This is a genomic window from Alphaproteobacteria bacterium (genome assembly GCA_019635875.1).
In the GTDB taxonomy this organism is placed as follows: Bacteria; Pseudomonadota; Alphaproteobacteria; order Reyranellales; family Reyranellaceae; genus JAFAZJ01.
Window position 1 is genome coordinate 1 of sequence record JAHBYP010000013.1, and the last position, 57,671, is coordinate 57,671.

Sequence of the window (57,671 nt, forward strand, 5' to 3'; positions counted from 1 at the left end):
TACGGTGTTCGGCGGGACGGTCACGGCCAATGGCGGTCCGATGGGCGGCAATGGCGGCTTCGTCGAAACGTCCGGCAGAGTCACGTTATCGCTTCTCGACGGCGCATCGGTGACGGCGGCTGCGCCGGCGGGCGTGGCGGGTTTGTGGTTGATGGACCCGACGAACATGACGTTGGGCAACGTCGAGGTTACGGCGATCGAAACCTCGTTGGCCGCCGGAACCAGCGTGCTGACACAGACGGTCGCTATCGGTGCCGACGACGGCAACATCACGCTGGCGGCCAATGTCAATGCCACGGTTCTTGTCGACCAGGACGTGACCTGGACGCTTCAGGCGCATGGCAAGATAGACCTTGGCAGCAAGACGATTTCGATCACGCCGTTTGTCGGCAAGACCTCGAGCCTTGTCCTCGACACGGCGACGCTGGCGGGCGCCGCGGCGGATCACAGCATTACTGGCACCGGCGCCATCACGGTGACCAATCTGATGACCAACGCCGCGATTGCCGGCGGCAGCGTCAGTCTGACCGGGAAGGTGGCCGTCACCAACCTGAACTTCAATTCCAATGGCGCCGTCACGATCAACGACAGCGCGAACGATATCTTCAACATCGCGACCGTCGCCTCGACAGCTGGCGGCGCGGTGACGATCGTCAGCACAGAGATAACCACCATCGGCGCGGGTGGAATCGACGCCGGTGCCGGCAGCGTCAGCATCACCGCAACCGGTGTCTTGTCGGATGTCGTGGTCAGCGGCGCCATATCCGGCACCGGGGTGACGCTCACAGCCGGCAGGAGCGTCGGCGGCACCGGTGCGGTGAGCGGCGGCACCGGCGCGGTGTCCGTCAAGGCCTCGGGCAATCTCGGCATCAACCTCAACGGCGTGGTCACCGGCACTAGCCTGACGGTGGAAGCCAACAGCGGCCCGGTCACCGTCAACAACGCCGACAACGTCTTCACCTCGTTCAACGCCACCGGAGCGATCGGCGACACGGTCACCGTCGTGCACAAGGGCGGTCTGACGATCAACGCGCTCGACGCCGGCGCCAACGCGGCGAGCTTCACCACCAACACCGCCGGCAACATCACGTTGGCGGGCGATGTCACGGCCGGCGATCTCGTCCTCAACGCTGCGGGAACGCTGGCGATCAACGCAAAGATCACCGTCGCCGGCGGAGCTGTAGGGCTCAGCGGCACGTCGATCACGCAGACGGCGGCGGGCGTCATCACCGCCGACACGCTCGGTGTGACCTCGGCGGGCACCGTCGATCTCAGCGCTGCGACCAGTTCGGTCGCGACATTCACCGGAAATGTCGGAAGTGTTGCTTTCCTCGAGAGCAACGGTTTCTCGATCGGCGAGTCGGGTGTGCTGGTCGGCCTGACCGCTACCGGCACGGTGCAGCTTAGCGCCGGCGGCACGATCACCCAGGACAAGGCGATCACCGCGCCGTCGCTGGCCGTGCGCACCACCGCCGGCAATGTCAACCTGACCGGCGCCGACAACGACATCGGAACCTTCGCGGCGAGCGCGGCGGGCTTCGTCGCGCTGCTCGAAGCCAACGACGTGCAGATCGGCTCGGTCGCCGCGGTCGGCGCGTTGGCTGCGCTCGACGGCATCACCGCCACCAACGGCGTATCGATCCGCACGCTGGCGGGCTCGGTCACCCAGGCCGCCGCCGGCGTGATCACCGCCGGCGCCGGCGGCCTGGCGGTCTCGGTCACCGGCGGCAACATCGCGCTCGACACCGCGACCAACGCAACCAGCCTGGTCGCCTTCGCCGGCGCCGACACCGTCGCCTACAAGACCAGCAGCAATCTCGACGTCGGCGAGGTGGCGCAGCTCGGCAACAACGCCAAGGTCACCGGAGCCGTGGCGACGACGTCGCTGGCGCTTGCGACGACCGGCGCGGCCACCGTCATCACGCAGAGCGAGTTGATCGACACGCCGACCCTGACGCTCGCGACGGGTGCGAACGGCCAGATCACGTTGACCAACGGCGGCAACCTGATCGACTCGGTGCAGAGCTCAGGCACGTGGGGCACCGGCGCGCACTCGATCAGCGACAGCGATGGCGGGCTGAACGTCGGACCGATCACGTCGAATGGCAATGTGTCGCTGGCCACGTCTGGCGGCGATCTCGTCGTCACCGGCGCGATCAGTGTCGGCGCCAATACGTTGGCGTTGGCCGCCGACGGTGACAATGCCATCACCGCGACGGCGGCGGCGATCACCGCCGGCACGCTGACCCTGCAGACCGGGGCGGGCGGCAGCGCCAGCATCCAGACCGCGGCGCACAATATCGGCACCATCGCGACAGCCGGAGGCGGCGTCGGCACCGGCGGCATCGTCTTCAAGCAGTCGCGTGCGGGCGGCACGACCGTCGGCCCGATCACGTCGGCCGGCAGCGTCGTCATCACAGACGGTTTGGGCGAAGTCACCGTCAGTGGCGCGATTACCGTCACCAATGCCGATCTCACCCTTGTCGCAAGCTCCAGCAAGCTCAACGTCAACGCGAAGATCGACGTGGGTTCGGGCGAGGTCGCGCTGGAGGCCCAGGGCGACATTACCCAGGCCGACAGCAATGCCGGCATCACAGCCAACGGTCTTCGCGCTCAATCCAGCACCAAGAGCGTGACCCTGGCGCCTGCCAACACCGGTGCCGCCGACGTCAACAACGTAAGTGTCTTCGCCGGCGAAGCCGTCAATGGCTCCGTATCGTTCCGCAACGCGGCCACGTTCACCATCGGCAAGGTGAACAACATCTCGGGCATCAACGCGGGAAGCTCGGTCACGCTGCAGGTCAACGCCGCCGGTGGCACGATCAACCAGGCAGCCGACGCCGACGGCGCGATCGTCACACCGATATTGAACCTGACCACCAACGGCGGCGACGTCACGATCGACAGCGCGAGCAACGACATCGCCGCGCTCGGCACCGTCAATCTCGGCAGCGGTGCGCTGACGGTTTCCACGGCCCAGGCGTCGGGCTTCGACGTCGGAACGGTCACCGCCAACGGCGGTATCGACATCACCAATACCGCCGGCGACTTGACGACCTCGGCGGCGATCACGTCCGACGGCGACATCTCGCTGCGATCCACCACCGGCAAGTTGACCCTGGGCGGCGCGGTCACGTCGAACAACAACGGCGTGACCCTGCGGTCGTCGGACGCGCTGAACACTGGCGCGTCCCTGGTCTCGGCGCCGACAGCCGTCACCGGCGACGTCACGCTGATTTCCGACACAAGCACGGTGACCATCGGTGCCGGCGGCGTCACGGTCGGCGATACGCTCACAATCCAGATCGGCGCCGGGCTTACGCTCAACGTCAGCGGCGCGATCACCGCGGCCAGCGTGGCGCTGCACGCCGACATCATCGAGATTTCCGCGGCCATCAACGCCACCGACACGATCACCCTGGCGCCGGTGACAGTGGGCACGGCGACGAGGGTGGGCGGTGCGGCGGGCGCCGGATTCGTCATCGACAGCACCGAGCTGACGTTCCTGACCTCCGCCAGCACGCTGACGATCGGCCAGCAGTCTACCGGCACGACGACGTCGGGCGCGATCACGGTGGCGGCGGGCACGGTCGGCAACGCCACGCTCAATCTGTTCTCGACGGCCGGCGTGTCGCAGACCGGCGTGCTGACCGTCGACGGCGGCACCGGTGCGCTGAGCATTACCGCTGCTGGAACGGTCGCTTTGGGTGCGTTCGGGGGCGGCGTCGCCGTCGGAACGGTCTCCGGCTCAACGACATCGGGCGACTTCCTCTTTATCCAGGGCGGTACCGGGGCGCTGACGGTCGGCGACATCACCACCGCGGGCGGCGAGATCATCGTCCGCAACTTCAACCACGATTTGACGGTGACTGGAAACCTGTCGAGCGGTGGCGGCTTCATTGCCGTCGGCGCCAACATCGGCACGAGCTCGATCTTGACGATCAACGGCTCGATCGACGCAGGAGCCGGCACGGTCTTCCTGTTCTCCCGCGATGGCACGACGCAGGGCGGCGCCTCGGTCATCACGGCGACGAACCTGCAGTCGCAGAACTTCTCGACGAACGACATTTCGCTCACCGGTCAGAACGTCGTGAGCGGCAATGTTCGCCTGGACAATGCCGGTGGCGCGGTATCGTTCACCAACACGGTGGACTATGCCCTCGGCGGCATCTCCGCCTTCAACTCGGCGGTCGGCGTCTTCACCGCGTCGTCGTTCGGCGTCCGCACGGCCGGCGCATCGTCGGCGACCCTGACGACCGGCGGCAATGTCACCCAGGGCGCACTTTCCACGGATGCGGTGTCGGCGGGTACGCTGATCATCTCCAAGCTCGGCGCGGCCAACCCGACGGTTACGCTCGACAACGCCAGCAATACGATCACCAATCTCGGCGCGGTGACGCTCGGCACCGGCTCCTTGACGCTGGTCGACGGCACCCTCGGCCTGACGATCAACGGCAATGTCGGCGTCGACAGCTTGACGGTCACGACGTCCGGCGGCTCGCTGTCGCAGGCCGGCGGCACGACGATCACCGCCAACAGCGTCACGGCCAACGCCACCGGCGGCGGCTTCATCGGCGTGTTCCTGAACTCCGCCACGAACGACTTCAGCGCGATCAGCGGCTCGACCGACGGCTTCTTCGGCTTCGCTGCCACGACGACGACGAGCCTGACCGCCAACGCCATCACGGCGGCCTTCGGCATCAGCCTGACGACGACCGGCGGCACCAGCGACCTGTCGGTGAACGGCCTGCTGAGCGCCAGCGCAGGCCGCGTCACACTGACCTCGGATCGCGACATCTCGCAGACGGTGACGGGCGGCATCGCGGCCAGCCAGCTGCAGGTGAATGCGACCAGCGGTGCCGTGGACCTGACGACCGGCGCGGCCAACAACAGTGTATCGTCCATCGCCGGCCAGTCGAACGGCGACTTCGCCTACACCGACGGCGGCGGCTCCGCACTGACGATCGGCACGCTGGCGACCGCGGGCATTGCGTCGACGACCGGCAGCATCTTGGTCAACGTGACCAAGGCCGGTGCCACGCTGACGGTGTCGTCGGCGGTGACGGCATCGGCGGCCGGCGAGAGCGTGACCCTGAATTCGACAGGTGACCTCACCTTCACCGCGGCGCTCACGGCGAATGCCGGGAGCGGGCGGGTGAGCCTGACCTCGACGGCCGGTTCGATCATCCAGGGCAGCGCCGGCGGCGTGATCTCGGGCGCCGAGTTCCTTGCCAACGCCGCGACCAACGTCGATCTGTCGACCGGTGGCCACTCGGTCGGCGCCAGCGGTTTCGCCGCCACGGCGGCGACCGGCTATGTCGCGTTCCTCAACAACACCGGGCTGGAGATCGATTCCGTGGGCGGCACCAACGGCGTCACGGCCGGCGGCGCAATCTTCATCGGCGTCAGCAGCGGCGACCTGACCCAGACCGCGACGGGCATCATCACCGCCGGCGCGGGCCTGGCGTTGTTTGCCTCGACCGGTTCCATCGTGTTCGACCAGCAGAACCTGATCACCGGCAACGTCGCCGTGGTGAGTTCGCCGAACGCCAATGTGACGATCCGCAACAAGGGCGACCTCAACATCGGTCTGGTCGGACCTCTCGCGGTCGTCAGCGGCAGCTTCTCCGCCAACGGCATCGCGGCGTCGACGGCCGCGGGCAAGTTCGTCTCGCTGATCTCCGACACTGGCGTGATCACGCAGGACGCGGGGGCGGGAAGCCGCATCCTGGGCAACGAGCTGCGCATCACGACCGCCGGCAAGGACGCCACGCTCACCAACACCAGTAACAGCATCGTCGCGGTCGGCAACAGCAACCTCGGCGCCGGACGGCTGACGGTCTTCGACGGCGTGGGCGATCTTACGCTGAGCAACCCGGTCGTCGCCGATGGTGGCGTGATCCTGACGACTCAGACAACCTTCAATTTGCCGGGCACGATCACCGTGGCCAACGGCGACATCTCCCTGACGTCAGTGCTGGGCAGCATCTCGCTGACCAGCACGCTGTCGGCGGTCAACGGGCAGGTCCAGCTCGATGCCACGGCCGCCGGCCAGACCATCACCCAGGCCGGTGCCGGGACGATCACGGCCAAGACGTTGATCGCGCGCGCCGGCGGAAATGTCACACTCGACGGCGCCAACAACGATGTGGGCACCGGCACGATCGCCGGCTCGTCGTCAACTGGCACCTTCACCTATGTCGACAAGACGGCGGTCACCATCGGCAGCCTGACCGACTCCACGGGCGTGGTTGTCAACGGTATCACCACGACCAACCAGGACATCACGATCGTGGCCGGCGCCGGCGGCGCGACGGGTGGCATCGCCGTCGACCAGGCAGTGAACGCCGGCACCGCCATAGTGCGGCTGCAGACCTCGAAGGGCGACATCAGCCAGGCCGCGGCCGGCCTGATCACCGCCAACAGCCTGCTGGCCAATGCGGCAGCGGGTTCCGTCAACCTTGCGGCGGTGGCCAACAACGTCGTTTTCGTGGCCGGCAAGTCCGGCGGCAGCTTCCGTCTGCAGACCAACAACGCCACAGGTATTTTCGACGTCGCCGCCGACGCCGGCGCGTTGACGACTGCGGCGTCGGGCATCACCAGCAACGGCGACATGGCGATCCTGACCAACGGCAACATGGTCATATTCAGCCCGCTCAACGCCGGCGCGGGCACGATGCGCCTGGCCACGACCGGGGCTGGCCAGGTCTTCCAGACCGCCACGGGAACCATTACCGCCGACGCCCTGCTGATCGACGCCACCAATACCGTGACCTTGACCAACTCGGTGAACAACGACGTCAACACCATCGCCGGCCGCACGACCCTGGGCGCGTTCCGTTACCAGGACAAGGACGGCTTCACCGTCGGCACCGTCAGCGCGGATGGTGCCGGCCTCGGGCCGGTGCTGCCGATCGGGCCGCTGACCGGCGTCACCACCGCCGGCGGCGACATCACGCTGGCAGCGGGCGGTCTGCTGACGATCAGCGAGGCGATCAACGCCGGGTTCGGCGGCGGCACGATCCGCCTGCAGACCGGTGCCGGCGATCTCACCCAGGGCATCAACGGCACGATCACCGGCGGCTCGCTGCTGGCGGTCTCGACCGGCGGCATGGTCAATCTCACCGGCGCGACCAATACCGTGACCGGCATCGCCGGCTCGGCCTTCACCAGCTTCCTGTTCCAGAACAGCGTGGGCTACGCGGTGAGCAACGTGACCTTCGCCAGCGACGGCATCGTCGCCGCCGCGACCGGCATCACCGCCAATTCCGGCGGTGGTGGCACGGCGTTCGTGGTCGACCTCGCCGTCGCCTCCGGCACGCTCGCCATCAACGGTCCGGTGTCCTCGGCCAACGGCATGATCGTCTATCGTCGCACGCCGACCGGCACCGCCGGCGCGATCGACGTTGGCGGCGCCGCAGGCAATCTCGGCAACGACATCAGCAGCGCGAAGCTGGTGATCATCGATCATACCGGTGCGTCGCCGATCGCGCTCTACGGCGCCACACCTGGCGTCGCTGCGGGCGGCCTGTTCTCGGTGCCGACACCCGGCACGGGCTTCAGCCCGCTGCCGGCACCCGGCAGTCTCTCGGGCGGCACCTCGACGATCGGCGAGCTGAACGGCCTCAACTCCACCGTGTACTTCTTTGCCAGCGCTGCGAACATCCAGTCCGCGGGCGGCGGTGGCTCGACCTTCGGCTTGCTTGGCATCTACGGTCAGAGCAATACGGTCAATCTGACGACGTCGGTGCGCACGGTCGATCCCAACCTGGTGCGGTCGGTGACCGACCCGTTCTCGGAGCCGCTGACGGCTGGTCCGCTGGCCGCGTTCTTCGTGCGCCACGACGGCCTGGCGACCGCCACCGAGCAGTTCAACAGCTGCCCGATCGGCACCATCAACTGCGTCGTCTTCACGACGCCGATCGCGGCGCCTTCGGTGAGCACCGACGACGTCGTTATCGGCGTCGGTGGCGCGCCGCTTGACGACTCGAGCATCTTCATCATCAATCAGGGCAACGAAGACCTGATCTTCGAGAGTGATGACGAGGGCGAGGACGAGAAGCGCAAAGGGAGGAAGCCGCAATGACATCCGTGGTCCGCTTCCTCACGGTCGCCGCCTTGGGCGGGCTGGCCTCGATGCTCGCCGGCGCCACCGGGGCGCAGGCGCCGCAAGGCACGCCCGCCGGCCAGAGCGCGGCCGGCGAGCCATGCGTCTTCCGGCCGGCGGCGCCGGACGCCGGCATAGGCGCCCAGGCCACCTACGAGATCCTCTGCGGCAAGACCCGCGTCTTCTCTGCCACGGTCCATCAGATGCCGGGCACGACCGGTGCCGAAGGCCTGCGCGCGCTCGCCACCACCGGGCGCTGGAAGGCGACGCTGGAGGGTCGCGCGCGCTGCGAGGCGCCGAGGCAAACGACCTTGGGTGGCAACCCCGCGATTGTCGTGCCCTGCACACGCGCCGGTGGGGTTCCCCATGTTGGTGTGCTCACGACCGCCGGCGGCAAGACTTTCCTGGCCGACGGCATCGCGCCTGCCGCGCCGGCGATCGAGGCGACCGTCGCGGCGCTGGGCGGCGGCCAGCCGGCGGCCGCCGCGGCACGCGGCGGCGGCACGATCACCGGCGGGCTCGACGCACGCTTCAAGGGCGGCTTCGGCTCCGGCGATATCGACCGCTACCAGACGCTGATGCGCGTCGGCGGCCGGCACAACATCGAGGAGAACTACGCCAAGGCCGAGGAATCCTTCCGCGAGGCTCTGGTGCTGCATCAGAAGCTGTTCGGCCGCGACAATCCCGACCAGGCCGACGCGCTGATCCACTTCGCCCTGCAGATCAGCAATCAGGGTCGTTTCCGCGAGGCCGATCCACTGTTCGAGCGCGCCGAGAAGCTGGCCGGCGGCGTCAAGGATCCGCTGGCGCGTGCGCGCATCGTGCACTACAGCGGCCAGCATCTGGCCAACCAGGGCAAGCGCAACGAAGCGGTCCGGAACATCGATCTCGCCGAGGCCGCCTACGTCGCCGCCGCGCCCGAGCTTGCGCGGTTGATGAACCTGGAGCAGGACCGCCGCGCGCCGGCGATCGGCTTCGGCGTGCGCGGCCAGCGCTTCGTCGATCCGCGCAGCACCACGTCGGCGGTGCCGAGCAATATCGGCATCAGCCCGATCACCCAGCTCGCCGCGCAGGGCATGTCCGAGATCCTGCGGCTGCGCGCGATCCTCGCGCTGACCACCGGCGACAACAACGCCAGCCGGGCGCATGCCAACAAGGCGATCGCGCTGCTCGAGGCGGTCGGCATCGACCCCGGCGGCGTGCGCTGGCGCGCCGTGCGCGTGGCCGGACTGGGTGCCGCTCGACAGGACAAGCTCGGCACCGCTAGCGCCGATCTTGGCGATTCCGCACGCGGCCTGAGCAAGGCGCTGCCGTCCTCGCAGCCCGCCGGCAAGACCTTTCTCGAGAGCGGCAATATCCAGCTCAAGCGCGGCAACGTGCCCGGCGCGTTGTCGGAGTTCCGCCGCGGCGCGGCGATCCTGCGCGAACGTCAGAACACGGTCTCCGTCGAGACGGCGATGCCCTATCTCGACGCCGCCTGGCGCCGCTCGCAATCGGCGGTGACCGCCACCGGCGTCTCGCTGCATGCCGAGATGTTCGACGCGGCGCAGCTCGTCACGTCGGGCATCACCGCGAGCTTCGTCGCCCAGGCGGCGTTGCGGCTGGGCGACGGCAACGAGAACGTGCGTGTGCTGCAGGACCTCACCACCCGCGTCACCGACCTCTACCAACGCCGCGACATCGCCGCCAACCGCAACGCCGACGCCGCGACTCTCGCGGCGATCGATGCGCAGATCGGCGACGTCCAGCAGCAGCGGGCGGCGGCCGAGGAAGAGGTGCGCAAGACGCTGCCCAACTACTTCCAGCTCGTGGAGGGCCAGGCTGGCTCGCGCGACGTGCTGGGCGTGCTGCGGCCGCAGGAGGGATTCCTGCACATCGTGCTCGGCGCCACCCGCGGCTACGCCATGCTGGCGCATAGCGGGCGCGTCAACGCCTGGCCGGTCAATCTCAACCTGGAGACGGCTGAGGAGATCGTCGGCAAGTTGCGCGGCGCCTTCACTCCCGATGCGCAGGGCCAGCTGCCCAAGTACGACGTCGCGCTGTCGCACGACCTGTTCAAGCGTGTGCTGGGACCCGGCCAGCATCACCTCAAGACGCTGAAGGCGCTGGTCATCACCACCAACGGCGCGCTTCAGTCCCTGCCGTTCAACCTGCTGGTCACGGCACCGCCGCCGGCGATCGAGGAGTACACCGACTACAAGAAGGTCGAGTGGCTGGCCAAGTGGTTCGCCATGTCCTACGTGCCAGCGCCCCAATCGTTGGTGCTTCTGCGCAAGCAGGCGGCTCAGTCGAAGGCGCCCAGCGCATATGTCGGCTTCGGCGGCTTCCAGCCGCTGTCGATCGGGGCGGCCAGCCAGCTGGTGGCGGCGTCGCGTGCGCAGTCGCTCACAGCCGGCCAACGCTGCGACGCGGACGCGCGCGAACTCGCCTCGCTGCCGGTGTTGCCGCTGGCCGAGGGTGAGGTGCAACTCACCGCCAAGCAGCTCGGCGTCGGACCCGGCGGCATGCATCTGGGCCGCGCCTTCAGCAAGACCTCTGTCCTGAAGGGCCAGCTCGAGCGCTACAAGATCATCCACCTCGCCGCGCACGCGCTGCTGCCGTCCGAGCTTCGCTGCCTGCAGCAGCCGGTGATCCTGACCGGGCAGGGAACCGGACCGGAAGCGATGATCACTGCCGCCGATCTCGCCGCGCTTCGGCTGGACGCCGACATGGTGGTGCTCTCGGCCTGCAACACCGCGGGACCTGACGGCAAGAGTGCGGGCGAGGCATTCTCCGGTCTGGCGCGATCCTTCTTCACCGCGGGAACGCGCGGCCTGATGGCCTCGCACTGGAGCGTCGCCGACGAGTCGACAACCCTGATGATGATCAACGTGCTGGTGACCGTCGGTAAGGGCGGCAGCGCTGCTGCGGTGCTGCGTACCGCCCAGCTCGAAATGCTGGATGGCGCCGGCAAGGGCCAGGATCCGGCGGAGTGGGCACACCCGTTCTTCTGGGCGCCCTTTGTGTTCGCTGGCAACACAGGGGCGCCGCAATCCTGACTCATGGTGTCGAGCCATGCGGAGGAATCGCGAGTAGCCTGAGCGAATACTCAGTTTTCTGTTGCGGGCGACGCGGCAGAACTGTTAATGTGCTTTCAGCGGTCCCGGACCTACGTCCCGGCAGGGAGGAGCATATGCTTCGACGGATTCAACTCGCGGGCGCGATCGCCGCGACAATGTTCTTGGGCGGGGTGTCGATCGCCCTGCAGGCGCAGGCTCAGGTGGTGGACGGCACCACCGGTCGGGTCGGGCGCTGCGACATGTTCAAGGCGCTCGGTCGAGCCCTGCCGCCGGAATGCGGCGGTACCGGGCCCGCCACCGGCGGCGCCACACGCGGCCGCGTCGTTATTGGCGCACCCAGCAGCGGTGCCGCTAAACCTGCGGCGGCGCCGGCCGCTGCTCCAGCCGCCGCGCCGACGACGAGCGCGCCGGCGGCGGCTGCCCCGGCCGCAGCTCCGGCGGCTGTGCCTGCTGCACCGGCCGCGGCGCCCGCCACGGCGGCGCCCGCTCCGCGTGGCCTTGGCCTGCAGGTTCCCTTCGCCCTCGACTCCGACCAGCTGACGCCCGCCGCCAAGAAGATCGTCGACCAGCTGGCCGAGGTCTTCAAATACAACCCGAACGACCGCTACGTCATCGAAGGCCATACCGATGCCGCCGGCGGCGTCGAGTACAATCGCGCCCTGTCAGAGCGCCGGGCGCAGTCGGTGATCGAATACCTCACCACGGCACATGGTCTGCCGCGCGATCGTTTCGTGGCCCGCGGCGCCGGTAGCGCGCAGCTGCTGTTGCCGGGCGATCCGTTGAACGGCCGCAATCGCCGCGTGCAGGTCCTGCCGACTGGTTCGTGAGGTCTTGAGCCGCTGCGCCGGCCTGAACCGGCGCACGGCGCGTACTGGGGGGTATGCCATGACGAGGATGGGTGCCAGGCGCCTCGGTCTGTCGGCTGCGCTGTGTGCGCTGTCGGGTGTCGTCATCGCTCTGCCGGCGGAGGCGCAGCAGCGCATTGACCGCTGCCAGATGCACATCGCCATCGGCCGCAACATTCCCGCCGAGTGCGGCGGCGCCGGTGGCGCCGGCACCGCGACGCGCGGCCGGGTGGTGATCGGCAAACCCGATTCAGGCGCAGCCAAGCCGCCGGCCGGCGGGCAGCCGGGTACCGCCGCGCCGGCGCCCGGCACGGTCGCGCCGGCTGCCGGCGCCGCGCCGCCGGTCGATCGGGCGCCGCCGACGCGGTCGGCGCCGTATTCGCTGTCGCTGCCGATCCTCTTCGAGTTCGACTCCGATCGGCTGACCGCGGCGGCGAGCCGGCTGCTCGACGACCTGGCGGACGTGCTGAAGCGCAATCCCAGCGACCGCTTCATCATCGAGGGCCACACCGACGCGGTCGGTGCCGACGACTACAACATGGACCTGTCGCAGCGTCGCGCGCGGGCGGTTGTCGAGTATCTCGCAACCCGTCACGCCATCGACCGCGCGCGCCTGGAAAGCGTCGGGCTGGGCCGCACGAAGCTTTCCGTGCCGAACCAGCCGGCTGATCCGCGCAATCGACGGGTGCAGATTCTCAACGTCGGAACCTGAGGCCGGTGCATGGCGGGCGAAGCAGCGCAGGGCGCAAAGGTAGAGCTGGTAATTGATGTCCCGGCGCTGCTGGCTCCGATTCCCGGAGACAAGCCGACTGGGGCGAATCCGCGCGACGACGACTCGGCGACGTCGCCTTACTACGACGTGCGGAATGTGCGCGGCGTTGCCAATGCCGCCGAGAAGGACTGGCTGAACCTGGAGCTCTCCGCCGATCCGCGCGCCGACGAGGCGCGCGAGCGCGCCATGCAGGCATGGGGTCAAGTCCAGGAAAAATGCGAAGCGATCCTGCGCGAGAAGAGCAAGGATCTTGAGATCATCGAATGGCTGATCGAGGCGCTCGTCCGGCTCGAGGACTTCGCCGGCCTGCACGCCGGGCTGGTCCTCGCCGCCGAAACGCTCGAGAAATACTGGGAAGACGTCAACTACAGCGTCGACCCTGACGACCCGACGGCCAAGGGCTTCAATTTCGATCGCCTCAACAAGACGTTGGTCGCGCCGATCAGGCGTACGCCCGTGACCCCGCCGGCGGGTGACAAGGGGCCGCTGCCGCTGGACGAGCTTCAGCGGATGCAGAAGGACAAGGCCGGGCTTGGCGAGGCGGAAGCCGCGGCGCGGGCCGGCGGGCGGCCCTACTACCAGCCGTTGGGCGTGCACATCAGGGGCACCATCGCGAACTGGCAGCGGATCAACAAATTCCTGGACGGCAAGATGAACGACGACGCGCCCATGCTGGGCCCGTTGTCGGAGCTGCTGGTCGACCTCGAGAAGATGGTCAAGCTGGTGGCCGGCTCCCTGGTCGATCCGCCGCCCACGGGCGGCCCGGCGGCGGCCGAAGGCGACGCCGCGGCGGCGGCCGACGGCGCGCCGGGCGGCGCCCAGGCCAATTTTGCCCGGCCCGGCACCTTCGCGACGCGCGAGCAGGCGCTCGACATGCTCGCGGCGGTGGCAAAGTACTTCCGCGAGTACGAGCCGCAATCGCCGGTTTCCTACGCGCTCGATGCGACCATCGACCGGGCGCGCATGTCCTTGCCCGACCTGCTGGCAGAGCTCTTGCCTGACGCCGACGCGCGCCGCAAGATGCTGCAGATAGCCGGTATCAGGCCGCCGGAGCCGCCGCCGGCCGCCGACGCGAAAGCCAAGAAATGACAGTACCGCCGCGTCGCCTGTCCTCGCGTCGCGGCTCGGATATGTGCTAGGGTTCCACGGGACACGGGAGAGGTGCGATCATGGCTGAATCGGTACAGAAAAAGCTTGATCGGGTGCGCAAGCCGCGCGTGCACATCAAGTACGAGGTCGAGACCGAAGGCGCAATGGTGGTCAAGGAACTGCCGTTCGTCGTCGGCGTGACGGGCGATTTCTCGGGCGATCCGACGGCGAAGCTGCCGGAGCTGCGCGATCGCAAGTTCGTCCAGATCGATCGCGACAACTTCAACAAGATCATGTCGACGATGTCGCCGGGCGCGAACATGCGCGTCGCCAACAAGCTTCAGGACGATGGCTCGGAGATGGCCGTCAACCTGAAGTTCAACTCGATGGACGATTTCGAGCCCAACCGGATCGTCAACCAGGTCGAGCCGCTGAAGCGCCTGAAGGAGACTCGCGACAAGCTGCGCGATCTGCTGGCCAAGGCCGACCGTTCGGAGAACCTCGAGCAGATGCTCGAGAAGATCCTGGCCGATGAGGAGGCGGTGAAGAAGCTGCACTCCGAAATCGAAGCCCGTAACAAGAAGGAGGGCTGAGTATGGCCGCCGAAACCTCGACCCAGGCACAAGCCGGCGCAACGACGACCGAGGCCGAAGGCTTCTCGTTGCTCGACCAGGCGATTGGCGCCACCAAGCAGACCGACGCCAACGAGGCCCAGGACCTGCTGAAGGCTCTTACCGAGCAGGCGATGGCCGGCACGGTGAAGTTCAGCCGCAACCTGGCGCAGACCATCACCAAGGCCATCGAGATGATCGATGGCAAGATCTCCAAGCAGCTCGCCGAGATCATGCACCACGAGAAGTTCCTCAAGCTCGAGGGAACGTGGCGCGGTCTCAACTACCTCGTGATGAACAGCGAGACCGGCGAGAACATGAAGATCCGTGTTCTCAACATCACCAAGCGGCAGCTGCTGAACGACTTCGCCAAGGCGACCGAGTTCGACCAGAGCATGCTGTTCAAGAAGATCTATGAGAACGAGTTCGGCACGCCGGGCGGCGAGCCGTACGGCTGCATGGTCGGCGATTTCGAGTTCTCCAACCATCCGGACGACATCGAGCTGCTGCGCGGCCTTGCCGGCGTCGCCGCGGCCTCGTTCGCGCCGTTCATCTCCTCGGCCAGCGCCAAGATGTTCGACGTGGGCGACTTCCGCGACCTCAAGGAGGTCCGCGACCTCAAGAAGGGCTTCGAGGGCGGCAAGTACATCGGCTGGCGCGGCCTGCGCGAGAGCGAGGACTCGCGCTTCCTGTGCCTGACCATGCCGCGCGCGCTCGCCCGCGTGCCGTACGGCAAGGACACCAAGCCGATCGAGGAGTTCGACTACGAGGAGGGCGAGCCTGGCCGCGCGCTGTCGCACGACCACTATTGCTGGATGAACTCCGCCTTCGTCTACGCCCAGCGCCTGACCAACGCCTTCTCGCAGTACGGCTGGTGCACCGCCATCCGCGGCGCCGAGGGCGGCGGCAAGGTGGAAGGCCTGCCGAGCCACGTGTTCGAGAGCGACGACGGCGACTTCGACCAGAAGTGCCCGACCGAGTTCGCGATCACCGACCGGCGCGAGAAGGAGCTGTCGGATCTCGGCTTCATGCCGCTGTCGCACTACAAGAACACCGACTACGCCGTGTTCTTCGGCGCGCAGACGGTGCACAAGCCGCAGAAGTACGACCGCCCCGAGGCGACGGAGAACGCCGCCATCTCGGCGCGCCTGCCGTACATCATGGCGTCGTCGCGCTTCGCCCACTACCTGAAGATCATGGGCCGCGACAAGGTCGGCTCCTTCATGGAGCGCGGCGACGTCGAGAAGTGGCTGAACCGCTGGATCAGCAACTACGTCAACTCCAACCCGGACGCCGGCCAGGAGACCAAGGCCAAGTACCCGCTGCGCGAGGCCCGCGTGACGGTGGTCGAGGTCCCGGGCTCGCCGGGCTCCTACTCGGCCGTGGCGCATCTGCGTCCGTGGCTGCAGATGGAAGAGCTGACGGCGTCGCTGCGAATGGTCGCGCGCATCCCGGCGCAGGCCAAGTGACGGAGGGGGCGTGGCCGCGCCCGACGAGGTTCCGCCTTCCGCGGATACCGGACCCACCGGTATTTCGCTGGCGGAACTCGGCCTCGATCTCCCGACGTCGGCTACCGATGTAGCCGGCGCCGCGGCGCCGACACCGTCCGACGTATCCCACGACCAGGCGCCTCCGCCGCCGGCCGAAGAGCCGGTTGCGGAGGCGCCGTCCGTTCCGGCCCTGACGCAGGCCGAGCTCGACGATCGCAACGCGTGGACGCGTCGCGCCATCGACCGGCTGATCGCGGCCATCGATCGCATGATGTCGGCCCAGGTCGACGAGATCCTGCATCACCCCAAGGTCCAGCGTCTCGAGGCCTCGTGGCGCGGCGTGATGTGGTTGATCCGTACCGCCGACGGCTCCAAGTGGATCCGCATCAAGATCCTCAACATGACCTGGATGGAGCTGACGCGCGACATCGACCGCGCGCTGGAGTTCGATCAGAGCCAGATCTTCGACAAGGTCTACACCCAGGAATTCGACACGCCCGGCGGCATACCCTACGGCCTGATCATCGCCGACTACGAGCCGTCCAAGCACCCGCGCGACATCGCCACCCTGCGCGGCCTGTCGAGCGCCGTCGGCGCGGCGCACACGCCGACGGTGCTCGGCTGCTCGCCGGCGCTGTTCGGCGTCGATGGCTTTCGCGAGCTGGTGTCGACCATCGACCTCGGCGCGCTGTTCCAGCGTACCGAGTTCACGGCGTGGCGCGGCTTCTGTTCGTCGACCGAGGACGCGCGCTACCTCGGCTTCGTGCTGCCGCGCGTGCTGATGCGCAAGCCCTACCGCAACGACGGCAGCCGCGCCGACGGCTTCGTGTACAACGAGACGACGCATCTGCGCAGCGGCCGTGCCTGGCTGTGGGGCTCTGCGGCCTACGCCTTCGGCGCCGTGGTCGTGCGCTCCTTCGCGACCTATGGATGGTTCGCCGACATCCGTGGCGCCGGTCGCGACCTGACCGGCGGCGGGCTGGTCGACGACATGCCGACGCCCTGGTTCACCACCGACCGGCCGGGCGTGGGCATCCGCGTGCCGGTGGAGATCCAACTCACCGAGCGGCAGGAGAAGGAATTCTCCGACGTCGGTTTCATCCCGCTGGTGCCGGCGCGGCTCACGGCGTTCGCCGCCTTCCACTCCAACCAGTCATCCTGGCAGCCGCCGCGCTACGACAAGGCGGCGGCGCGAATGAACGCCAAGCTGTCCTCGATGCTGCAGCAGATTCTCTGCGTCTCGCGCTTCGCGCATTTCATCAAGGTGATGGCGCGCGACGAGGTCGGCAGCTTCCGCACCGCCGACGAGTGTCGCAACAAGCTGGTGAAGTGGCTGCAGACCTACACGCAGACCAACGACGAGGCCCCGCTCGAGGTCAAGGCAAGGTATCCGCTGCGCGATGCGGATATCGAGGTCACGGAACTGGTGGGAAAGCCCGGCAGCTTCGCCGTCGTGGCGCGGCTGCAGCCGCAATTCCAGCTCGACGAGATCGGCGCGAATTTCAATCTCGTCAGCACGATACGCACGCAGAACGCGGCGTGACCGGCTGACCGACCGAATTTGAGGGGGACCGCATGGCGACGGACGCAAGGGCTCTATTCCGCGACGGCAATCTCGACGGCGCGATCGAGGCGGCTACCGCCCAGGTGCGCGACAATCCCAACGATGCCGAGGCGCGCGCGTTGCTCGCCGACTTCCAGTGCTTCGCCGGTGCCTTCGACAAGGCCGATCGCCAGCTCGACATCATCGGCACGCAGAACACCAAGCTCGCCGTCGCCGTGGCGCAGACACGCCAGGTGATCCGCGGAGCCATCGCGCGCCAGGAGGTCTTCGAGAAGGGCCGGGCGCCCGACGTCGTGACCGAGCCCGACGGCTTCGTCGCCGCCAGCCTGCAGGCGCTGCTGGCGTTGCGCGAGGGCGACAGCAAGCGGGCCAGCGAGATCCTCGCCGAGGCCGAGGAGCTGCGCGTCAAGGTCGCCGGCAGGCGCGACGGCGACAAGCCTTTCGACGACTTCCGCGACGCCGACGACCTCAGCGCCGGCATCCTCGAGGTGATCTCGGTCACCGGAAAGTACTTCTGGGTGCCGATGCACAAGGTCGTGTCGATCCGCTTCGAGAAATCGGCGCGGCCGCGCGACCTGCTGTGGCGGCCGGCGGCGGTCGAGGTGCGTGACGGGCCCGAGGGCGTCGTCTACATTCCCGCCACCTATCCGACGATTCCGGCCGGTCCCGAGGCGACGGCGCTGCGACTCGGTCGCGCCACGGACTGGCAAGGCGGCGAGGGCGAGGTAGTGCGCGGCGTCGGCCTGCGCCTGTTCGTCGTCGGCGAAGACGGTGTCGGCATCGACGAGCTGTCGGAGGTCGATTTCGAGTCCGCGAGTGCCTGACGAGGATCCAGTACCGTGTCCATGAACGACAAGGACACCCCACGTGCGCTGCTTTCCCTCCTGGACCGGCTGATCGACGAAGATCCCGAGAATCAGGTCGAGCTGCCGCCGACGCCGACCGAGGCGCTCGACAAGCTGCGTGAGGGTGTGCGCCGTGACGTAGAGGCGCTTCTCAACACGCGCGAGCGGTGCCGCGGGTGGCCCGACGTGTTCGGCGAGATCGACGAATCGGTTGTCGGCTACGGCATTCCCGACTTTTCGATCACGTCAATCCAGGGCGGCAACTGGCGCCTCCAGGTATGCCGGCAGATCGAGGCGGCGATCCGCCGCTTTGAGCCCAGGCTGTCGATGGTGCGGGTGACGCTGCCGGAGAAGGGTGACCGGCTCGACCGTTCGGCGCGCTTCCGGATCGACGCGCTGCTATCGGCCGACCCGGCGCCGGAGCCGGTCAGCTTCGACACCGCGCTCGAGCCGACGACGCGTCGGGTCGACGTCGCCACCGGACGCTGAGCGCGCTGTGGACGACGTCCTTCCCCTCTACAATCGCGAACTCGAGTTCCTTCGCCGTCAGGCCGGACAGTTCGCCGACGCGCATCCCAAGGTCGCCGGGCGCCTGCGTATCGGCCCGGAGATGGCCGACGACCCGCATGTCGAGCGCCTAATCGAGGCGGTGGCGCTGCTCAATGCGCGCGTGCGGCTGAAGCTCGAGGACGAGTTCCCCGAGCTGACCGAGGCGGTTCTCAACGCGCTCTATCCGCACTACCTGGCGCCGGTGCCGCCCATGGGCATCGCGCGGCTCGAAGCGTCGCCGGCGCTCAGCGAGCCCTATGAGATCGCGCGCGGGACCGAGCTGGAAACCGGCGCGATCGACGGCGAGCGCTGCCGCCTGCGCACGACGCAGGCGCTGACCCTGTGGCCGTTCGAGGTGACTCAGGTCGGCCTGCAGGGCCGGCCGTTCCGCGCGCCTGTCAATCCGCGTGCCCAAGGCGCGCTGTCGGTGCTGCACATTCGTCTCTCGACCACCAACGAGGGCGCCACCTTCGGCGACCTGCAGCCCGATCCGATCCGCTTCTATCTCGGCGCCGCCGGTGCCCGATCGCTGCCGCTCTACGAGCTGCTGCGCAATCGGCTGCTGGGCATTGCGGTCTGCGAGCAGCCGGACGAGCCCAACACGGTCTTCCTGCCACCTTCGGCGCTGACCCCTGTCGGCTTCTCGCGTGAAGACTCGATCCTTCCGTACCCATCACGTTCCTTCGTCGGCTATCGGCTGCTCACCGAGTACTTCGCGCTACCGCAGAAGTTCCTCTTCTTCGAGATCAACGGCGTGTCGGCGCGCATGCTGGCCGGCGCCGGCCGCGAGCTGAGCATCTACCTCTACCTTGCCGACACCGACGCCGACCTCGAGCGCGGCGTGACCACGGCGGACATTTCCACCGGCTGCGTGCCCGTGGTGAATCTGTTTCCCCTGCGCGCCGAGCCGATCCGGCTCGACGGCACGGCCTTCGAGCACCGCATAGTCCCCGACGCGCGCCGGCCCGACGCGCTCGAGGTCTACATGGTCGAGAAGGTGGGCGCGACCGATGTCGACGGCAACCAGTACCCCTTCGAACCGTTCTTCGGGTTGCGTCATGACGCCGGAGGCGAGGTGCGCTTCTGGCACGTTTCCCGGCGGCAGGCGGCAAGCGCGCGCGACAAGGGCAACGAGCTCTTCATCTCATTGCTCGACCGCGACGCCGACGCCGGGGCGCCGGCCAACTGGACGCTTTCGGTCGACACGCTGTGCTTCAACCGCGACCTGCTTGCGCGCATCCCGTCGGTGGGCGGCCAGGTACCGCTCGATCTGGTGTCGCCCTCGCCGTCGGTGCGTCGGGCCTACATGGCGAGCATCTTCAGCCCGACGCGGCGGCCGCCGCTTGGCAATGGCCGCATGTGGCGCCTGCTGTCGCACCTTTCGCTCAACCATCTGTCCATGGCCGGCGGTGAGGATGGCGGCGAGGCGCTGCGCGAGATCCTCAGGCTGTATGACTGGGGGCAGGGGCTCGAGACTCGCCGCCTGATCGACGGCGTGCGTTCCGTCACCAGCCGGCGCGGCCTGGCGCGCATCGTGCTGGGCCGCTCGACGGCGATCACCCAGGGCCTCGACGTCGAGGTGCTGCTCGATCCGCAGAACTACCCGCCGGGCGGCGCTTACCTGATGGCCTGCGTGCTCGAGCATTTCTTCGGTCTCTACGTTGCCGTCAACACCTTCACCCGGCTGACCGCGCGTCTGTCGGGCCGCACCGGAGTCCTTGCCGCATGGCCTCCCCGGACGGGCGAGAAGACCCTCCTCTGATCGAGCGCTTGCGCGAGGAGCCTGAGGCGTTCGACACGCTGCAGGCCATCCTCACGCTCGAGCGCCACGCCGCGCGCCAGGGTAGGCGGGCGGGCGGCGGTGCGCCGGTCGGCGGCAGCGCTCTGCCCGAGGACGAGGTGCTGCATTTTGTCAGTGAGACGGCGCTGGGCTTCCCGGTCGCCGAGCTCACCCAGGTGCGCGAGACGCGCGGCGGACCACCGAAGGTGGAAATCACCTTCATGGGAATGCATGGCCCTTCGGGCGTGCTGCCGCAGATCTACAGCGACAAGGTGCTCGAGCGGCAGCGCGAGAAGGATACGTCTCTCGCCGACTTCCTCGATCTGTTCACCCATCGCTCCGCCAGCTTCTTCATCCGCGCCTGGAAGAAGTATCGGCTCACGGCGCAGGTCAACTCGACCTACGACGAGCTGGGACCGACCGCGCTGCCGTCGGATCTCGGCATCGCGGGTTTTGTCGACGCGATTCTTGGTTTCAGCACTGGCGGGCTGAAGGGCAGGCTGGCGCCGCGCCACACGGCGCTGCGCTTCTACGCCGGCGCCTATGCCGGCAATCCGCGCTCGGCTGTCGTGCTCGAGGCGATCCTCAGCGACTATTTCGGCGAGAGGATCACCGTCGACACCTACGTGCCGCACTGGGAGCGGCTGCCGCCGAGCGAGCAGACGCAATTGACGCCGAGCAGCTTCTGCCGGCTGGGCGACGAGGCGGTGATCGGCGCGCGCGTGATGCGTCCGGAAGCCAAGTTCCGCATCAAGCTGGGGCCGCTCGACTACAAGACTTTGCGCTCCTTCCTGCCCGACCAGACACGGCTGCGCGAACTCGTGCACCTGGCGCGGCTGTTCGTCGGTGAGGCGATGTTCTTCGACATCCAGCTGGTCCTGCGCCGCGATGATGTCCCGCCGATGCAACTGGGCGACTGGGGCGGCGGAGACGGTGCACGGCTGGGCTGGAACACGTGGCTGACATCGGTGGCGCCGGCGAGCGATCCCGACGACACCATCCTGTCCTGCGACGCGGTCCCCTGAACGGGGCGATCTAGCCGATCGGTACCGTTGATGCGCACGGCCCCACGATCAGCCCGCCGTGCGCCGTGATGTCGAAGGGGAATCCGGCGAGAATCAACGCGACCCGCCCTTCTTGCTGTTCTCGCGCTCATAGGCCTCGGCGAAGATCTGGCCGATGCGGCCGGCCAGCGTGTTGCCGACGTCCTGCTTCACCTCGCCATAGGCCTTGGTGTAGTGCTCCCAATAGACGGTTTCCTTGCGGCGGCCGAAGACGCCACCGCCTTCATTGCCACCGGCAGCGGCGACGGCCTCCGGCGACAGCCGCGCCAGCACGGCATCGAGCACGGCACGGAAGGCGGCGAGCAGGGCCAGCTGATGCGCCTCGAGGTCCTTGCCGGCGTCCCAGACCGCAGCCTGGCCGGACTGGAAGCCAGGCCGCACCGCGCCCAGCATCACCAGCAGCATCTCCGACTCGTCGGCGGAGAACTTCAGCGGGTTGTTCTCGCGTGCCGCGACCACGGTCTGGCTGATGCGGAACTCGCCCTTGAGCAGACGGCGGGCCTCGAGCAGCCGCGCAAGCGTCGAGACGATGGCGCGCGTTGAAGCGCCCAGCGTCCTGAGTGCCGTTGCCGGGTCGGTGTTGGGCGGCAGATTCTCGATGCCAGCGCCGTCAAGGAACGCGCGCAACAGATCGTCGCCAGCCAAGGCGGGCGACGGAGCCGAAGGCTGCGCGTCGGCCGTGCGGCGCTGCGGCGGTGGAGGTGGCGGCGATGGCACGGCGGGAGTCGGTCTGGGCGGCGCAGGCGCTACCGGCGCGCCTGCGGGCGGGAAAGCGACCTTCGAAACCGAGATGCGCCCCGATGGCTGCCGGCCTGATGGTCCGGCGAACGGATCGTCGGCCGGGATCGGCGTCGGCGACAGTCCGCTCTCCAGACCCGACGGCGGCGCATTGGCGCCCGCATCGCCAAACAGGTTGTCGGCCATCGATGGCGGCGGCGCGTCGACCCAGTCGTCCGTCGCTGGCGCGATTGGCGGTACTGCGCGCGCTGGGGGGGTGGGTGGTGGTGGCGAGGCAGCCGGGCGCGGCGCGGGCGCCTGCGGACGCGGTCGATTGGCGGGCTGATGCGGTGGGGGCGGCGCCGGCTGCTCGCCGAATGCGCGGTCGAGTCCTGGATCCGGCGTGACGGACTGCGAAGCGCCCGATTTGGGCGCGAGGCCGGCGAGCGCGGCCTCGATCGGATCGAGCTCGGCCGGCGGCGTGCTCAGGCCGCGCGGCGTCGAAGAATCCCAGTCGGTCGGCAACGCCTGCTGGGGGTCGGGTCCCACCGGGTTCGGAAGCGCCACTGGCTGCATGGCAAAGGGCGACTGGGGCATCGGCGCGTGCCGGTCGTCCGGTGCCAGTGGCTGCTGGTCGAAGGGGTCGGGCAGTGCCGCCAGCGGATCCGGCGTGTTGGTGAACGCCGAACGCTGCGGCGGGGGTTGCGGCGGTGCCAGCGGATCGCCGTCACCTATGGGACCGCCACTCCAATTGTCCTGGCCCGGTCCACCGAAGGGCGACCCGCCCTGTGGCGACGCGCCGAACGGCGAGGGATCCGGCAGCGGGCCGCCGAGACCGCGCTGCTCGGGCGCATTGAATGGATCGGCCATGCTGCCGTCAGGCGACAGGGGCGTGCGATTGTCACCGAGCTCGCCAAAGAGGTCGTTGCTCGCCGGCAGCTCCGGTGGTCGCTCCTCCGCCATCGGATCGAGGGGCGAGGGACCCCGTGGCGCGGCGCGCGGCGCGTTGAAATCCGACCGTGCGAGGTCGCCGAGATCGAACGAGTCGTTGCCGATGGTCGGCGGCCCGGCCACCGGGCCACCGAAATCACCCTGGCCGCCGTCCACCTCGACGGCGATCTCGTAGCCGCCGATGCGGATCGAGTCGCCCGCGTTGAGTGGCCAGGCGTTGCCGTTGCCGACGTTCTGGCCGTTGACGAAGGTACCGTTGGCAGACTTGTCGACGATCTGCCAGCCGCCCTGCGCGCCCTCGATCACCGCATGCTCGCGCGACACGCCGGCGGAAGCATCGGGCAGGACCCAGGAGTTTCCGTCGCGACGGCCAATCGTCGCGCGGCCGCCGGCGAGCGTGAGCGGCGAGGGCGCGCGCTCGGTCGGCGGCCCCGATAGGATACGAAGGGTAAGGGATGCAGCCATTCGTCGGCTCTCCGGCAGAGGCAGGTCTTGGCTGCCCATGTATAGCAGCGTGCCTCGGTCGCCGTCACATGAAGCTGACACGGCGCGCGGGCGCCGCCAGCCGTCTTATTTGGGTCGGCCGTTGCCGCCCTGGGCGATGTCTATGCCCTGGCTCAGAAATGCCCGATGCCGGTCCTCCATGTCCTGCGGTGATTTCGGGTTGGTCACCGCAGCCATGACGACCGCCCCCCAGATTGCGCGGCCCAAGGCGTTGGCCGGTGGCGGCACGGCGGGAAGATTGGCCGGCGCGATCGAGCCGCCGCTCCAGAACGAACCCATCGCCGCCCAGGAGGCTGGGGTCTGGAAGCCACTGGCCATCGCGCGGTCGTACGCGGCGCGTCGATTGTCTTCGTCGGGCTTGAACACCCAGGTCTCGGCGGCAGTGAGCGCATCGGTGTCCGTCTGCTCGACGGGATTGCCGGCGGCGATATAGGCGCGAGCGGCCAGGCAGGCCCACCATACGGCCTCGCGAGGGCGCAGCGAGTGCGCGAGGAATCGCACGGCGTCCTGAAGAAGGCCCGCATCGATCAACGAGGCGACAAATCCCTCGGGACCCGTCGCGGCGGGCACCAGAGCCTGCGCTTCCGGGCCGAGCTCACCCGACTGCGCCACCGCGGGGATCTCCGCACTGGCCAGTTTCGTGAACGGCTGCACTTCTCCGGCCATCCCGCCTCCTACCTGCCCTTGCTCGCCGCCCGCCTCAGTTGATGAGCGTTATGCCACCCTTGAGGATGAGGATCGCCCCGCCTTTGACCGTCGTCATCAGTCCGCCCTTTATGTCGACTATCATCTGGCCGTCGACCTTGATCATCATGCCCTTGATGGTCACGCCCATCTGGTCGAGCTTGACCGAGGAACTGCCGACCTTCAACTCGATGCTCTGCATCGCCTCGACGTCCTGCTTGCCCAGGCTGATGCCAAGCTTGTCGTTGCCCATGGCAATCGTCGTCGTGCGATTGCCCATGCTGATGTCTTCCTTGAGATTACCCATGCTCAGCTTGTAGGTGTCGTTGCCCTGGGTAATCGTCGTGTCGCGGTTCTGCTTGATCGTCTCCGACTGGTTGTTGTCGACCTTCAGGGTCTGGTTGTTCTTGATGTGCCGCGTCTGGTCGTTGTCGATGGTGATGTTCTCGTCATGCTCGACCTCGACCACGTGGTCCTTCTGGGCGTGCATGTAGATGATCTCGGCCGCCTTCTTGTCCTCGAAGCGGAAGATGTTGGTGTCGGCCTTGGCGCCGCCCTTGGAGCTGCGCGTCTCGATGCCGCTTTGCGTCTTGTTTCCCGGCAGCGCCCAGGGCGGCATGTTGTCGCCGTTGTATACGCAGCCGGTGACCAGCGGCCGGTCGGGATCGCCGTCGAGGAACTCGACCACGACCTCCATGCCGATGCGCGGCGTGAAGACCGTGCCCCATTGCGGACCGGCCCAGGACTGCGCCACGCGGATCCAGCATGAGCTCTTCTCGTCCTTCGTGCCCAGGCGATCCCAGTGGAACTGCACGTGGATGCGGCCGTACTGGTCGACGTCGATCTCTTCGCCTGCCGGTCCGACGACTACCGCGGTCTGTGGCCCGGCGATGATCGGCCGTGGCGTCGTGCGCGCCGGCCGCAGCACGGTTTCCTTGGGCGCGACGACGAAGCTGTTGCCGTAGGTGTACGCGCCGCCCGCGCCCGCGGCATGGCCGGCGCCCGACGCGGCATGGCGCACGCGGGCGATGACCCACTGCTTGCCGTCCTCGCTCTTGAAGCGGTGGCCCTTCAGCGTGAAATAGCCGCCGGCCTCGAAGAAGCGCACGGCGCCGTGGCCCTCGGCGAGCTTGTAGTTGGCCTCCAGCGCCTCGATGCGGCGCTTGGCGATCCGGTCGCCCTTGCCGTCGGCATTGCCCTTGTCGATGTAGTTGCCCGGAAAGTCGTAGACCTCGTACTGGCCCGACTTGCCGGACTTGGTGACGCTGTTGGTCGAGACCAGCAGGTCCTTCGACGGCGCCTTGAAGTCGTAGTCCTCGTTCGCCCACTTGGTCGGCAGGAAGCGGTATTCCTGGTCGAAGGCATTGACCACGTTGTTGGCGGTCCCTTCGGCGTCCATCTCGACATTCGCCATCTCGATGCCGTAGTAGACGCCGGCGTCCTCGCCGACATGCAGCTCGTTGGCGCCGTCCTTGTGGCGGATGAACCACACCCAGCCTTCCTCCTGGGCCAGGCGTTCGATGAAGGCCCAGTCGCTTTCGAGGTACTGCACGCAGTACTCCCAGGTGCGGCCGGTCGGCAGCTTCGTCGCCGCCTTGGCGCCGGCTGTCGACAGCACCTCCTCGATGATCGCCTTTGTCGTCTTCTCCTGGAATATGCGACAATCGACGCGATGGGTGAGGAACCAGTACTCCGGCACGACCTCAAGGTGATAGACAAAGTAGTTCGTGCCGTCGCCCCAGTGGTCGATCGCGCCGCCCGAGCTCATGCGGCTTACGAAGCCGTGGAAGAAGCGCTTGGCACTGTCACCCGAGGCGACGCTGAAGGTGACCTCCTTGCCCAGCAGGTCGGTCGGCTTGATGTCTTCCTTGGGCGAGATCGCGTCCAGGCGGAAGGAGAAGAATCCGTTGATCGCTTCCTCGCCGGAAAATCCGGTCAGGATCATCTGATCCTTGCCCAACGGAGTCGTGAGCTGCAGCCAGCGTTTAGCGTCAGTGATCGTAGCCATGGCCGCGCTCCTAGTGGCCGCGAACATATCGCGCGGCCAGTCTATGGCAAAGTGTCTGACAGGCTCGTGTCTGGGTCAAGAAAAAAGCGATCATTCGCTCACTTTAATTGCCGGCAACTCAGTCTCCATTCGAAGGGTCGGAGCAACATGCGTGTGATGATGGTCGTCTGCCTGCTGTCGCTGCTGTGTGCGATCGGCCGAGGCGAGATGGCGATGGCGCAACAGGCGCCCGCCGCGCCGACCGGCATCGAAGGCTTTCGTTCGGCCAAGTTCGGCCAGCCCGAGGCCCAGGTTCGCGCCGCGATCCGCGAGGACTTCAAGCTCAACGATGCCGCGATCAAGGCCTCCACCCATCCGCTGGAGCAGACGCGTAGCCTGTCGATCACAGTCAAGGACCTGATTGCCAACAGCGGCAACGCGCAGATCGCGTATGTGTTCGGCTTCCGCTCCAAGACTCTCATCCAGGTCAATATCCTTTGGAACGCCCCCGATCCGGCCAGCACCGAAATCATCATTGGGGCGGGCAACGCGCTGCGCGACTACTTCGTAAGCCAGTCCACCCGCTTCGTGAAGGACAAGGTCAAGACCAACGTCCAGCTTCCCGACGGCCGCATCCTGCTGTTCCAGGGCGCCGATGAGAAGGGCCGCGCCATCGAGCTGGTGATGGTGGTCGCCGCCCGGCCGCAGGTGCAGGGCCAGCCCGCCGACCCGCGCCCGGGCTCCGCCCAGCTGCGCCTGCTCTACGTCCTGGCACCCGGCAACTCGGACATCCGGCGGATCCAACCCGGCCAGTTCTGAGGCGTCAGTCCTTCGACGGGTCGTAGGACTGCACGAACGGGTTGAACGAGATCTGCTGGACCGGCTTGTCGTCGGCTTGGCCGCCCGAGGCGAACGAGCTTGCCAGCACGTTGGTGAGCTTCATCTTCTGGTAGATCCGCTCGCCGTCCTGCGATGTCGTTGTCCAGGCGATCTCGACGCCTTGGGTCGCGGTCGTTGGTATCACGACCTCGCGCATCTGCACCGCGCTCTTGGTGCGCTGGCCGACTTCTCCGGGCGTCGAGACGTTGCGCGAGGAACCCCGCTGCGCCGAGTGCAGGTTGATCCAACCGGCATGGCCCTCGGCCGTGGGCGTGCTGCCAGCAAGACGGCGCGGCGTTCACACGCCGCGCCGACCGCGATACCGGTGCTCGGCCGCGGCGATCAGGTCGCCTTGGACAGGGCGAGATCGTAGGTGATCACGCTGCCACCGGTCGCGTCCGTGCCGGTGAAGGCCTGCTCGAGGTACTTGGTCTCGATCTTGGTGAAGTTCAGCGACAGCGACTCGTGCGGGCGATCGCCGCCCGAAGAGAAGGACATGCCGCTGACCAGCGTGTTCGTCAGCTTGATGTACATGAAAGTGTTGTCGGCGCCGCCGCTGGTCGACGTGAAGTCGATCGTGACGTCCTTGCCGTCGGTGTTCTTGACCAGTTCCTGCCAGAGCGGGCCCGAGGCCGAGTCCAGCATCTTGGTCACCACGATCTCGCTCACGTTGCAGGTCGAGGCTTCGCGATTCTCGGCGCTGCCCACCGGGGTGGAGATGCCGCGACCGATGCCCCACTGGCAGGATTGCAGCGTGATCCAGTTGGTGTGCGATTCCGCCGTCGAGTCGCCCGCGACGCCGCCGCCATCGTATTCCATATAAATAGCCATTGTGTCCTCCGTTAGGGCCGCTGGGGCCCAGGTGTTGGTGTGCGATCCGTAGCGTGGCTCAGGTGGCCACCGCCGTGGCGAGATCGTAGGTGACGGTGAACGGCGTGGCGGCTTCGGTGCTCTCGACCGCCTGGTTGTGGAACGTCGACTCGATCTTGGTGAAGTTGATCGACACCGACTCCGTCGGACGGTCGCCGCCGGAGCTCACCGAGAAGCCGCTCACCAGCGAGTTCGTCAGCTTCAGCTCCATGATGGTGTTGACGCCCTCGTTGCTGGTCGTCGTCAGGTGGATGGTGACGTCCTCGCCGTCGGTGCCGACGTAGGACCGCTTCAGCAGCTCGGGGGAGGCGTTGTCCTGCGCCTTGGTGATCACCACCTCGCTGATCGAGACCATCGAGGCTTCGCGGTTCTTGCTCGAACCGGTCGCCGTGCCGATCGCGCGGCCGCCGCCCCACTGGATCGAGCCGCAGGTGATCCACTCCTCGTGGGACTGCGCCGTCGAACTGCCGCCAATGCTCGCATACTTCATGTAGATCGCCATTTTGCTCCTCCTTCTGGACCGGGTGCCCGATCCGCCTGATCTGTCGTTCGGGCGATCTGACCATCTCGCCCCTGAGCAGCTACCCCGGCCAGTTCTGGGGCGTCAGCCCTTCGATAGGTTGTAGGACTGCACGAACGGCTTGCTGGTCTTCGTGCCCTGCTGCGCCATGTCGTAGAAGGTGCCCTCGATCTCGGTGAAGTTGAACGAGATCTGCTCGACCGGCTTGTCGTCGGCATGGCCGGACGATGCGAACGAGCTTACCAGCACGTTGGTGAGCTTCATCTTCTGGTAGATCAGCTCGCCGCCCTGCGATGTCGTGGTCCAGACGATCTCGACCGTCTTGGGATCGCCCACCAGGTGTTCGCGCCACAGCTTGCCGCTCGCATGGTCGCGGTCCTTGGTGACCACGACCTCGCGCATCTGCACCGCGCTCTTGGCGCGATGGCCGACTTCTCCGGACGTCGTGACGCCGCGCGAGGAACCCCACTGCACCGAGTGCAGGTTGATCCAACCGGCATGGCCCTCGGCCGTGACGTCGCCGTCGACGCCGTCGTAATTCATGTAGATCGGCATATCATGGCTCCCTGCCCAGGAAGGGGCGTGCTGCCAGCAAAACGGCGCGGCGTTCACACGCCGCGCCGATCGCGATATCGGTACTCGGCCGCGGCGATCAGGTCGCCTTGGACAGGGCGAGATCGTAGGTGATCACGCTGCCGCCGGTCGCGCCCGTGCCGGTGAAGGCCTGCTCGAGGTACTTGGTCTCGATCTTGGTGAAGTTCAGCGACAGCGACTCGCTCGGGCGATCGCCGCCCGAAGAGAAGGACATGCCGCTGACCAGCGTGTTCGTCAGCTTGATGTACATGAAGGTGTTGTCGGCGCCGCCGCTGGTCGACGTGAAGTCGATCGTGACGTCCTTGCCGTCGGTGTTCTTGACCAGTTCCTGCCAGAGCGGGCCCGAGGCCGAGTCCAGCATCTTGGTCACCACGATCTCGCTCACGTTGCAGGTCGAGGCTTCGCGATTCTCGGCGCTGCCCACCGGGGTGGAGATGCCGCGACCGATGCCCCACTGGCAGGATTGCAGCGTGATCCAGTTGGTGTGCGATTCCGCCGTCGAGTCGCCCGCGACGCCGCCGCCATCGTATTCCATATAAATAGCCATTGTGTCCTCCGTTAGGGCCGCTGGGGCCCAGGTGTTGGTGTGCGATCCGTAGCGTGGCTCAGGTGGCCACCGCCGTGGCGAGATCGTAGGTGACGGTGAACGGCGTGGCGGCTTCGGTGCTCTCGACCGCCTGGTTGTGGAACGTCGACTCGATCTTGGTGAAGTTCATCGACACCGACTCCGACGGACGGTCGCCGCCGGAGCTCACCGAGAAGCCGCTCACCAGCGTGTTGGTCAGCTTCAGCTCCATGATGGTGTTGACGCCCTCGTTGCTGGTCGTCGTCAGGTGGATGGTGACGTCCTCGCCGTCGGTGCCGACATAGGACCGCTTCAGCAGCTCGGGGGAGGCGTTGTCCTGCGCCTTGGTGATCACCACCTCGCTGATCGAGACCATCGAGGCTTCGCGGTTCTTGCTCGAACCGGTCGCCGTGCCGATCGCGCGGCCACCACCCCAGCTGATCGACTCGCAGGTGATCCACTCCTCGTGGGACTGCGCCGTCGAACTGCCGCCAATGCTCGCATACTTCATGTAGATCGCCATTTTGCTCCTCCTTCTGGACCGGGTGCCCGATCCGCCTGATCTGTCGTTCGGGCGATCTGACCATCTCGCCCCTGAGCAGCCACTCGCCGCCGCCCCCGACGCTCACCCACTCATACTGAGTGATTACTCAATCTTGTACTCGAACTTCCCGTCCTTGTCCACCCCCACATGCACTTTGTTGATAACTTGGCCGTCGGCGAGGGCCGAAAGGAAGTGGCCGGACAACTCCGGAAGCATGGTGCGCTGGATGATCTGCTCGATATTGCGTGCGCCGGACTCGACCTCGGTGCAACGCGCGGCGATGGCGTCGACCATCGCCTCGTCGTAAACCATTGTCGCTTTGTAGTTTTCCGCCACCCGCTTGACCACCCGACCGAGCTGCAGCCGGACGATCTTCTTGATCGTCGAGTCGTCGAGCGGGTAGTAGGGCACGACCGTGATGCGGCCGATGAAGGCCGGCTTGAAGGTCTTCAGCAGCTCCGGATGCAGCGAGCTGGCCAGCGCCTCGGGGTTCGGCCTGGTATCCGGATCGGCGCAGAGCTTGGAGATCAGCTCGGTGCCGGCGTTCGACGTCAGGATGATGACAGTATTCTTGAAGTCAATGTCGCGGCCTTCGCCGTCGCGCAGCATGCCCTTGTCGAACACCTGGTAGAACACGTCCTGGACGCCCGGGTGGGCCTTCTCGACCTCGTCGAGCAGCACCACCGAATAGGGGTGGCGCCGCACGGCCTCGGTGAGCACGCCACCTTCGCCGTAGCCGACATAGCCCGGCGGCGAGCCAACGAGCATCGAGACTTTGTGCTCCTCCTTGAACTCCGACATGTTGATGATCGTCAGCGCCTGGTCGCCGCCGTACATTTCCTCGGCCAGCGTCAGCGCGGTTTCGGTCTTGCCGGTGCCCGACGTGCCGGCGAGCATGAACACGCCCAGCGGCTTGCGCGGATCCTGCATGCGTGCGCGCGCCGTGCGCATGCCCTTGGCGATGATCTCCAGCGCGTGATCCTGGCCGATGACCCGCTCGGCCATCTTGTCCTTCAGGTTCAGCACGGTGCGGATCTGGTCGCCCAGCATGCGGCCGACCGGAATGCCGGTCCAGTCGCCGACGATGGCCGCCGCCGCCTGGGCGTCGACCAGCGGCAGCACCAGCGGCGTCTCGCCCTGCAGCCTCTTGAGCGCTTCCCACTTCTCGTCGAGCGACGCCTTCTTGGCCGGACGTTCGGCCTCGTTGGTTTCGCCCTCGAGCTCGGCGCGCAGCTTGGTGACCTCGTCGACGAGGACCTTCTCCTGCTTCCAGCGCTCTTCCATCGCCACCAGCTCTTCCTTGAGCTTGGCCAGCAACTCCTCGCCCTCGGTGATCTCCTCCTGGTGGTCGGTGCCCGCCTGCTGCTCGCGCTTCTGGATGTTGATCAGGTTGTCGAGCAGGCCGATGCGGCGGCGCAGATCCTCGACCGCCGGCGGCGTCGAGGCGAGACCCATGGCGACGCGCGCGCAGGCAGTGTCGAGCACGCTGATCGCCTTGTCGGGCAATTGCCGGCCGGCGATGTAGCGGTTGCTCAGCCGCACCGCCTCCTGCACGGCCTCGTCGAGCACGCGCACCTGATGGTGCTTCTCCATGACGTTGGCGATGCCGCGCAGCATGTCGATGCCCGACTTCTCGTCCGGCTCCTCGACCTTGACCACCTGGAAGCGCCGGGTCAGCGCCGGGTCGCGCTCGAAGTACTTCTTGTACTCGGCCCAGGTCGTGGCCGCGATCGTGCGCAGCTCGCCGCGCGCCAGCGCCGGCTTCAGCAGGTTCGCGGCGTCGCCCTGGCCGGCCTGGCCACCGGCGCCGATCATCATGTGGGCTTCGTCGATGAACATGATGATGGGCTGCGGCGAGGCCTTGACGTCCTGCAGCACGCTGTTCAGCCGGTTCTCGAACTCGCCCTTCATGCCGGCGCCGGCCTGCAGCAGGCCGAGATCGAGCACGCGGATGGCGCAGTTCTTCAGCTTCTCCGGCACGTCGCCCTCGGCGATCTTCAGCGCCAGGCCGTCGACCACCGAGGTCTTGCCGACGCCGGCCTCGCCGGTGAGGATCGGGTTGTTCTGGCGGCGGCGCAGCAGGATGTCGATGCACTGCCGGATCTCGTTGTCGCGGCCCAGCACCGGATCGAGCTTGCCGGCCTTGGCGCGCGCCGTCAGATCGGTGGTGTAGAGGTCGAGCGCGCCGGTCTTGGCACCGGTCGGTCGCGGCCCGCCCGGCGTGCCGGCGCCGGACTGCACGTCCTGCGCCACCTCGGCCGCCTTGGCCTCCGACGAGCCTTCCGTCGCGGCGTCGAAGTCGCGGGCCAGCGCCTCGACGGGAATCTTCGAGAACTGGCTCGACGCGTTGCGCGCGGCGATCGCCATGGTCTCGTCGGTCAGCATCGCCACGAGAATGTGGCCCGAACGCACCTGGGGAGAGGACTTGTTGACCGAGGCGAAGAGGTAGGCCTCGCTGGCGAGCTTGACGATCTGCGGTGCGAGCGCCGGCGGTCGTCCGTTGCCTGTCTTGAATCGGTCGATGGCGCGATTGAGATCAGCGCTCAATCGACCGACATCGGCCTCGTACTTGCCCATGATCTTGGCGATGTCGTTGTCAGGAACGTCGAGAATCTTCAGCAACCAGTGCTCGATCTCGACATTGTAATTGGTCCTCGACATCGTCAGACCGGCGGCCGCTTCGAGGGCTTTGCGGCAGGGATCATTGAGCTTGGAGACAAGCGATTTGAGATCAACGGCCATAGGTCAATTCCCCCCGGCGCGAGGCGCACTGGCGACTAGGTAACGCATCGGCGTTGCGATGCTGTAACAGTCCGCTGACCAATCCCTCTCCGGCGCGGTGCGGACTATATAAAGAATGAACAGAAACGTTCACGGAGTCGAGGGGGTGTTCAATCGGAAATCGATTTCGGTGGCATTGATCCTGGCCGGCGCGCTCGGCGCCACCGCCGTCGCGCTCGGCGCCTGGGCGGCACATGGACTGGAGACCAGCCATGGCCGACGCGCGGCCGAGCTGGTCGATACCGCCGTGCGCTATCAGCTGGTGCATGCCGTCGCTGTGTGCGCCGCGGTAGCGCTGGCCCGTCTGGTCGACCGCAATGCGGCGGCGGCACGCTCGATGGTCGTGGCGGCCTGGCTATTTGTCGTCGGAACTGCGCTTTTCTGCGGCTCCCTGCATCTGCTGGCGTTCGGCGCGCCGCGCGGGCTGGGCGTGGTGGCGCCGTTTGGCGGCCTTGCCCTGGTCGGCGGCTGGCTGGTCGTGGCGCTGGGCGGCTGGCAGGCCGGGCGATCCGCCGATTGATCCGGCCGGATCGGGCCTGCGATGCTTCGGACGACCGAGAGCGGGGGATTTGTCATGACCGATACGCCGTTGTGCCCGACCGTGTGCGAGACTCTCGTGGGTCTGCGCGCTGGCAGCCTGAGCGCGCAGGGGGTGCTCGATGCCTGCTTCGCGCGCTTCCATGCGCGCGAAGCCGCGGTGGGCGCCTGGGAGACGATCGACGAGGCGGCGGCACGGCGCATCGCCGGCATGAATCTGGTCGGGCCGCTGGCCGGCCTGCCGGTGGGCGTGAAGGACATCATCGACACCGTCGACCTGCCGACCGGCTATGGCTCGAAGGCCTTTGTCGGCCATCGTCCGGACGCCGACGCCGCCTGCGTGGCCGCCTTGCGCTATGCCGGCGCCGTGGTCCTGGGCAAGACCGTCAGCACCGAGTTCGCCTCGATGCATCCCGGCAGGACGCGCAACCCGCATGACCTGCAACACACGCCGGGCGGCTCCTCCAGCGGCTCCGCCGCCGCGGTGGCCGATGGCATGGTGCCGGTGGCCTTGGGGACGCAGACCGCCGGCTCGGTGATTCGCCCGGGCTCGTTCTGTGGCGTGGTTGCCTACAAGGGCTCCTATGGCTGGACGGACACCGCCGGCATCCATCCGCTCGCGCCGTCTTTCGACACGCTCGGCTTCTATGCACGCACCGTAGCCGATATCGCGCCGGTGCGCGCGGCGCTGGCCCGCGACGCAAGGAATCGCGTGACGGCGCGCAAGCCGGTGATTGGCCTGTGCCGCACGCCGCAATGGGACCAGGCGGGCCCAGGCACGAAGCGCGTCGTCGAAGGTGCGTTCGAGAAGCTGCGCGTCGCCGGCGCCACGGTCTTCGAGGTCGTCTGCCCGCCCTCCTGGGACCGTCTCGTCGAGACCCACCGCCGCTTCATGCTGCGCGAGATGCCCGCGGTCTTCGAGAAGATCATCGCCGCGCATGGCGGGAAGATCAGCCAGGGCTTCAAGGACCAGGTCGCCGAGGGCGCGTCGATCTCCGCCAGGGAGGCGGCCGTGCTGGCGCAGGAGATCGCCGACCGTCGCGCCGACTTCGCGCGCATGATCGGGCGTGGCGAGATCTGGCTGACGCCGGCGGCGCCCGACGAGGCGCCCCGGGGCATCGAGCGCACCGGCGATCCGCTGTTCAACCGCCTGTGGACCCTGCTCGGCGGGCCGCTGATGTCGATCCCCGCCGGCAAGGGCGCCAGGGGCCTGCCGATCGGCGTGCAGCTCGTCGGCGCGCCGGGGACGGACGACGATCTGCTCGACGCCGCCGCCTGGGTCGAGGCGGCTTTGGAGCACGCCTGACGCCGGCGGATTTGCGCCAGGTCAAGGCCCGGTCGGCGATTCCCGCCCATCATGGCGGCGCTCCTGGAAGTGCCGCGAGGTCGCCGTGAAGGCCATCGACATCATGACGGCGGACGTCGTCACCGTCTCGCCTGAGACCAGCGTCTATGAAGCCGCCCGCCTGCTGCTGGGCCGGCGCATCAGCGCGCTGCCGGTGCTCAATGCCGATGGCCGCCTGGTCGGCCTGATCAGCGAATCCGATCTCATGCGGCGCGGCGAGCTGCGCACGGAGAAGCGACATCCCTGGTGGCGCGGATTGCTGACCAGCGATCTGCGCCAGGCGTCGGAGTTTCTGCGCTGCCAGGGGCGGCGCGTCGCCGACGTCATGAGCCGCGACGTAATTTGCGCGCGCGCCTCCATGCCGCTGCGCGAGCTGGCCGAGCTGATGGAGCGCCACGTGATCAAGCGCCTGCCGGTGCTCGACGGACAGCGCCTGATCGGCATCGTCAGCCGCAGCGACCTGCTGCGCGCCCTGCTGATCCTCGCCCCGGCCGAGGAGACGGTGCCGGAGGTCGACGATCGCGACATCCGCCAGAAGCTGCTCGGGCAGCTCAAGGCGCGGCACTGGGCCGGTTCGATCGTCGCCAACGTGATCGTCGAGAGGGGCATCGTGCATCTGTGGGGCGAAGCCGCGACCACGCGCGAGATCGACGCCTGCCGTGCCTTGGCGGAGACGATCGACGGCGTGCGCGAGGTCCGCAGCCACATGGCCCAGGTCAAGACCGTCATATAGCCCGGCGTGCCGTCAATCGGACTCGCCTGTCATCCCGAGCGGAGCGAGGGATCCAGGCCGACCGCAGATCCCTCGCTCCGCTCGGGATGACAGACGCCACCAGAGTTCTGCTCGATGCTTTGGCCCGGCCTGGGTTGGTCGGTTTGCACGGCTCTTGCAAGGCATCGGGACATCCTCGTCCCGGAGCCCTCATTGACTCGCCCGCCGCTTGAACTTAACGTAATCGAAATATGGAACGCAGTTCCATTTTTCGGGAATCTCCGATGAGTGCGCTGACGAATGTCGTGGCCATCCTGCGCTGGGCGCGCGGGCGGGAACCCGACTTCGGCGTCGGCGAGGTGGCGTTGGGGCTCGATATGCCCAAGAGCACGGCATCGCGCCTGCTCAAGGACATGGCGGTGCAGGGCCTGCTCGAGCGCGATGCCGTCACGCAGCGCTACCGCGTCGGGATGCTGCTGCTCGAGGTCGGCCGCCAGTATCGCGCGGGGCAGCCGCTGGTCGAGGCCGCCGATGCGGCGCTGATCGATCTCACGCGCCAGACCGGCTACGCCACCGGCATCAGCCTGCTCGACGGCAGCGAGATCGTGGTCCTGCGCTCGCGGCCGGGCACGCATCCGCTGCAGGTGGTGACGCCGCCCGGCACGCGCGGCCCGGCCTGGGCCAACTCCACCGGCCGCAACCTGCTCGCAAGGCTGCCCGATGCCGAGATCGCGCGCCGCTTCAGCCCATATCCCATGCTCGATCGCCCGAATGCGCCGGCGAACCTGACCCAGCTGATGGAACGCGTTGGCCGCGCCCGCGCGCGCGGCTTCGACGAGTCCGACGACGAGGCGCTGCCCGGCGTCGCCGCGGTATCGGTGGCCGTGGCCGATCCGCAGTCCGGCGATGCCATGTCGCTCTACATCGCGTTCTCCGGCCTGCACGTGAACCGCCAGCGCCGCCGCGAGCTCGCGACCATGCTGCTCGACGTCAAGGCCGCGCTGGTCGCGCGCTTCGGCGACGAGGCCGCCGTCGAGCCGAGGCGTGCCCATGGCTAGCGTCGCGCTCGACGACATCGCGCCGGCCGCGGCGGCGCGGCGACACGGCGTCTCGCCCATCGCCTGGCTCGCGGCGCCGGCCTTGCTGCTGTTCGTCGTCTTCTTCGTGCTGCCCTTCGGCGTGATGGCGCTGCTGTCGTTCCTCAGCGGCAATCCCGCCACCAACCCGAACGTCATCTGGACCACGCGCCACTACGAGCGCTTCCTCGACGACGATCTCTATCACGACGCGCTGTGGTCGACCCTGCGCATCGGCCTGGTCACGACGCTCGTCGCGCTGCTCATCGGCTACCCGTTGGCCCACTGGATGGCGCGCATGAAATCGCGCATCGGCCACGCGGCGCTGCTGATGGCGGTGATCGCGCCGATGCTGACCGGCATCGTCGTGCGCACCTTCGCCTGGATGACGCTGCTGCAGGACAAGGGCGTGATCAACACCACGCTGATCGGCATGGGCCTGATCGAGACGCCATTGCCGCTGATGTACAACGAGTTCGGCACCATCGTCGCCCTGGTGCACATCTACGTGCCGTTCATGGTGCTGACCCTGACCGGCGTGATCGGCCGCATCGATGAGCGCCTGGAGCAGGCGGCGCGCAATCTGGGCGCCACCCGCCTGCGCGCCTTCGTCGAGGTCACCCTGCCGCTCAGCCTGCCCGGCATCCTCGCCGGTTCGCTGCTGGTCTTCGCGCTGTCGATCAGCGCCTATGTCACGCCCTTCCTGATGGGCGGCACCAATGTGCTGACCCTGCCCATGATGATCTATCAGCAGGTCAGCTCGTCCTTCAACGTCGGCTTCGCCGGCGCGCTGGGCGTCGTGCTGCTGGCCGTCTCGCTCGCCGTCATCATCGCCTACAACCGCGTTCTGGCGCGTCTCTCCGGCGACGAGGGGCTGGCATGACCGCGCGCCGCTTCGATGCCGGCCGGGCGGCGTACTACACGCTCAACGGCGCCATCCTGATCTTCCTGCTGGCGCCGCTGGCGATCGTCGCGGTCTTCGCGCTCAACCCGACGCCCTACATCTCCTTTCCGCCGGTCGGCGTCACCACGCGCTGGTTCGAGAAGTTCTTCGCCACCGAGGACTTCATGCGCTCGCTGTGGCTCAGCCTGCGCGTGGCGGCGATGGTGCTGGTGCTGTCGACGACGCTCGGCGCGATGTGCGCGCTGGCCCTGGCGCGCGGCCGGCTGCCGGGCGCGCGCGTGCTGACGGCGTTCTTCATGTCCCCGCTCATGCTGCCGGCGATCCTCACAGGCCTGGCGCTGTTCCAGGTGCTGCTGCTCTCGGGCGTCGGCCGCCCGGTGTGGGGCCTGGTGCTCGGTCATACGCTGGTCGCGGTGCCCTACGTGCTGCGCACGACGCTGGCGGTGCTGGCCAATTTCGACACCCGTGTCGAGGAGGCCGCCGCCAGCCTCGGCGCTTCGCCGGTGCGGGTCTTCTTCGAGGTGACCCTGCCGCTGATCCGGCCGGGGGTGATTGCCGGCGGCATCTTCGCCTTCATCGTCTCCTTCGACCAGTTCCCGATCTCGCTGTTCCTGGTGCTGCCCAAGGGCGAGACGCTGCCGGTCGTGCTGTTCAACTACATGAAGTTCGACCTCGATGGCGCGATCGCCGCGGCCTCGATGGTGTCCATCCTGATGGCGTTGAGTGTCGTGCTCTTGCTCGAGCGTGTGATCGGCCTGAAGGCCTATGTGAAGCTCTGATCTCGAACGGAGGAGGTTGTCATGTCCCGTCTATCCCGTCGCACCGCATTGAAGACCGTCGCCGCCTCGGCCGTCGCCAGCCTGGCGGCGCCCGCCATCCTGCATGCCCAGGTCAAGACCCTGAAGATCACCACCTGGGGCGGCAAGTGGGGCGAGATCATGAAGGGCACGGTGCTGCCGGCCTTCGAGAAGGAGTTCAAGTGCACGGTGTCGGCCGACCAGGCCTTCCCGTTCCTGCCCAAGCTGCAGGCCAGCGCCAAGAACGATCCGATCTACGATGTGCTGCACACCAACTCGAACGAGCAGTGGAAGGCGGTCGAGGAGGGCATCGTGCTGCCCAAGATCACACCCAAGGAGGTACCCAACGTCGCCGACGTCTATCCCTACGCGGTCAGCGAGAAGATCGTCGGCGTGTCGATCTTCACCAGCGCCATCGGCCTGGCCTATCGCACCGACAAGGGGCTGACGCCGCCGAAATCCTGGAAGGACCTCGCCGACCGCAAGCTCGACGGCGCGCGTGGCGGCTACATCATTCCGGTCAACAGCCTGGGCCAGGCCCATCTGATGATGCTGGGCAAGGTCTACGGCAAGGGCATGCAGGACCTCGACGCCGCCTACAAGGCGCTCGAGCAGCTCAAGCCGATCAAGATGGTCGACTTCACCGGGCAGATGGAAAAGATGCTGCTGAGCGGCGAGGTCAGCATGGGCGTGATCCACGACAGCGGCGTCTACCGCTACGACGGCCAGAACCAGCCGGTCGATTTCGCCATTCCCTCCGAGGGCGTGCTGGCGCTGGAGCAGGTGCTCAACGTCACGCCGGGCAGCAAGGTCAAGGAGCTGGCCTTCGCCTATATCGACTTCATGCTGCGTCCCGACGTCCAGAAGCAGCTTGCCGAGGGCGTCTGGTACTCGCCGTCGAACAGGAAGGTGAAGCTCGATCCCAGGTACGACGCCAAGCTGTTCAACACCGAGGCCAAGGTCGCGCAGCTGATCCAGCCCGACTGGAAGTGGTACAACGCGCGCAAGGACGATATCGACGCCCGCGTCGCGCGCCTGCTCAGGGGCTGATGATGACTCTCGATCCTACCTTCCCCCGGAGGGGGAAGGTGGCGCGCGTAGCGCGACGGATGGGGGATGTTTCGGCACACTTGGAGTCCGTCTTCGACATCCCCCATCCGCGCTTCGGGCACCTTCCCCTTCCGGGGGAAGGTAAGGCCATGGCGCGCCATGCGTGAATCCGCATCGATCCGCATCGACGGCGTGACCAAGACCTTCGACGGTCAGGTGCGCGCCGTCGACGACGTCACGCTCGACATCGAGGCCGGCGAGTTCTTCTCGCTGCTGGGGCCGTCCGGCTGCGGCAAGACCACGACGTTGCGCCTGATCGCCGGCTTCGAGACGGCCGATGCCGGCCGCATCGTCGTCGGCGGCCAGGACATCACCGACCTGCCGGTGCACCGGCGCGACATGGGCATGGTGTTCCAGTCCTACGCGCTGTTCCCGCACCGTACCGTGGCCGAGAACGTTGCCTTCGGCCTGCGCATGCGCGGCCTGCCCAGGGCGGAGATCGCGGAGCGGGTCACGGCGGCGCTCAAGCAGGTGGCGCTCGACGGCTACGAGGCGCGCCGGCCCTCGCAGCTCTCGGGCGGCCAGCAGCAGCGCGTGGCGCTGGCGCGCGCCATCGTCATCCGCCCGTCGGTGCTGCTGTGCGACGAGCCGCTGGGGGCGCTCGACCGCAAGCTGCGCCAGTCCATGCAGTTCGAGCTCAAGCAGTTGCAGAAGGAGCTCGGCGTCACCCTGGTCTTCGTCACCCACGACCAGGAGGAGGCGCTGGCGATGTCCGACCGCATCGCCGTGATGAACGCCGGCAGGGTCGAGCAGGTCGGCGCACCGTCGGAGATCTACGACCGCCCGCGCACGCGCTTCGTCGCCGACTTCATCGGCGAGATCAACCTGTTCGAGGGCGCCTGGAACGGCGGCCGCTTCGTCATGGGCAAGGACCGCGCGCTGCCGGCGGTGGCCAACGGCGCCCGTGCAGGGGCGGGCATGATCGCCGTACGTCCGGAGAAGACGCGCCTGGTCGGCGAGATCGACGGCGCCCTGGGCGGCCGGATCGAGACCGCCAACTTCCTCGGCGGCCAGGTGCTCTACCGGATCGTCACCGACGAGGGCCGTGCCGTGCTGGCCAAGGAGCAGAACGTCGGCGACAGCGGCCGCAGGGTCGGCGACCGAGTCGGCGTCGCCTGGATGCCCTCGGATGCCGTGAGCCTGGAGGCGTAGAAATGCCGCGATGGGCGTGTTTCCCGACGGCCGTAGGGGTGGAAATTATCAAGCTGCGTCAGCGACTTGGCCCGCCTGGCGTGCCTTTCCCGACAATCCTAGGGGTGGAAATTCCGAACCCGACCGATCCGTGGAATCATCCCCGGGACACGGCCGGCGGAGAGAAGGCGACCCCTTGTATCCCCGCCATGTTTTCGCGTCCGCAAGCGTCGCCGGGCGGGCATCGGGCACTCTCGATCGAGCATGGCAAACCATAGAATCATGACCCAACGAACCCTCGGCATCGCCGTCATCGGCCAGGCCCCGCGCGACGACATCGCCGCGCTGTTCGCGGCGCAGGCACCTGCAGGCACGCACGTGATCCTGCGCGGCTGTCTCGACGGCATGAGCGACGCCGAGATCGCCGCGATCGCGCCCGTGGACGGCGCCGACACGCTCTATACGCGCCTGCCCGGCGATCGGGACGCGAAGATCTCCAAGAAGGCCGTGATCGCGCGGGCATCGCAAACCATAGCAATGCTTCGCGGCGACGGCGCCGACGCCCTGGTCTTCAACTGCACAGGCGCCTTTCCGCCGATGCCGGGCGACGCCGGCGTGCTGTTTCCCTCGCGTGTGCTGGCCGGCCTGTGCGCCGGCCTGCTGCCGGCGGGCCGCCTGGGCCTGCTGGTGCCGCTGGCCGAGCAGGCGGCGAAGCTCACCGAGAAATGGCGGCGGCCGGGGGTCGAGGTGGTCGCCGAGGCGCTGGCGCCCAGCGCCGGTGAGGCCGAGGTCGAGGCCGCGGCGTCGCGGCTCAAGGCCCGGTCGCCCGACCTGATCGCCATGGATTGCATGAGCTACACGCCCGCCACCAAGGACATCGTCAGCCGCGTCACCGGCGTGCCGACCCTGCTGGGCGTCACCGCCACGGCGCGCGTGCTGCGAGAGTTGCTGGAGTAGAGATGGACCGCGAGATCACGCTCGACGATATCGAATCACTCGCCGTCGGTGCCTGGGTGCTGGGCACCGGCGGCGGCGGCAGCCCGTATCTTGGCCTGCTCAACATGCGCCGCCTCTATCGCGAAGAGAATTTGCGCGTGCGGCTGATGAGCCCGGACGATCTGCAGGACGACGACATGGTCGCGGCGGTGTCGAACATGGGCGCGCCGCTGGTCGGCCAGGAGCGCCTGACCGACAGCCGCACCATCGCGCGTGCCGTGGCGCTGATGGAGGAGCATACCGGCAGGCGCTTTCGCGCGATCATGTCGCTGGAGATCGGCGGCGGCAACTCGATCCAGCCGCTGATGGCGGCGGCGCATCTGGGCCGTCCGGTGGTCGATGCCGACATGATGGGCCGCGCCTATCCCGAGGCGCAGATGACCTCTGTCGCGGTCGGCGATCTCGTGCCCTGTCCGCTGTCGACCGTCGACGTGCGCGGCCTGGAGTCGATCGTCGACAAGGTGCCGACCTGGAAATGGATGGAGCGGGTCAGCCGCAAGATCTGCGTCGAGTACGGCTCGATCGCCTCGACCTGCAAGGCGCCGCGCACCGGCGCGGAAGTAAAGAAGTGGGGCATCAAGTACACCACGACCAAGGCGATCAAGATCGGCACCGCGGTACGCGAGGCACAGCGCCGCCACGAGGATCCGATCGAGGCGATCCTCTCGGTCGAGCCGGGCAAGGTGCTCTATCGCGGCAAGGTCAAGGACGTCGAGCGGCGCACCACCGAGGGCTTCCTGCGCGGCCGCACGCAGTTCGAGGGCATGGACGAATATCGCGGCAGCGCGATGGAGATCGCTTTCCAGAACGAATGGATCGTGGCCTGGCACGACAAGCGGCCGGTCGCCATGTCACCCGACCTGATCTGCGTGCTCGACAGTGTCACCGGCGAGGCGGTCGGCACCGAGACCATCCGCTACGGCCAGCGCGTCACCGTGATCGCGCTGCCGCCACCGGAGGTGTTCCTGTCGCCCAAGGGCCTGCAGCATGTCGGCCCGCGCGCCTTCGGCTACGACATCGAGTTCCGGAGCGTCTTCGCGTGAGCCTGCGCGACATTTCGCTCGACGATATCGAATCGCTGGCGGTCGGAGCCTGGGTGCTGGGCACCGGCGGCGGCGGCAATCCCTACCTGCCGCTGCTCAACATGCGTGCGCTGTACCGCGAGGGCTATCGCTGCCAGCTGATGTCGTCCGACGATCTCGCCGACGACGACTGGGTCGGCACTGTCGCCAACATGGGCGCACCGCTGGTCGGGCAGGAGCGGCTGACCGACAGCCTGACCCTGGCGCGCGCCGTGACGGCGATGGAGAAGCACATCGGCAAGCGCTTCCGCGCGCTGATGAGCATGGAGATCGGCGGCGCCAACGGCGTGCGGCCGTTCATGGCGGCGGCGCACCACAAGCTGCCGGTCATCGACAGCGATACCATGGGCCGCGCCTATCCCGAGGCGCAGATGACCTCGGTCGCGGTCGGCGGACTGGCGCCCTATCCGATGACCGCCGTCGACGTGCGCGGCTTCGAGAGCATCGTGCACAGGGTGCCGAGCTGGAAATGGACCGAGCGCGTGGGCCGCAAGATCTGCGTCGAGTACGGTTCCGTTGCCGCGACCTGCCAGCCGCCGCGCACCGGCGCGGAGGTGAAGAAGTGGGGCATCCACGGCACCACGACCAAGGCGATCGCCATCGGCGCGGCGGTGCGCGAGGCGCAGCGCAGGCACGACGATCCGATCGAAGCGATCCTGAAGGTCGAGCCCGGCAAGCTGCTGTACACGGGCAAGGTGATAGACGTCGCGCGGCGTGCCACCGAGGGCTTCCTGCGCGGCGTGGTGCGCTTCGACGGGCTCGACGAATGGCGCGGCTCGGCGATGACCATCAACTTCCAGAACGAGTGGATCGTGGCCTGGCGCGACGGGCAGCCGGTCGCCATGACTCCCGACCTGATCTGCGTGCTCGACTCGGTGTCGGGCGAGGCGGTGGGCAGCGAGACGATCCGCTACGGCCAGCGCGTCACGGTGATCGCGCTGCCGCCGCCCGAAGTCTTCCTTTCGGAAAGAGGCCTGCAGCACGTCGGCCCGCGCGCCTTCGGCTACGACCTCGAATTCAGGAGCGTGTTTTCGTCATGAGACGCATCGGAATCGATGTCGGCGGCACCAACACGGATGCGGTGCTGATCGAGGACGGCAAGGTATCGGGCGCCGTGAAGGCCCCCACCAGCGAGGACGTCACGACGGGCATCCTCGATGCGCTCAAGGCGCTGGCCGCTACGGGCGTGCTGAAAGGCAAGCGCATCGACGGCGTGATGATCGGCACCACGCATTTCATCAACGCCGTGGTGCAGCGGCGTCACCTGACCAAGGTCGGTGCGCTGCGCCTGGGCATGCCGGCCTCGGCCTCGCTGCCACCGTTCTGCGACTGGCCGGAGGATCTCGCCGAGATCGTGCGCGGCGGCGTGTGGATGGTCGAAGGCGGCCACGAGTTCGACGGGCGGCCGTTCATGCCGCTCGACGAGGCGGCGATCGCCGCGGCGGCGCGCGAGATGAAGGCCAGGGGCCTGAAGTCGGTGGCGATCTCGGCGATCTTCTCGCCGCTCGATCCCTCGCACGAGAAGCGCGCGGCAGAGATCGTCGCGACCGAGCTGCCCGGCGCCTCGATCACCTGCTCGTCCGATCTCGGCCGCATCGGCCTGCTGGAGCGCGAGAACGCCGGGCTGCTCAATGCCGGCCTGGCCGACCTGGCGCGTGACACCATCGCCGCCTTCGAGAAGTCGATCCGCGACAGCGGCATCGAGGCGCCGCTCTACATCACGCAGAACGACGGTACCGTGGTCGAGGCCGCCCAGGCGCGGCGCCTGCCGGTCTACAGCTTCGCCTCCGGCGCCACCAACTCGATGCGCGGCGGCGCCTACCTCTCGGGCCTGCAGGACGCGATGGTGATCGACGTCGGCGGCACCACCACCGATGTCGGCCAGCTGCGCCACGGCTTTCCGCGCGAGGCCAACTCGGTCGTCAAGGTCGGCGGCGTGCGCACGCTGTTCCGCATGCCCGACCTGATGTCGATCGGCCTGGGCGGCGGCAGTCACGTGTCGCTCGATCCGCTGAAGGTCGGCCCGCTTTCCGTCGGCTACAGGCTGCTGCGCGAGGGTATCGCCTTCGGCGGCAGGCAACTCACGACGACCGACGTGGCCATCGCCGCCGGCCGGCTGTCGCTGGGCGACAAGGCCAAGGTCGCCCATCTCGACGCCGCGACCTGTACGCGCGTCTTCGGCGAGGCGCAGCGCATGGTCGAGGAGACGGTCGATCGCATGAAGACCGAGGCCGGCGACGTGAAGCTGATCGCCGTCGGCGGCGGCGCCTTCCTGGTGCCCGACAAGCTCGAGGGCGTGTCCGAGGTGGTGCGGGTGAAGCACGGCGACTGCGCCAATGCCGTCGGCGCGGCGATTGCCCAGGTATCGGGCGAATGCGACCAGATCTTCCGCGACATGGCGCGCGTCGACGCCATCGCGCGCGCCAACGAGCTGGCGGCCGATCGCGCGGTCTCCGCCGGCGCCGACCGCAATACGCTCTCGACCATCGAGACCGAGGACATGCCGCTGGCCTATCTGCCGGGCAACGCGCTGCGCGTGCGCGTGCGGGTGGTCGGCGACGTCGCTGCCGCATAGAGCGACGAGCCCGAGAACGGTGTTACCCTGTCATCCCGAGCGCAGCGAGGGATCCAGGCAGCTTCCCCGGATCCGTCGCTGCGCTCGGGATGACAGGCACGACTGATCCACCGCTCGATGCTTTGGTCAGGGGCCCGATCGCGTCGTCGGCTCGGCCAGCCCATAGGGGCCGGGTGTCAATACGACGATGCGCGAGTAGAGGGCCTCGAGGGACGTCTTCGTGTCGAGTCCAACCAGCGGGTCGTCGTTGGCGTCGAAGGCGGCGTTGATCTCGATCCAGTCCGGGCCGGTCAGCACGCGTTCGGCCAGCGGCAGGAGCGCGTCTTCCTCGAGACGCATGTGGCGCCAATGGAAATCCGCGTAGTCCCGGGCCAGGTCGGCGAAGTCCCTGGGGTTCACGCGGCCGGCTTCGAGGTGCTCCAGGATCTCGCGCAGGCGGGCGATCCTTGCGATGCCTTCGACATGCTCGGCGCCGAGCGCGTCGAGGGTGGCCCTGGCCTGCGGGGCGCGCAGCCGCAGGAGGCGAAAGAGCTGCTCGTCCTCCTTGGGGTGATGCAGGCGCTCGGGAAACCGGTCGATATAGTCGATCATCGCCCACAACAGCCTGAAGTCGGGCCGCGCGCCGGTGCTGGCGTACTCCTGCGACACATGCCGCAGGGCGTGCAGGACAGCGGACAACGAGCGGTGCTCGTCGCGGATGACATGGAGCGCCCGATGCATGCTCACACCGCTTTCGAGTGGCGCGCCCCGGACGTCGGCAGGTAGTGATCGAAAGCGGCGCAGATCAGCCGGGTCGCGATGCGCCCCTCGGCAGTGATGCGCACGCGAGCGCCATCGATGGCGACGACGCGCTGCTCGACATATGGCCGCAGTCGCTCGAGATCGTCGTTGAAGACGGCGGCCGGCACGCGATGCCGACGCGCGACGGCGTCGAGGTCGACCGCGAAATCGCACATCAGGCGTTCGATCACGTCGGCCGCCAGCCGGTCGTCGTCGCTGATCGCGCGGCCGCGCGCCGTGGCGTAGGTGCCGCGATGCAGGCATTCGGCATACTGCTTCACGCCGACGGCGTTCTGGCTGAACCCCTGGGGCAGCTGGCTGATGGCGCTGGCGCCCAGCCCGATCTGCGGCACCGCAGGGACGTCGGTGTAGCCCTGGAAGTTGCGGCGCAGCCGGCCCTCGCAGGCGGCCAGCGCCAGCGGATCGTCGGGTCGCGCGTAGTGATCGATGCCGATGGCCACGTAGCCCGCTGCGACAAGCTCGCGCGCGGTCAGGCGGGCCATGGTCTGGCGCGTCGCCATGTCGGGCAGCATGGCGTCGTCGATCGCGCGCTGGCGGCGGGCCATCCAGGGCACGTGCGCGTAGCCGAACACGGCGATGCGCGATGGCCCCAGCGCGACGGTCTGCGCCAGCGTCGCGGCCAGCATGTCGGGCGTCTGCAGCGGCAGGCCGTAGACGAGGTCGATGTTGATGCGCTCGATGCCGGCCCGGCGCAGCGCGTCCATCGCGCGCGCCGTCGTCTCCACCGGCTGCCAGCGATTGATCGCGCGCTGCACCGCCGGCGAGAAGTCCTGCACCCCCAGGCTGGCGCGATTGACGCCGATGGCGCCCAGCACCGCCGCCCGCGCCGGCGTCAGGTAGCGGGGATCGGTCTCGATCGAGATCTCGGTGGTCCGGTCGATCGCGAAATGCGCGGCGATCCGGTCGGCCAGGCGTTCGAGCCCGTCGCTGCCGAGCTCCGTCGGGGTGCCGCCGCCCAGCTGCAGGGCGGCCAGCCGTCGGCCCGCGCCCACGTCGCGCGCGACCAGCTTCAGCTCGTCCGCCAGCAGAACGCCATAGGCGTCCATCTGCTCGGGACCGCGCGTCACCGCGGTGTGGCAGGCGCAGTACCAGCAGAGCGCGCGGCAATAGGGGACGTGGGCATAGAGCGCGACGTCGCCGTCGGGCAGGGCATTCAGCCAGGCGCGGTGACTTGCGGCGTCGACGCCGGCACCGAACTGCGCGGCGGTGGGGTAGCTCGTGTAGCGCGGTACGCTGCGCTCGAGGCCCAGCAGCGTCGCTTCGTCCATGGCCCGCTCCCGCGCCCGACGGCGTGGCGCGGGCGTATCGGAAGCACACTAGACAAGGCGTCGATTCGCGCCTTGATGCAGGTCAAGCGGCGGCAAGGGTCATCGGCTTTCGCTGGCCAATCGTGCTCCCAGTGCCACAAGGACGGCACCCATCGCGCCTTCGACGATTCGCCGGACGCGCGCGCGGCGCAGCACGTCACCGGCGCGAGCCACGACGGCGGCGTAGAGCGCCAGCCAGGCGAAGGTCATTGCGCTGAACGCCAGCCCGAGCGTGAACAGCACGCCGAGGCTGGCTTCGCTGGCAGGCACGAACTGCGGCAGCAGGCTGCTGAAGAACATCGCCATCTTGGGGTTGGCGAGATTGCTGATCAGTCCCTGGCGCACTGCCGCCGCAGGCCGCAGCCTCTGTCCCGCGATCGGTCGCGCGTCGGCGACGGTGCCTGCGCGCGCGACGATCGCGCCCCACAGCGCGTGCAGGCCGAGCCAGATGAGATAGGCGGCGCCGGCGTATTTCAGCGCCAGGAAGACCGGCTCCGATGCAATCAGCAGCGCCACCAGCCCGACGCTTGTCGCCAGCGCCCAGATGGTCTGGCCCATCGAGATGCCCAGCGCCGTAAACAGGCCGGCCCCGCGTCCGCCCAGCAAAGTGTTGCGGATGGTGAGCGCCGTGTCCGGCCCCGGCGTGCAGATCACCAGCGCCGACACGCCGAGGAAGGCGAGAAACGAGGTCACGCCGCCAGCGCCAGCGGCCGCACAAGCTCCAGCCCGTCGGCGGCGGTGGCCGAGATCGTCGTGCGAACCATGTAGCGGCCGACGTCTTCGGGCCACGGCCGGCCGCGATGCATGGTGGCGCGGTTGTCCCACATGATGACGTCGCCGGCGCGCCACGTGTGCTCCCAGGTGTTGCCCGGTGCCGTCGCCAGCTCCTCGAGCTCGTCGATCAGCGCGCGGCCCTCGGACTCCCTGCCCTCGATAGCGTAAATGTGCGAGGCGATGTAAAGCGACTCGGTGTCGTTCGCCGGATTGCGCCACACCAGGCGCCAGCGCTGCGGCGGCAGCGAACGGCGCTCCTCGTCGTTCATCAGCGTGGGAGAGATCCTGTCGCGCGAGGTGGCGAAGCTGTGCAGCGCCACCATCTGGCGCAGCTGGGCGCGGCGGCTCTCGGGCAGGCGCTCGAAGGCGCGGCGCGTGCTGACGAACTCGGTCTCGCCGCCGGTCGGCGGGATGATGCGGCCCGACAGGATCGAGGTCAGCGCCGGCACCGCCTTGAACGAGGAATCGGTATGCCAGAACTGGTTGGCCTTGTTGGTCAGCCACAGGCGGTGGCTGGTCGGCACGATCCTGCCGGTCTCGGGATCGATGTTGCGCAGATGGACATAGAGCGTGCCCGAGCCGATCGCGTTGACCTTGGTTGGCTCCGGCGGGCCGAACTTCGCCGAGAAGGCGAGCTGGTCCTCGTCGGTGAGCTCCTGGCCGCGGAACAGCAGCACCGAGTGGTCCTCGAACGCGGTGCGCACCTGGCGATAGACGTCCTCGTCGCGCGCCACATCCTGGATGCTGATGCCGCGCACCTCGACGCCGAAATCAGGCCCCAGTGGGACAAGCTGCATGGGTTCCTCCGATTGGCCTTGTTGCCGCCCAGTATAGCGCCGCATTGGCGGTGGCGCATGCCCTGGCGGGGAGATAGCATCGCCGCGGAATTTCCGGACATTCAGTGCTGGAGCGTTGGGAGGAAGCGATGAAGAGAAGGAATCTGATCGTCGGCGCTGTGGCCGCCGGCGTCGCGCCGGCCGTTCTGCGTGGCGGTGCGATGGCGCAGGACGCGCTGAAGATGCGCATCTCGCTCGACACGTCGGCCACCCACACCCGCACCGTGCAGATGACGCGCTTCGCCGCCGAGCTCAACAAGCGCGCGGGCGGCAAGCTGCATGCCGAGGTGTTCCACTCCGCGCAGCTCTTCCGCGATCGCGACGTCGCCAAGGCGCTGCGCCAGGGAGGCACCGAGATGGGCGTGCCGGGTCCGTGGAACCTCACCGGGCTGGAGCCCAATGTCGACGTCTTCCAGACGCCGGCCTTCTACGGCCGCGTGCGGGAGGAGATCTACAAGGTGTCCGACGGCGACATCGGCAAGGATCTCAACGGCCGGCTGGAGAAGAAGATCGGCGTGCACGTCCCGGGCAAGTGGCTCGACCTCGGCTCGGCGCATACCTTCTCGACCAAGACGCCGCTGAACTCGTCGGACGACATGAAGGGGCTCAAGGTTCGCACCTCGGGCGGCAAGGGCCAGTTCGTGCGCGTGAAGTTCTTCGGCGGCATCCCCAACTTCACCGCCTGGCCCGACGTGCCGCTGGCGCTCAGCCAGGGCACGTTCGACGCGCTGCTGACCACCACCGAGAGCTGCGTCTCGGCCAAGCTGTGGGAATCCGGCATCCGCTTCAACGTGCAGGACAACCATTTCTTCGCGCAGTACATCCCGATGATCTCGGCGGCGTTCTGGGGCAAGCTTTCCGCCGACCTGCAGAAGCAGATCACCACGACCTGGGCCGACATGATCGGCGGTTTCCGCGACGAGATGGCCAAGTCGCAGGCGCATGCCCTCGACGTCGTCAAGGAGAAGGGCATCAAGGTCGTTGAGCCGTCGAAGGCCGACATCGAGGCCGCGCGCAAGCGGCTGATGGCGACGCTGGACGATGTGACCAAGGAGCTGGGCCTGGAGGCGGCACTGGTCGCCAAGGCCGGCGCCGCGCTCGGCATCGGCGGCAAGGCCTGACGTCCATTCCGGACAAGCCGTAGCCGACGGTCGGCGCGACCCCTCGCGCCGACCAGTAACGGGGGGAGTCGCCGGCATGCTGAAGAGGTGGGACCGCGCCGAGCGGTGGTTGATCGGCGCGTTGGGCGGCGTCGGCCTGGCCATCTACCTCGTGCAGATCGCGGGCCGCTATCTCGTCCCCGGCATCGACACGGCATGGGGAGAAGAGCTCACGGTCTACATCGTCATCTGGGCGACGATGCTGAGCGCCAGCCTGCTGGTGCGCGAGGACGGACATGTGCGCGCCGACCTGTTCCTGCGGATGTTGCCGGCGGCGCGCCAGCGCTGGATCGAGCTCGCCAACTGCGTCATCGCCGTCGCTTTCTGCGCCGGGCTGACGTGGTTCGGTGCCTACCTGTCGTGGGACTCCTTCGACCTCGGCGAGCGCAGCAACACATCGCTCGGCTTTCCGCTGTGGCTCTACTACGCCTGCCTGCCGGCCTGCGCCGGGCTGATGACCCTGCGCTACCTCATCCGGCTCTACGACTTCGCCTTCCGCTACGATCCGGCGCGCATGGAAGTCCACTCGGGGCGGGAAAGCTGAGCGATGTCAATCAAGTTCTTCGCTCTGCTGTTCTTCGTCCTGCTCGGCATGGGGCTGCCGATCTTCCTCGTGCTCGGCGGCAGCGCCGGGCTGATGTTCGCCGTCAGCGGCCAGCCGCTGGTCGGCATCGCCCAGAAGATGCTCGACGAGATGAACTCGACGACCTTGCTGGCGGTGCCGTTCTTCGTGATGGCCGCCGCCTTCATGCAGCATGGCGGCATCGCCAAGGCGCTGGTCGATGTCGCCGCCGCCTGGGTCGGCTGGGTGCGCGGCGGGCTGGGCGTGGTCTGCGTCGCCGCCTGCGCCATGTTCGCCGCGATCTGCGGCTCCAGCGTCGCCACGGCGCTGGCCATGGGCACCATCCTGATCCCGGCGATGATCGCGCGCGGCTATCCCAGTACCTTCGCGCTGGGCGTCACGGCGGCGTCCGGCACGCTGGGCATCCTGATTCCACCCAGCCTGCCGCTGATCCTTTACGCCGTGATCGTCGACGAATCGGTGCCGCGGCTCTTCCTCGCCGGTGTAGTGCCGGGACTGATGCAGGGCGCGCTCTTCGTCGGCTTCGTCCTGTGGTATGGCCGCAAGCGCGAGCTGGCGCGCGAGCCGCTGCGGGACGGCCGTGAATTCGTGCGCGTCAATCTGCGGGCTCTGCCGGCGCTCAGCCTGCCGGTGATCATCGCCGTCGGCATCTACGGCGGCATCGTCACCACGACGGAGGCCGCGGCCTCCGCCGCCATCGTCGCGCTGCTGGTCGCGCTGTTTTTCTACAAGGGCTTTCCGGCCAGCCGCTCGCTCGACGTCATCGGCGATGCGATCAAGAGCGGCGGCACGATCATCATCATCATCGCCTGTGCGCTCGCTTTCGGTCACTGGCTCACCGAGTCGGGCATCCCGGCGTCGCTTGTCCGGTTCATCACCGACAACGGCTTCAGTGCCTGGCAGTTCCTGCTTGCCATCAATCTCATGCTCATCGTGCTGGGCATGTTCCTCGAGGTCGCCTCGATCATCCTGATCGCGGTACCGATCCTCTACCCTGTGCTGAAGCCGCTGGGCATCGATCCGGTGCATTTCGCCATCGTCATCACCATCAACATGGAGCTGGCGCTGATCACCGCGCCGGTGGGCCTCAACCTCTACGTTCTGTCCTCGGTGTCGAAGACTCCGATCGGCGTGGTCATCAAGGGCGTCAATCCGTTCCTCGTCCTGATGGTCGTCCTGCTGCTGGTCGTCACCTACATCCCCGAAGTTTCGCTCTGGCTGCCCAACCTGGTCTACGGCGCCCGCTGAGCCCGGCAGAGCGGTAGAACGCCTCGCGGCAAGTGGCATGCACCCGTCATCCCGAGCGCAGCGAGGAATTCTGGCAGCTTCCCTGGATCCCTCGCTGCGCTCGGGATGACAGCGTGATTCTACCTTCACCCTCGCCACGCTAGAATTCGCCATGCGCCGCGCGCTGGTTCCGCTGATCGCCACCTTTCTCGTGCAGACGCTGTGCTCGGCGGCGGTGCTGGCGCTGGCGACCATGATGCCCAGGGTCGGACCGGATGTCGGCGTGCCGAGCTGGGTGATCGGTGCCTTCACCGCGATCATCTATGGCGTGGCGGCGACCTCTTCCTTCTTCAGCGCAGCTCCGTTGGCACGCTTCGGCGCTGTACGGCTCTGCCAGGCGGCGCTGCTGTCCGGCGCGCTCGGGCTGGCGGTCATGACGCTCGCGACTCCGCTGGCGCTGGTCATCGGCGTGTGCCTGGTCGGCGGCTCCAACGGCCCGCTCAACGCCGCCTCTGCCGCGATCATCGCCCATCGCGTGCCGACGGCCTGGTACAGCGCTGCCTTCACCGTGAAGCAGACCGGCGTGCCCTTCGGCTTCGCGATCTCGGGCGCCATCGTGCCGCCGCTGGCGAACTGGCTGGGCTGGCAGGGCGCCGCGTTGAGTCTCGCCGCCATGCTGGTCGTCGCCATCATCGCGCTGCAGCTGCTGGAGGCCGAGCTCGAAGGCGGCGCGCCGCCGATCGGGCGGCCGGCGTTGCTCGAGCCGATGCGGACCCTCTTTACCGACCGCCGCCTGCGTGCCCTGGTGCTGGCCTCGCTGCTCTATGTCGTGGCCCAGCACACCATCACCTTCGTGCTCGTCACCTACCTCGTCGAGTCGTGTGGTCTTTCGATGGTGGTGGCCGGTCAGATCCTTTCGGTCTCGCAGTTCGGCGCCGCCGCGCTGCGTCTGGCGCTCGGCACCTTCGCCGACCGCCTGCGCGAGCGGCTGAGCCTGCTCGGCGTGCTGGGCGTGCTGACGGCATGCGGCTGCACCGCGGTGGCACTGGCGCGGCCCGACTGGCCGCTGCTGGCCATTGCCGCGGCGGCGGTGATCTGCGGCACGACGGCGGCGAGCTGGAACGGCCTGTCGGTGGGAGAGTTCGCGCGCTGGTCGCCGCCGGGGCAGGCGGGCGCCATTACCGCCGCCAGCACCGCCGTCGTCTTCAGCGGCGGCGTCTTCGGCCCCGGCCTGTTCAGCGCCGTGGTCGGCACAAGCGGCTCCTACCTTGCGGGCTTCGCGCTGATCGTCGTCGCGGTTGGCGCCGGCGGCGTATGGTTGCTGGCCGAAGGACGCCGGCTGCGACGGGAGGCCTGACATGCTGCTGATCGGCGTCAATCGCTCGCCTTACACGCGCCGTGTCGCGATCACCTTGCGCGCCTATGGCGTCACCTACGAGCAACGCGATCTCAACGGCTTCGGCCATCGCGAAGAGGCCCGCGCCGCCAATCCACTGGGCCGGATCCCGGCGCTGGTGCTCGACGGCGGCGAGGCGCTGATCGACAGCACCGCCATCGTCGATCACCTCGACGAGACCTATGGCGGCGACCAGCCGCTGACTCCGCGATCCGGCGCCGACCGCCGCGCCGTGCTCAGGGTGGCGGCGGTGATGATGGGAGCCTGCGACAAGGGCCTGCAGGCCGCCTATCACCGCAACCACACGCCGCAGGAGAAGTGGCACCGGCCCTGGATCGACGACTGCATGGCGCAGATGACGAACGCGCTGACGGCGGTCGAGGCGATGGCGAGGGCCGACGAGCCGCACCTGCTGCTCGGCCGCCTCACCCAGGCCGACATCACCGCCTTCGTCGCCGAACGGCTCGGGCGCGGATTGGGCATCGACACCGACATGCGGATGCCCAAGCTGCGTGCCCTGACTCGCAGGCTTCTCGATCAGGCGGCCTTTCGTTCTACCGAGCCCGCGCCGCCACCAGCATGAACGGCGGCCGCTCGCGCTCGTCCGCCCATTGCGGATGGGCAGCGATCTGCTCAACCGTCGGCGCCCATTCCTCGAGATGTGTCAGCGCAAATCCGGCTTCGAGGAGCAGGCCGACATAGCCGCCGACCGTGCGATGGCGCTTGATCACGCCCTTGGCGAGCCAGTCGGTTCGACGATCGCCCTCGTCAAGATAGCGATCGAGTGGCCAGACGCGGCGGCCCTCGGCATCCGTGATGAAGCCCGGTGCGGAGGGCGCGGTGTAGATCGGATGCTCGACCGAGAAGACGAACGATGCATCCGGCACAAGCGCGCGACGGATGACCGCGAAGGTATGGCCGAGGTTGGCGATGTAGTGGAAGGCGAGCGAGCTGTAAGCGAGATCGAACGACGCCGCAGGCACGTCGAGCGTCTCCAGATCACCGCGCGCGTAGCTGATGGCAGGATCGTTTGTCATCTCGGCGGCGCGCGCCAGCATGTTCGCCGAGACGTCGATCGCGGTGACCGTCGCGGCACCCTGCTGGCGCGCCCAACGCGCGAACCAGCCGAAGCCACAGCCCAGATCGAGCACCCGCAGGCCCTTCATCGACGGCAGGAGCGCGCGGATCGAGGGCCATTCGGCGGCGCCCTCGAGCCCATCTGTCGAGCGTGCCAGGCGGCTGTAGCCGGCGAAGAAGTCTTCCTGGTCGTAGATGTTCTGGGTCATCGAGTTCTCCGTCGATGAAGGCCGACGGACGGGGCAAGCCACACCATGGAAATCTCCCGTCCGCTTCCGTCGGGAGGCGCAAGGTCGGCTCGCAGACTGTTCAGCTCAGCGCGCGTCCTTCCGGCATCCCGGCGCGGGAATGCTGGTGGGTCTGCTGACGATGCGCTTGAACTGGAGCATGCCGATCCTCTGGCATGGGAGCCGACAGAGGGTCAAGCCTTCAGCGCCAGCTCCGCGCGCGCCGCCATCTTCAGCAGCGGCCGGTCGTGCAGGCGCGGCGCCACGATCTGCAGGCCCACCGGCAGGCCGTCGCGGCCGCTGCCGCAGGGGATCGTGATGCCCGGCACCAGCGCGAGGTTGAACAGCGGGGTGAACACGGCGTGGCCGCGCGGGCCGGCGGGCTTGTTCTCGATCACGGTGGGATAGACCGTCTCGACCGGCCACGACACGCAGGCCGTGGTCGGCGTCAGCAGGTAGTCGTAGCGCGTGAAGAACTCCGCCACGGCGCGGGCGGCGGCGTCGGCGAAGCGCAGGGCCGCGACCACGTCGGTGCCCTTCACGCCGCGGCCGCGCTCGATCAGACCTGCGATGTTGTCGCCGAACAGATCGGGCTCGGCGGCGTGCCGCTCGCCGTAGAGCAGCGCGCTGGCGGCAGCATTGACCGCGGCGAAGGCGAGTTCGCCGGTGCCTTGTGGCCAGCTGATGTCGGCGGTCTCGATGCTCCAGCCGGCGGCGCGCAGCGTCTCGACGGCGGCATCGACCGCATGGCGCACGTCGGCGTCGACGGCCACATCGAGACCCAGGCGCGGGCTGTAGGCGACACGCGGCCTGGCCGGCGGCGGCACGTCCCAGGTCGGCACCGAATGCGGGTCGCGCGGGTCGGCGCCGGCCATCACCTCGAACATCAGCGCCGCGTCGGCCACCGTGCGGCCCATCGGCGCCGTCACGCCGTAGAGCGGGCCGTAGGCGCCGCCGAAGCCGTGGGGCGAGGGGATCGCGCCGGCCGAGGTCTTCAGGCCGACCACGCCGCAATGCGACGCCGGCCGCCGGCCCGAGCCGCCGCCGTCGGTTCCCAACGCTATTGGAGAAAAGCCGGCGGCCAGCCCGGCCGCGGCGCCGCCCGACGAGCCGCCGGGCGTCAGCGCCGGATTCATCGGATGGCGTGTCGGGCCGTAGACCTTGTTCTCGGTGTGGCCCTTGGCGGCCATCTCGGGCGTGTTGGTCATGCCCAGGAAGACACCGCCCGCCGCCTTCAGCCGCTCGACCGATACCGCATCGCGCGGCGCGACGAAGTCCTTGTAGAGCAGCGAGCCGTTGGTGACGCGCCGCCCCGCCACCCAGGTCGTGTCCTTCACCGTGTAGGGCACGCCCAGCAGCGGCCCGTCGAAGCCCGACTTGCGCTGCGCATCGATGCGGTCGGCGTCGCGCCGCGCCTCGGCGGGATCGAAGTCGACGATGGCGGTAAGGCCGGGGTTCCTCGCCTGCACGCGCGCGATGGCGGTCTCGGCGACGTCGCGGGCTCTGGCTTTGCCGGAACGGACCGCGGCGGCGATTTCGGCAGCGGGGCGATCGAGCAGATCCATCGGCGTTGTCCTTGGGCTTGGCTGTGCGGTTGAGCTATCATGGCCCCAAAACAATGCCCCTCGAAACCGATCTCTACGCGCCGGTCAAGGCGCTGCTCGAAGGCCAGGGCTACGACGTCAAGGGCGAGGTGCGCGGCTGCGATGTCGTGGCCGTGCGCGGCGAGGAACCGCCAGTGATCGTCGAGCTCAAGCGTGTCTTCGGCCTGGGCCTGGTGCTGCAGGGCGTCGAGCGGTTGGGCATGACCGATTCGGTCTACATCGCCGTCGGCGCCTGGCCCAGGCGCATGCGCGAGGTCAGGAAGCTCTGCCGGCGGCTCGGGCTCGGGCTGATGGTGGTGGTGGACGCGCGCGTCGAGATCCTGCTCGATCCGCTGCCTTACGCGCCGCGCAAGAACACGCGCAAGGCCGGCCGGCTGCTGGGCGAGCACGCGCGGCGCGTCGGCGATCCCACAAGGGGCGGCTCGACGCGCGTGCCGATCATGACCGCCTACCGCCAGCAGGCGCTGCGCTGCGCCGAATTGCTGGCGCGCGACGGGCCGATGAAGGTGGCGGCGCTGAAGGCCTGCGGCGCGGTGCCCGACGCCGGCAGGATCCTGCTCGACGACGTCTATGGCTGGTTCGAGCGCGTCGAGCGCGGTGTCTATGGGCTCAGCCCGGCGGGCCGCGAGGGGCTGGTGAAGTTCGGCCGGGGCTGATGTAGGCTTGGCCGTGGATCAGGCCGCCGAGGGAGTCCTCCGATGGACATGCCGATCACCGAATTGCCGCTCACCGGAACCGACGTCTACGCCATGCCGCGCGAGCAGGGCGAATGGGTGCTGCGCCGCCAGCTCGCCGCCGCCTATCGCCTGGTCGACCATTTCGGCTGGACCGAGCTGATTTACGGCCATCTCACCGCGCGCGTGCCGGGCGATCAGCCGCACTTCCTGATCAACCCCTTCGGCCTGAACTACGACGAGGTCACCGCCTCGAACCTGGTGAAGATCGACCTCGACGGCAACATCGTCGAGCCCTCGCCGCATCCCGTGAACTACGCCGGCTTCGTCATCCATTCGGCGATCCACATGGCGCACGCCTCGCGTCAC

Annotated in this window: 48 protein-coding genes (1 of these 48 running past the window's edge); 32 read left to right on the forward strand and 16 right to left on the reverse strand. The window is 68.0% G+C overall.

Annotated elements, in window-relative coordinates; genetic code table 11:
- Positions 1-166: 166 nt before the first annotated feature.
- The 12 genes from KF889_28980 to tssG all read left to right on the forward strand — a co-directional run bounded on the left by KF889_28980 (position 167) and on the right by tssG (position 21,736).
- Positions 167-8,086 carry an S-layer family protein gene (locus KF889_28980; protein ID MBX3503494.1) on the forward strand — a complete coding sequence of 2,640 codons (7,920 nt, stop codon included), beginning with the start codon at positions 167-169 and terminating at the stop codon, positions 8,084-8,086.
- Complete coding sequence (locus KF889_28985; GenBank protein MBX3503495.1) at positions 8,083-11,145, forward strand: CHAT domain-containing protein; 3,063 nt, start codon at positions 8,083-8,085, stop codon at positions 11,143-11,145. Before KF889_28980 ends, KF889_28985 begins: the two co-directional genes overlap by 4 nt.
- A gap of 134 nt (positions 11,146-11,279) precedes the next feature.
- Positions 11,280-11,993: an OmpA family protein gene (locus tag KF889_28990; GenBank protein MBX3503496.1), complete on the forward strand. Its 714-nt coding sequence runs from the start codon at positions 11,280-11,282 to the stop codon at positions 11,991-11,993.
- Between the two features lie 58 nt (positions 11,994-12,051).
- Entirely contained in the window at positions 12,052-12,723 is a 672-nt protein-coding gene (locus KF889_28995; protein MBX3503497.1) for an OmpA family protein, read from the forward strand.
- Positions 12,724-12,732: 9 nt separating this feature from the next.
- Positions 12,733-13,872, forward strand: a complete 1,140-nt coding sequence (gene tssA, locus KF889_29000; protein MBX3503498.1) for a type VI secretion system protein TssA — start codon at positions 12,733-12,735, stop codon at positions 13,870-13,872.
- 80 nt (positions 13,873-13,952) lie between these two features.
- The gene (tssB, locus tag KF889_29005; GenBank protein MBX3503499.1) at positions 13,953-14,465 is read left to right on the forward strand and encodes a type VI secretion system contractile sheath small subunit; all 513 of its coding nucleotides are present in this window, start codon (positions 13,953-13,955) and stop codon (positions 14,463-14,465) included.
- Between the two features lie 2 nt (positions 14,466-14,467).
- Positions 14,468-15,952: a type VI secretion system contractile sheath large subunit gene (gene tssC / locus KF889_29010; GenBank protein MBX3503500.1), complete on the forward strand. Its 1,485-nt coding sequence runs from the start codon at positions 14,468-14,470 to the stop codon at positions 15,950-15,952.
- A 10-nt stretch (positions 15,953-15,962) separates the two neighbouring features.
- Complete coding sequence (gene tssC / locus KF889_29015) at positions 15,963-17,516, forward strand: type VI secretion system contractile sheath large subunit (GenBank protein MBX3503501.1); 1,554 nt, start codon at positions 15,963-15,965, stop codon at positions 17,514-17,516.
- Between the two features lie 32 nt (positions 17,517-17,548).
- Positions 17,549-18,361, forward strand: coding sequence for a tetratricopeptide repeat protein (locus KF889_29020; protein MBX3503502.1), 813 nt, complete (start codon positions 17,549-17,551; stop codon positions 18,359-18,361).
- A gap of 21 nt (positions 18,362-18,382) precedes the next feature.
- Positions 18,383-18,871: a type VI secretion system baseplate subunit TssE gene (tssE, locus tag KF889_29025; GenBank protein MBX3503503.1), complete on the forward strand. Its 489-nt coding sequence runs from the start codon at positions 18,383-18,385 to the stop codon at positions 18,869-18,871.
- 7 nt (positions 18,872-18,878) lie between these two features.
- A complete protein-coding gene (gene tssF, locus KF889_29030; GenBank protein MBX3503504.1) occupies positions 18,879-20,693 on the forward strand; it encodes a type VI secretion system baseplate subunit TssF in 1,815 nt (604 codons plus the stop codon).
- 8 nt (positions 20,694-20,701) lie between these two features.
- A complete protein-coding gene (gene tssG, locus KF889_29035) occupies positions 20,702-21,736 on the forward strand; it encodes a type VI secretion system baseplate subunit TssG (protein ID MBX3503505.1) in 1,035 nt (344 codons plus the stop codon).
- Positions 21,737-21,829: 93 nt separating this feature from the next.
- Here tssG and tagH read toward each other — a convergent pair whose 3' ends face one another.
- The 3 genes from tagH to tssI form a co-directional block, all read right to left on the reverse strand.
- Positions 21,830-23,908: a type VI secretion system-associated FHA domain protein TagH gene (tagH, locus tag KF889_29040; GenBank protein MBX3503506.1), complete on the reverse strand. Its 2,079-nt coding sequence runs from the start codon at positions 23,906-23,908 to the stop codon at positions 21,830-21,832.
- A gap of 105 nt (positions 23,909-24,013) precedes the next feature.
- A complete protein-coding gene (locus KF889_29045; GenBank protein MBX3503507.1) occupies positions 24,014-24,613 on the reverse strand; it encodes a hypothetical protein in 600 nt (199 codons plus the stop codon).
- A gap of 34 nt (positions 24,614-24,647) precedes the next feature.
- A complete protein-coding gene (gene tssI, locus KF889_29050) occupies positions 24,648-26,639 on the reverse strand; it encodes a type VI secretion system tip protein VgrG (protein MBX3503508.1) in 1,992 nt (663 codons plus the stop codon).
- A 147-nt stretch (positions 26,640-26,786) separates the two neighbouring features.
- Between tssI and KF889_29055 the strand changes: the two genes are divergently transcribed.
- Entirely contained in the window at positions 26,787-27,437 is a 651-nt protein-coding gene (locus KF889_29055; GenBank protein ID MBX3503509.1) for a hypothetical protein, read from the forward strand.
- A gap of 4 nt (positions 27,438-27,441) precedes the next feature.
- Here KF889_29055 and KF889_29060 read toward each other — a convergent pair whose 3' ends face one another.
- The 7 genes from KF889_29060 to tssH all read right to left on the reverse strand — a co-directional run bounded on the left by KF889_29060 (position 27,442) and on the right by tssH (position 33,332).
- On the reverse strand, positions 27,442-27,654 hold the full coding sequence (locus tag KF889_29060; protein ID MBX3503510.1) for a hypothetical protein: 213 nt from the start codon (positions 27,652-27,654) through the stop codon (positions 27,442-27,444).
- 185 nt (positions 27,655-27,839) lie between these two features.
- Positions 27,840-28,328, reverse strand: coding sequence for a type VI secretion system tube protein Hcp (locus tag KF889_29065; GenBank protein ID MBX3503511.1), 489 nt, complete (start codon positions 28,326-28,328; stop codon positions 27,840-27,842).
- A 58-nt stretch (positions 28,329-28,386) separates the two neighbouring features.
- Positions 28,387-28,869, reverse strand: coding sequence for a type VI secretion system tube protein Hcp (locus KF889_29070; protein ID MBX3503512.1), 483 nt, complete (start codon positions 28,867-28,869; stop codon positions 28,387-28,389).
- Positions 28,870-28,971: 102 nt separating this feature from the next.
- The gene (locus tag KF889_29075) at positions 28,972-29,442 is read right to left on the reverse strand and encodes a type VI secretion system tube protein Hcp (GenBank protein ID MBX3503513.1); all 471 of its coding nucleotides are present in this window, start codon (positions 29,440-29,442) and stop codon (positions 28,972-28,974) included.
- A 97-nt stretch (positions 29,443-29,539) separates the two neighbouring features.
- The gene (locus KF889_29080; GenBank protein MBX3503514.1) at positions 29,540-30,028 is read right to left on the reverse strand and encodes a type VI secretion system tube protein Hcp; all 489 of its coding nucleotides are present in this window, start codon (positions 30,026-30,028) and stop codon (positions 29,540-29,542) included.
- Between the two features lie 58 nt (positions 30,029-30,086).
- Positions 30,087-30,569 carry a type VI secretion system tube protein Hcp gene (locus tag KF889_29085; protein MBX3503515.1) on the reverse strand — a complete coding sequence of 161 codons (483 nt, stop codon included), beginning with the start codon at positions 30,567-30,569 and terminating at the stop codon, positions 30,087-30,089.
- A 123-nt stretch (positions 30,570-30,692) separates the two neighbouring features.
- A complete protein-coding gene (gene tssH, locus KF889_29090; protein MBX3503516.1) occupies positions 30,693-33,332 on the reverse strand; it encodes a type VI secretion system ATPase TssH in 2,640 nt (879 codons plus the stop codon).
- Positions 33,333-33,447: 115 nt separating this feature from the next.
- On the opposite strand from tssH, the gene KF889_29095 reads away from it, so the two are divergent.
- The 12 genes from KF889_29095 to KF889_29150 all read left to right on the forward strand — a co-directional run bounded on the left by KF889_29095 (position 33,448) and on the right by KF889_29150 (position 45,636).
- Positions 33,448-33,891, forward strand: a complete 444-nt coding sequence (locus KF889_29095) for a DUF423 domain-containing protein (GenBank protein MBX3503517.1) — start codon at positions 33,448-33,450, stop codon at positions 33,889-33,891.
- 54 nt (positions 33,892-33,945) lie between these two features.
- A complete protein-coding gene (locus tag KF889_29100) occupies positions 33,946-35,214 on the forward strand; it encodes an amidase (protein ID MBX3503518.1) in 1,269 nt (422 codons plus the stop codon).
- 85 nt (positions 35,215-35,299) lie between these two features.
- Complete coding sequence (locus tag KF889_29105; protein MBX3503519.1) at positions 35,300-35,986, forward strand: CBS domain-containing protein; 687 nt, start codon at positions 35,300-35,302, stop codon at positions 35,984-35,986.
- Between the two features lie 263 nt (positions 35,987-36,249).
- Positions 36,250-37,023: a helix-turn-helix domain-containing protein gene (locus KF889_29110; GenBank protein MBX3503520.1), complete on the forward strand. Its 774-nt coding sequence runs from the start codon at positions 36,250-36,252 to the stop codon at positions 37,021-37,023.
- On the forward strand, positions 37,016-37,924 hold the full coding sequence (locus KF889_29115) for an ABC transporter permease (GenBank protein ID MBX3503521.1): 909 nt from the start codon (positions 37,016-37,018) through the stop codon (positions 37,922-37,924). Before KF889_29110 ends, KF889_29115 begins: the two co-directional genes overlap by 8 nt.
- Positions 37,921-38,724, forward strand: a complete 804-nt coding sequence (locus KF889_29120; GenBank protein ID MBX3503522.1) for an ABC transporter permease — start codon at positions 37,921-37,923, stop codon at positions 38,722-38,724. Before KF889_29115 ends, KF889_29120 begins: the two co-directional genes overlap by 4 nt.
- 21 nt (positions 38,725-38,745) lie before the next feature.
- Positions 38,746-39,792, forward strand: a complete 1,047-nt coding sequence (locus KF889_29125) for an ABC transporter substrate-binding protein (GenBank protein MBX3503523.1) — start codon at positions 38,746-38,748, stop codon at positions 39,790-39,792.
- A 159-nt stretch (positions 39,793-39,951) separates the two neighbouring features.
- The gene (locus KF889_29130; GenBank protein ID MBX3503524.1) at positions 39,952-41,004 is read left to right on the forward strand and encodes an ABC transporter ATP-binding protein; all 1,053 of its coding nucleotides are present in this window, start codon (positions 39,952-39,954) and stop codon (positions 41,002-41,004) included.
- 261 nt (positions 41,005-41,265) lie between these two features.
- Positions 41,266-41,940: an AroM family protein gene (locus KF889_29135; GenBank protein MBX3503525.1), complete on the forward strand. Its 675-nt coding sequence runs from the start codon at positions 41,266-41,268 to the stop codon at positions 41,938-41,940.
- Between the two features lie 2 nt (positions 41,941-41,942).
- The gene (locus tag KF889_29140; GenBank protein MBX3503526.1) at positions 41,943-43,022 is read left to right on the forward strand and encodes a DUF917 domain-containing protein; all 1,080 of its coding nucleotides are present in this window, start codon (positions 41,943-41,945) and stop codon (positions 43,020-43,022) included.
- Positions 43,019-44,101, forward strand: coding sequence for a DUF917 domain-containing protein (locus KF889_29145; protein MBX3503527.1), 1,083 nt, complete (start codon positions 43,019-43,021; stop codon positions 44,099-44,101). Before KF889_29140 ends, KF889_29145 begins: the two co-directional genes overlap by 4 nt.
- Positions 44,098-45,636: a hydantoinase/oxoprolinase family protein gene (locus tag KF889_29150; GenBank protein ID MBX3503528.1), complete on the forward strand. Its 1,539-nt coding sequence runs from the start codon at positions 44,098-44,100 to the stop codon at positions 45,634-45,636. Before KF889_29145 ends, KF889_29150 begins: the two co-directional genes overlap by 4 nt.
- 126 nt (positions 45,637-45,762) lie before the next feature.
- On the opposite strand, the gene KF889_29155 is transcribed toward KF889_29150, so the two are convergent.
- From KF889_29155 to KF889_29170, 4 genes are all read right to left on the reverse strand, one after another.
- The gene (locus KF889_29155) at positions 45,763-46,356 is read right to left on the reverse strand and encodes a hemerythrin domain-containing protein (GenBank protein MBX3503529.1); all 594 of its coding nucleotides are present in this window, start codon (positions 46,354-46,356) and stop codon (positions 45,763-45,765) included.
- A 2-nt stretch (positions 46,357-46,358) separates the two neighbouring features.
- Positions 46,359-47,705, reverse strand: coding sequence for an oxygen-independent coproporphyrinogen III oxidase (gene hemN / locus KF889_29160; GenBank protein ID MBX3503530.1), 1,347 nt, complete (start codon positions 47,703-47,705; stop codon positions 46,359-46,361).
- Positions 47,706-47,804: 99 nt separating this feature from the next.
- On the reverse strand, positions 47,805-48,437 hold the full coding sequence (locus KF889_29165; protein MBX3503531.1) for a LysE family translocator: 633 nt from the start codon (positions 48,435-48,437) through the stop codon (positions 47,805-47,807).
- Complete coding sequence (locus KF889_29170; protein MBX3503532.1) at positions 48,434-49,315, reverse strand: TauD/TfdA family dioxygenase; 882 nt, start codon at positions 49,313-49,315, stop codon at positions 48,434-48,436. The genes KF889_29165 and KF889_29170 overlap by 4 nt, the downstream gene beginning before the upstream one ends.
- 128 nt (positions 49,316-49,443) lie before the next feature.
- On the opposite strand from KF889_29170, the gene dctP reads away from it, so the two are divergent.
- From dctP to KF889_29195, 5 genes are all read left to right on the forward strand, one after another.
- Complete coding sequence (gene dctP, locus KF889_29175; GenBank protein MBX3503533.1) at positions 49,444-50,475, forward strand: TRAP transporter substrate-binding protein DctP; 1,032 nt, start codon at positions 49,444-49,446, stop codon at positions 50,473-50,475.
- Positions 50,476-50,551: 76 nt separating this feature from the next.
- Positions 50,552-51,058 carry a TRAP transporter small permease gene (locus KF889_29180; GenBank protein MBX3503534.1) on the forward strand — a complete coding sequence of 169 codons (507 nt, stop codon included), beginning with the start codon at positions 50,552-50,554 and terminating at the stop codon, positions 51,056-51,058.
- A 3-nt stretch (positions 51,059-51,061) separates the two neighbouring features.
- Positions 51,062-52,345 (forward strand): TRAP transporter large permease, encoded by a 1,284-nt coding sequence (locus KF889_29185; protein ID MBX3503535.1) that lies wholly within the window; start codon positions 51,062-51,064, stop codon positions 52,343-52,345.
- A 151-nt stretch (positions 52,346-52,496) separates the two neighbouring features.
- On the forward strand, positions 52,497-53,681 hold the full coding sequence (locus KF889_29190; protein ID MBX3503536.1) for an MFS transporter: 1,185 nt from the start codon (positions 52,497-52,499) through the stop codon (positions 53,679-53,681).
- 1 nt (position 53,682) lies between these two features.
- Positions 53,683-54,303 carry a glutathione S-transferase family protein gene (locus KF889_29195; GenBank protein ID MBX3503537.1) on the forward strand — a complete coding sequence of 207 codons (621 nt, stop codon included), beginning with the start codon at positions 53,683-53,685 and terminating at the stop codon, positions 54,301-54,303.
- Here the strand turns inward: KF889_29195 and KF889_29200 are convergent.
- Both KF889_29200 and KF889_29205 read right to left on the reverse strand, forming a co-directional pair.
- The gene (locus KF889_29200) at positions 54,275-55,006 is read right to left on the reverse strand and encodes a class I SAM-dependent methyltransferase (protein MBX3503538.1); all 732 of its coding nucleotides are present in this window, start codon (positions 55,004-55,006) and stop codon (positions 54,275-54,277) included. The two genes, KF889_29195 and KF889_29200, sit on opposite strands and share 29 nt — an antisense overlap.
- A 212-nt stretch (positions 55,007-55,218) precedes the next feature.
- On the reverse strand, positions 55,219-56,589 hold the full coding sequence (locus KF889_29205; protein MBX3503539.1) for an amidase: 1,371 nt from the start codon (positions 56,587-56,589) through the stop codon (positions 55,219-55,221).
- Positions 56,590-56,642: 53 nt separating this feature from the next.
- Between KF889_29205 and KF889_29210 the strand changes: the two genes are divergently transcribed.
- Together KF889_29210 and KF889_29215 are read left to right on the forward strand one after the other, a co-directional pair.
- A complete protein-coding gene (locus KF889_29210; GenBank protein ID MBX3503540.1) occupies positions 56,643-57,284 on the forward strand; it encodes a hypothetical protein in 642 nt (213 codons plus the stop codon).
- Positions 57,285-57,377: 93 nt separating this feature from the next.
- Positions 57,378-57,671, forward strand: the beginning of a protein-coding gene (locus KF889_29215) for a class II aldolase/adducin family protein (GenBank protein ID MBX3503541.1). 456 nt of this gene lie beyond the right edge of the window; only the first 294 of its 750 coding nucleotides appear in the window; its start codon is at positions 57,378-57,380; its stop codon lies off the right edge, out of view.

Excerpts from the sequence above, each read along its gene's own strand:
- KF889_28980 (MBX3503494.1), top strand. The coding sequence starts at position 167 with ATGACGTTGGGCAACGTCGAGGTTACGGCGATCGAAACCTCGTTGGCC.
- KF889_29100 (MBX3503518.1), top strand. The coding sequence starts at position 33,946 with ATGACCGATACGCCGTTGTGCCCGACCGTGTGCGAGACTCTCGTGGGT.
- tssI (MBX3503508.1), bottom strand. The coding sequence starts at position 26,639 with ATGGCTACGATCACTGACGCTAAACGCTGGCTGCAGCTCACGACTCCG.
- tssA (MBX3503498.1), top strand. The coding sequence starts at position 12,733 with ATGGCGGGCGAAGCAGCGCAGGGCGCAAAGGTAGAGCTGGTAATTGAT.
- KF889_29150 (MBX3503528.1), top strand. The coding sequence starts at position 44,098 with ATGAGACGCATCGGAATCGATGTCGGCGGCACCAACACGGATGCGGTG.
- KF889_29155 (MBX3503529.1), bottom strand. The coding sequence starts at position 46,356 with ATGCATCGGGCGCTCCATGTCATCCGCGACGAGCACCGCTCGTTGTCC.
- KF889_29080 (MBX3503514.1), bottom strand. The coding sequence starts at position 30,028 with ATGGCTATTTATATGGAATACGATGGCGGCGGCGTCGCGGGCGACTCG.
- KF889_29190 (MBX3503536.1), top strand. The coding sequence starts at position 52,497 with ATGCGCCGCGCGCTGGTTCCGCTGATCGCCACCTTTCTCGTGCAGACG.
- KF889_29085 (MBX3503515.1), bottom strand. The coding sequence starts at position 30,569 with ATGGCGATCTACATGAAGTATGCGAGCATTGGCGGCAGTTCGACGGCG.
- KF889_29200 (MBX3503538.1), bottom strand. The coding sequence starts at position 55,006 with ATGACCCAGAACATCTACGACCAGGAAGACTTCTTCGCCGGCTACAGC.
- KF889_29045 (MBX3503507.1), bottom strand. The coding sequence starts at position 24,613 with ATGGCCGGAGAAGTGCAGCCGTTCACGAAACTGGCCAGTGCGGAGATC.
- tssC (MBX3503500.1), top strand. The coding sequence starts at position 14,468 with ATGGCCGCCGAAACCTCGACCCAGGCACAAGCCGGCGCAACGACGACC.
- KF889_29170 (MBX3503532.1), bottom strand. The coding sequence starts at position 49,315 with ATGCAGCTTGTCCCACTGGGGCCTGATTTCGGCGTCGAGGTGCGCGGC.
- tssB (MBX3503499.1), top strand. The coding sequence starts at position 13,953 with ATGGCTGAATCGGTACAGAAAAAGCTTGATCGGGTGCGCAAGCCGCGC.
- KF889_28995 (MBX3503497.1), top strand. The coding sequence starts at position 12,052 with ATGACGAGGATGGGTGCCAGGCGCCTCGGTCTGTCGGCTGCGCTGTGT.
- KF889_29135 (MBX3503525.1), top strand. The coding sequence starts at position 41,266 with ATGACCCAACGAACCCTCGGCATCGCCGTCATCGGCCAGGCCCCGCGC.
- KF889_29060 (MBX3503510.1), bottom strand. The coding sequence starts at position 27,654 with ATGCGCGAGGTCGTGATACCAACGACCGCGACCCAAGGCGTCGAGATC.
- KF889_29195 (MBX3503537.1), top strand. The coding sequence starts at position 53,683 with ATGCTGCTGATCGGCGTCAATCGCTCGCCTTACACGCGCCGTGTCGCG.
- KF889_29095 (MBX3503517.1), top strand. The coding sequence starts at position 33,448 with ATGAACAGAAACGTTCACGGAGTCGAGGGGGTGTTCAATCGGAAATCG.
- KF889_29210 (MBX3503540.1), top strand. The coding sequence starts at position 56,643 with ATGCCCCTCGAAACCGATCTCTACGCGCCGGTCAAGGCGCTGCTCGAA.
- tssE (MBX3503503.1), top strand. The coding sequence starts at position 18,383 with ATGAACGACAAGGACACCCCACGTGCGCTGCTTTCCCTCCTGGACCGG.
- KF889_29070 (MBX3503512.1), bottom strand. The coding sequence starts at position 28,869 with ATGGCGATCTACATGAAGTATGCGAGCATTGGCGGCAGTTCGACGGCG.
- KF889_29205 (MBX3503539.1), bottom strand. The coding sequence starts at position 56,589 with ATGGATCTGCTCGATCGCCCCGCTGCCGAAATCGCCGCCGCGGTCCGT.
- KF889_29140 (MBX3503526.1), top strand. The coding sequence starts at position 41,943 with ATGGACCGCGAGATCACGCTCGACGATATCGAATCACTCGCCGTCGGT.
- KF889_28985 (MBX3503495.1), top strand. The coding sequence starts at position 8,083 with ATGACATCCGTGGTCCGCTTCCTCACGGTCGCCGCCTTGGGCGGGCTG.
- KF889_29020 (MBX3503502.1), top strand. The coding sequence starts at position 17,549 with ATGGCGACGGACGCAAGGGCTCTATTCCGCGACGGCAATCTCGACGGC.
- tssH (MBX3503516.1), bottom strand. The coding sequence starts at position 33,332 with ATGGCCGTTGATCTCAAATCGCTTGTCTCCAAGCTCAATGATCCCTGC.
- KF889_29180 (MBX3503534.1), top strand. The coding sequence starts at position 50,552 with ATGCTGAAGAGGTGGGACCGCGCCGAGCGGTGGTTGATCGGCGCGTTG.
- KF889_29120 (MBX3503522.1), top strand. The coding sequence starts at position 37,921 with ATGACCGCGCGCCGCTTCGATGCCGGCCGGGCGGCGTACTACACGCTC.
- KF889_28990 (MBX3503496.1), top strand. The coding sequence starts at position 11,280 with ATGCTTCGACGGATTCAACTCGCGGGCGCGATCGCCGCGACAATGTTC.
- KF889_29115 (MBX3503521.1), top strand. The coding sequence starts at position 37,016 with ATGGCTAGCGTCGCGCTCGACGACATCGCGCCGGCCGCGGCGGCGCGG.
- KF889_29185 (MBX3503535.1), top strand. The coding sequence starts at position 51,062 with ATGTCAATCAAGTTCTTCGCTCTGCTGTTCTTCGTCCTGCTCGGCATG.
- KF889_29130 (MBX3503524.1), top strand. The coding sequence starts at position 39,952 with ATGCGTGAATCCGCATCGATCCGCATCGACGGCGTGACCAAGACCTTC.
- KF889_29055 (MBX3503509.1), top strand. The coding sequence starts at position 26,787 with ATGCGTGTGATGATGGTCGTCTGCCTGCTGTCGCTGCTGTGTGCGATC.
- KF889_29125 (MBX3503523.1), top strand. The coding sequence starts at position 38,746 with ATGTCCCGTCTATCCCGTCGCACCGCATTGAAGACCGTCGCCGCCTCG.
- KF889_29065 (MBX3503511.1), bottom strand. The coding sequence starts at position 28,328 with ATGGCTATTTATATGGAATACGATGGCGGCGGCGTCGCGGGCGACTCG.
- KF889_29110 (MBX3503520.1), top strand. The coding sequence starts at position 36,250 with ATGAGTGCGCTGACGAATGTCGTGGCCATCCTGCGCTGGGCGCGCGGG.
- KF889_29075 (MBX3503513.1), bottom strand. The coding sequence starts at position 29,442 with ATGCCGATCTACATGAATTACGACGGCGTCGACGGCGACGTCACGGCC.
- tagH (MBX3503506.1), bottom strand. The coding sequence starts at position 23,908 with ATGGCTGCATCCCTTACCCTTCGTATCCTATCGGGGCCGCCGACCGAG.
- dctP (MBX3503533.1), top strand. The coding sequence starts at position 49,444 with ATGAAGAGAAGGAATCTGATCGTCGGCGCTGTGGCCGCCGGCGTCGCG.
- hemN (MBX3503530.1), bottom strand. The coding sequence starts at position 47,705 with ATGGACGAAGCGACGCTGCTGGGCCTCGAGCGCAGCGTACCGCGCTAC.